This is a genomic window from Flexivirga sp. B27 (genome assembly GCF_052905685.1).
The window spans coordinates 1-55,873 of record NZ_JBPYUM010000001.1 but is presented as its reverse complement, the minus strand read 5'-3'; the positions used below and the strand labels follow the sequence as shown (position 1 = coordinate 55,873).

60 protein-coding genes and 1 riboswitch (1 of these 61 cut by a window edge) are annotated in these 55,873 nt (G+C 68.6%); of the genes, 9 read left to right on the top strand and 51 right to left on the bottom strand.

Translation table 11 applies throughout. The features are described from left to right. From trpA to hisI, 7 genes are all read right to left on the bottom strand, one after another. Positions 1–592 carry the 5' portion of a tryptophan synthase subunit alpha gene (gene trpA, locus ACSZL9_RS00300; protein ID WP_446663461.1) on the bottom strand. It extends 221 nt beyond the left edge of the window, so 592 of the gene's 813 nt are visible here — the first part of the coding sequence; its start codon is at positions 590–592; its stop codon lies off the left edge, out of view. Then, complete coding sequence (gene trpB, locus ACSZL9_RS00295; RefSeq protein WP_446663460.1) at positions 589–1,818, bottom strand: tryptophan synthase subunit beta; 1,230 nt, start codon at positions 1,816–1,818, stop codon at positions 589–591. The genes trpA and trpB overlap by 4 nt, the downstream gene beginning before the upstream one ends. Beyond that, positions 1,815–2,603 carry an indole-3-glycerol phosphate synthase TrpC gene (gene trpC, locus ACSZL9_RS00290; protein ID WP_446663459.1) on the bottom strand — a complete coding sequence of 263 codons (789 nt, stop codon included), beginning with the start codon at positions 2,601–2,603 and terminating at the stop codon, positions 1,815–1,817. Before trpC ends, trpB begins: the two co-directional genes overlap by 4 nt. Continuing rightward, positions 2,604–2,870, bottom strand: coding sequence for an HGxxPAAW family protein (locus ACSZL9_RS00285; protein ID WP_446663458.1), 267 nt, complete (start codon positions 2,868–2,870; stop codon positions 2,604–2,606). It lies immediately after the preceding gene. 98 nt (positions 2,871–2,968) lie between these two features. After that, positions 2,969–3,565, bottom strand: a complete 597-nt coding sequence (locus ACSZL9_RS00280) for a Trp biosynthesis-associated membrane protein (RefSeq protein WP_446663457.1) — start codon at positions 3,563–3,565, stop codon at positions 2,969–2,971. Then, a complete protein-coding gene (locus tag ACSZL9_RS00275) occupies positions 3,562–5,109 on the bottom strand; it encodes an anthranilate synthase component I (RefSeq protein ID WP_446663456.1) in 1,548 nt (515 codons plus the stop codon). Before ACSZL9_RS00275 ends, ACSZL9_RS00280 begins: the two co-directional genes overlap by 4 nt. After that, complete coding sequence (gene hisI / locus ACSZL9_RS00270; protein WP_446663455.1) at positions 5,106–5,468, bottom strand: phosphoribosyl-AMP cyclohydrolase; 363 nt, start codon at positions 5,466–5,468, stop codon at positions 5,106–5,108. The genes ACSZL9_RS00275 and hisI overlap by 4 nt, the downstream gene beginning before the upstream one ends. Before the next feature lie 176 nt (positions 5,469–5,644). Between hisI and ACSZL9_RS00265 the strand changes: the two genes are divergently transcribed. After that, positions 5,645–6,289, top strand: a complete 645-nt coding sequence (locus tag ACSZL9_RS00265) for a TIGR03085 family metal-binding protein (RefSeq protein WP_446663454.1) — start codon at positions 5,645–5,647, stop codon at positions 6,287–6,289. Positions 6,290–6,402: 113 nt separating this feature from the next. Here ACSZL9_RS00265 and ACSZL9_RS00260 read toward each other — a convergent pair whose 3' ends face one another. Together ACSZL9_RS00260 and hisF are read right to left on the bottom strand one after the other, a co-directional pair. Then, complete coding sequence (locus tag ACSZL9_RS00260; RefSeq protein WP_446663453.1) at positions 6,403–6,867, bottom strand: GNAT family N-acetyltransferase; 465 nt, start codon at positions 6,865–6,867, stop codon at positions 6,403–6,405. A gap of 90 nt (positions 6,868–6,957) precedes the next feature. Beyond that, entirely contained in the window at positions 6,958–7,713 is a 756-nt protein-coding gene (hisF, locus tag ACSZL9_RS00255) for an imidazole glycerol phosphate synthase subunit HisF (protein ID WP_446663452.1), read from the bottom strand. Positions 7,714–7,981: 268 nt separating this feature from the next. Here hisF and ectA point away from each other — a divergent pair, with 268 nt between their 5' ends. From ectA to ACSZL9_RS00230, 5 genes are all read left to right on the top strand, one after another. After that, entirely contained in the window at positions 7,982–8,548 is a 567-nt protein-coding gene (gene ectA / locus ACSZL9_RS00250) for a diaminobutyrate acetyltransferase (protein WP_446663451.1), read from the top strand. Between the two features lie 99 nt (positions 8,549–8,647). Beyond that, on the top strand, positions 8,648–9,910 hold the full coding sequence (gene ectB / locus ACSZL9_RS00245; RefSeq protein ID WP_446663450.1) for a diaminobutyrate--2-oxoglutarate transaminase: 1,263 nt from the start codon (positions 8,648–8,650) through the stop codon (positions 9,908–9,910). A 55-nt stretch (positions 9,911–9,965) separates the two neighbouring features. Beyond that, positions 9,966–10,358 carry an ectoine synthase gene (locus tag ACSZL9_RS00240; protein WP_446663449.1) on the top strand — a complete coding sequence of 131 codons (393 nt, stop codon included), beginning with the start codon at positions 9,966–9,968 and terminating at the stop codon, positions 10,356–10,358. Between the two features lie 71 nt (positions 10,359–10,429). Beyond that, complete coding sequence (thpD, locus tag ACSZL9_RS00235; protein ID WP_446663448.1) at positions 10,430–11,320, top strand: ectoine hydroxylase; 891 nt, start codon at positions 10,430–10,432, stop codon at positions 11,318–11,320. 129 nt (positions 11,321–11,449) lie between these two features. Then, positions 11,450–11,995, top strand: a complete 546-nt coding sequence (locus ACSZL9_RS00230; protein ID WP_446663447.1) for a hypothetical protein — start codon at positions 11,450–11,452, stop codon at positions 11,993–11,995. A 3-nt stretch (positions 11,996–11,998) separates the two neighbouring features. On the opposite strand, the gene ACSZL9_RS00225 is transcribed toward ACSZL9_RS00230, so the two are convergent. From ACSZL9_RS00225 to mihF, 19 genes are all read right to left on the bottom strand, one after another. After that, positions 11,999–12,460 (bottom strand): PH domain-containing protein, encoded by a 462-nt coding sequence (locus tag ACSZL9_RS00225; protein ID WP_446663446.1) that lies wholly within the window; start codon positions 12,458–12,460, stop codon positions 11,999–12,001. Then, the gene (gene hisG, locus ACSZL9_RS00220) at positions 12,457–13,320 is read right to left on the bottom strand and encodes an ATP phosphoribosyltransferase (RefSeq protein WP_446663445.1); all 864 of its coding nucleotides are present in this window, start codon (positions 13,318–13,320) and stop codon (positions 12,457–12,459) included. The genes ACSZL9_RS00225 and hisG overlap by 4 nt, the downstream gene beginning before the upstream one ends. Then, on the bottom strand, positions 13,307–13,570 hold the full coding sequence (locus ACSZL9_RS00215) for a phosphoribosyl-ATP diphosphatase (protein WP_446663444.1): 264 nt from the start codon (positions 13,568–13,570) through the stop codon (positions 13,307–13,309). Before ACSZL9_RS00215 ends, hisG begins: the two co-directional genes overlap by 14 nt. 235 nt (positions 13,571–13,805) lie before the next feature. Further along, positions 13,806–14,270 (bottom strand): 6,7-dimethyl-8-ribityllumazine synthase, encoded by a 465-nt coding sequence (gene ribH / locus ACSZL9_RS00210; RefSeq protein WP_446663443.1) that lies wholly within the window; start codon positions 14,268–14,270, stop codon positions 13,806–13,808. Further along, a complete protein-coding gene (ribA, locus tag ACSZL9_RS00205; RefSeq protein ID WP_446663442.1) occupies positions 14,267–15,514 on the bottom strand; it encodes a GTP cyclohydrolase II in 1,248 nt (415 codons plus the stop codon). The genes ribH and ribA overlap by 4 nt, the downstream gene beginning before the upstream one ends. Continuing rightward, positions 15,511–16,215: a nicotinamide mononucleotide transporter family protein gene (locus tag ACSZL9_RS00200; protein WP_446663441.1), complete on the bottom strand. Its 705-nt coding sequence runs from the start codon at positions 16,213–16,215 to the stop codon at positions 15,511–15,513. Before ACSZL9_RS00200 ends, ribA begins: the two co-directional genes overlap by 4 nt. Then, complete coding sequence (locus ACSZL9_RS00195; protein ID WP_446663440.1) at positions 16,212–16,811, bottom strand: riboflavin synthase; 600 nt, start codon at positions 16,809–16,811, stop codon at positions 16,212–16,214. Before ACSZL9_RS00195 ends, ACSZL9_RS00200 begins: the two co-directional genes overlap by 4 nt. 1 nt (position 16,812) lies before the next feature. Beyond that, positions 16,813–17,832, bottom strand: coding sequence for a bifunctional diaminohydroxyphosphoribosylaminopyrimidine deaminase/5-amino-6-(5-phosphoribosylamino)uracil reductase RibD (gene ribD, locus ACSZL9_RS00190; protein WP_446663439.1), 1,020 nt, complete (start codon positions 17,830–17,832; stop codon positions 16,813–16,815). 117 nt (positions 17,833–17,949) lie between these two features. After that, a riboswitch (FMN riboswitch) is annotated at positions 17,950–18,078 on the bottom strand. A gap of 101 nt (positions 18,079–18,179) precedes the next feature. After that, positions 18,180–18,842, bottom strand: coding sequence for a ribulose-phosphate 3-epimerase (gene rpe, locus ACSZL9_RS00185; RefSeq protein WP_446663438.1), 663 nt, complete (start codon positions 18,840–18,842; stop codon positions 18,180–18,182). A gap of 43 nt (positions 18,843–18,885) precedes the next feature. Continuing rightward, positions 18,886–20,445 (bottom strand): RsmB/NOP family class I SAM-dependent RNA methyltransferase, encoded by a 1,560-nt coding sequence (locus tag ACSZL9_RS00180; RefSeq protein ID WP_446663437.1) that lies wholly within the window; start codon positions 20,443–20,445, stop codon positions 18,886–18,888. Then, entirely contained in the window at positions 20,442–21,371 is a 930-nt protein-coding gene (gene fmt / locus ACSZL9_RS00175; RefSeq protein ID WP_446663436.1) for a methionyl-tRNA formyltransferase, read from the bottom strand. Before fmt ends, ACSZL9_RS00180 begins: the two co-directional genes overlap by 4 nt. Position 21,372: 1 nt before the next feature. Further along, complete coding sequence (gene def, locus ACSZL9_RS00170; protein WP_446663435.1) at positions 21,373–21,918, bottom strand: peptide deformylase; 546 nt, start codon at positions 21,916–21,918, stop codon at positions 21,373–21,375. 4 nt (positions 21,919–21,922) lie between these two features. After that, positions 21,923–22,633: an HAD family hydrolase gene (locus ACSZL9_RS00165; protein WP_446663434.1), complete on the bottom strand. Its 711-nt coding sequence runs from the start codon at positions 22,631–22,633 to the stop codon at positions 21,923–21,925. A gap of 95 nt (positions 22,634–22,728) precedes the next feature. Beyond that, positions 22,729–24,873, bottom strand: coding sequence for a primosomal protein N' (locus ACSZL9_RS00160; protein WP_446663433.1), 2,145 nt, complete (start codon positions 24,871–24,873; stop codon positions 22,729–22,731). A 253-nt stretch (positions 24,874–25,126) separates the two neighbouring features. After that, positions 25,127–26,341 (bottom strand): methionine adenosyltransferase, encoded by a 1,215-nt coding sequence (metK, locus tag ACSZL9_RS00155; protein WP_446663432.1) that lies wholly within the window; start codon positions 26,339–26,341, stop codon positions 25,127–25,129. Positions 26,342–26,406: 65 nt separating this feature from the next. Then, positions 26,407–27,627: a bifunctional phosphopantothenoylcysteine decarboxylase/phosphopantothenate--cysteine ligase CoaBC gene (coaBC, locus tag ACSZL9_RS00150; protein WP_446663431.1), complete on the bottom strand. Its 1,221-nt coding sequence runs from the start codon at positions 27,625–27,627 to the stop codon at positions 26,407–26,409. An 11-nt stretch (positions 27,628–27,638) separates the two neighbouring features. Then, a complete protein-coding gene (gene rpoZ / locus ACSZL9_RS00145; protein WP_446663430.1) occupies positions 27,639–27,902 on the bottom strand; it encodes a DNA-directed RNA polymerase subunit omega in 264 nt (87 codons plus the stop codon). A gap of 61 nt (positions 27,903–27,963) precedes the next feature. Further along, positions 27,964–28,566 (bottom strand): guanylate kinase, encoded by a 603-nt coding sequence (gmk, locus tag ACSZL9_RS00140; protein WP_446663429.1) that lies wholly within the window; start codon positions 28,564–28,566, stop codon positions 27,964–27,966. Further along, a complete protein-coding gene (mihF, locus tag ACSZL9_RS00135; protein ID WP_446663428.1) occupies positions 28,563–28,889 on the bottom strand; it encodes an integration host factor, actinobacterial type in 327 nt (108 codons plus the stop codon). The genes gmk and mihF overlap by 4 nt, the downstream gene beginning before the upstream one ends. A 143-nt stretch (positions 28,890–29,032) precedes the next feature. Between mihF and ACSZL9_RS00130 the strand changes: the two genes are divergently transcribed. Together ACSZL9_RS00130 and ACSZL9_RS00125 are read left to right on the top strand one after the other, a co-directional pair. After that, complete coding sequence (locus ACSZL9_RS00130; RefSeq protein WP_446663427.1) at positions 29,033–29,290, top strand: hypothetical protein; 258 nt, start codon at positions 29,033–29,035, stop codon at positions 29,288–29,290. A gap of 4 nt (positions 29,291–29,294) precedes the next feature. Beyond that, positions 29,295–29,984 (top strand): DNA alkylation repair protein, encoded by a 690-nt coding sequence (locus ACSZL9_RS00125; protein ID WP_446663426.1) that lies wholly within the window; start codon positions 29,295–29,297, stop codon positions 29,982–29,984. A 15-nt stretch (positions 29,985–29,999) separates the two neighbouring features. Here ACSZL9_RS00125 and ACSZL9_RS00120 read toward each other — a convergent pair whose 3' ends face one another. From ACSZL9_RS00120 to ACSZL9_RS00070, 11 genes are all read right to left on the bottom strand, one after another. Further along, complete coding sequence (locus ACSZL9_RS00120) at positions 30,000–30,854, bottom strand: universal stress protein (RefSeq protein ID WP_446663425.1); 855 nt, start codon at positions 30,852–30,854, stop codon at positions 30,000–30,002. Between the two features lie 108 nt (positions 30,855–30,962). Further along, the gene (pyrF, locus tag ACSZL9_RS00115) at positions 30,963–31,859 is read right to left on the bottom strand and encodes an orotidine-5'-phosphate decarboxylase (RefSeq protein WP_446663424.1); all 897 of its coding nucleotides are present in this window, start codon (positions 31,857–31,859) and stop codon (positions 30,963–30,965) included. Positions 31,860–31,864: 5 nt separating this feature from the next. Then, the gene (carB, locus tag ACSZL9_RS00110; protein WP_446663423.1) at positions 31,865–35,170 is read right to left on the bottom strand and encodes a carbamoyl-phosphate synthase large subunit; all 3,306 of its coding nucleotides are present in this window, start codon (positions 35,168–35,170) and stop codon (positions 31,865–31,867) included. Next, positions 35,170–36,345 (bottom strand): glutamine-hydrolyzing carbamoyl-phosphate synthase small subunit, encoded by a 1,176-nt coding sequence (carA, locus tag ACSZL9_RS00105; protein WP_446663422.1) that lies wholly within the window; start codon positions 36,343–36,345, stop codon positions 35,170–35,172. Before carA ends, carB begins: the two co-directional genes overlap by 1 nt. Then, positions 36,342–37,631: a dihydroorotase gene (locus ACSZL9_RS00100; RefSeq protein WP_446663421.1), complete on the bottom strand. Its 1,290-nt coding sequence runs from the start codon at positions 37,629–37,631 to the stop codon at positions 36,342–36,344. The genes carA and ACSZL9_RS00100 overlap by 4 nt, the downstream gene beginning before the upstream one ends. Further along, complete coding sequence (locus ACSZL9_RS00095) at positions 37,628–38,551, bottom strand: aspartate carbamoyltransferase catalytic subunit (RefSeq protein ID WP_446663420.1); 924 nt, start codon at positions 38,549–38,551, stop codon at positions 37,628–37,630. The genes ACSZL9_RS00100 and ACSZL9_RS00095 overlap by 4 nt, the downstream gene beginning before the upstream one ends. Continuing rightward, complete coding sequence (gene pyrR / locus ACSZL9_RS00090) at positions 38,548–39,135, bottom strand: bifunctional pyr operon transcriptional regulator/uracil phosphoribosyltransferase PyrR (RefSeq protein WP_446663419.1); 588 nt, start codon at positions 39,133–39,135, stop codon at positions 38,548–38,550. The genes ACSZL9_RS00095 and pyrR overlap by 4 nt, the downstream gene beginning before the upstream one ends. Before the next feature lie 241 nt (positions 39,136–39,376). Next, the gene (locus ACSZL9_RS00085; RefSeq protein ID WP_446663418.1) at positions 39,377–40,249 is read right to left on the bottom strand and encodes a DUF1624 domain-containing protein; all 873 of its coding nucleotides are present in this window, start codon (positions 40,247–40,249) and stop codon (positions 39,377–39,379) included. 36 nt (positions 40,250–40,285) lie between these two features. Continuing rightward, positions 40,286–40,732, bottom strand: coding sequence for a transcription antitermination factor NusB (gene nusB, locus ACSZL9_RS00080; protein WP_446663417.1), 447 nt, complete (start codon positions 40,730–40,732; stop codon positions 40,286–40,288). Between the two features lie 2 nt (positions 40,733–40,734). Beyond that, the gene (efp, locus tag ACSZL9_RS00075) at positions 40,735–41,295 is read right to left on the bottom strand and encodes an elongation factor P (protein ID WP_446663416.1); all 561 of its coding nucleotides are present in this window, start codon (positions 41,293–41,295) and stop codon (positions 40,735–40,737) included. Positions 41,296–41,459: 164 nt separating this feature from the next. Next, entirely contained in the window at positions 41,460–41,972 is a 513-nt protein-coding gene (locus ACSZL9_RS00070; protein WP_446665086.1) for an O-acetyl-ADP-ribose deacetylase, read from the bottom strand. A 100-nt stretch (positions 41,973–42,072) separates the two neighbouring features. On the opposite strand from ACSZL9_RS00070, the gene ACSZL9_RS00065 reads away from it, so the two are divergent. Beyond that, positions 42,073–43,128 carry an acyltransferase family protein gene (locus tag ACSZL9_RS00065; protein ID WP_446663415.1) on the top strand — a complete coding sequence of 352 codons (1,056 nt, stop codon included), beginning with the start codon at positions 42,073–42,075 and terminating at the stop codon, positions 43,126–43,128. A gap of 9 nt (positions 43,129–43,137) precedes the next feature. Here the strand turns inward: ACSZL9_RS00065 and aroB are convergent, their stop codons facing one another. From aroB to ACSZL9_RS00005, 12 genes are all read right to left on the bottom strand, one after another. Then, complete coding sequence (aroB, locus tag ACSZL9_RS00060) at positions 43,138–44,223, bottom strand: 3-dehydroquinate synthase (protein WP_446663414.1); 1,086 nt, start codon at positions 44,221–44,223, stop codon at positions 43,138–43,140. Continuing rightward, a complete protein-coding gene (locus ACSZL9_RS00055) occupies positions 44,220–44,738 on the bottom strand; it encodes a shikimate kinase (RefSeq protein ID WP_446663413.1) in 519 nt (172 codons plus the stop codon). Before ACSZL9_RS00055 ends, aroB begins: the two co-directional genes overlap by 4 nt. Beyond that, the gene (gene aroC, locus ACSZL9_RS00050) at positions 44,735–45,949 is read right to left on the bottom strand and encodes a chorismate synthase (RefSeq protein WP_446663412.1); all 1,215 of its coding nucleotides are present in this window, start codon (positions 45,947–45,949) and stop codon (positions 44,735–44,737) included. Before aroC ends, ACSZL9_RS00055 begins: the two co-directional genes overlap by 4 nt. Before the next feature lie 112 nt (positions 45,950–46,061). Further along, positions 46,062–46,955, bottom strand: a complete 894-nt coding sequence (locus ACSZL9_RS00045; protein WP_446663411.1) for a shikimate dehydrogenase — start codon at positions 46,953–46,955, stop codon at positions 46,062–46,064. Beyond that, positions 46,925–48,139, bottom strand: coding sequence for an endolytic transglycosylase MltG (gene mltG, locus ACSZL9_RS00040; RefSeq protein ID WP_446663410.1), 1,215 nt, complete (start codon positions 48,137–48,139; stop codon positions 46,925–46,927). Before mltG ends, ACSZL9_RS00045 begins: the two co-directional genes overlap by 31 nt. 230 nt (positions 48,140–48,369) lie before the next feature. Further along, positions 48,370–48,870, bottom strand: a complete 501-nt coding sequence (gene ruvX, locus ACSZL9_RS00035; protein ID WP_446663409.1) for a Holliday junction resolvase RuvX — start codon at positions 48,868–48,870, stop codon at positions 48,370–48,372. Between the two features lie 19 nt (positions 48,871–48,889). Beyond that, complete coding sequence (gene alaS, locus ACSZL9_RS00030; protein ID WP_446663408.1) at positions 48,890–51,607, bottom strand: alanine--tRNA ligase; 2,718 nt, start codon at positions 51,605–51,607, stop codon at positions 48,890–48,892. 156 nt (positions 51,608–51,763) lie between these two features. Continuing rightward, the gene (locus ACSZL9_RS00025; protein ID WP_446663407.1) at positions 51,764–51,976 is read right to left on the bottom strand and encodes a hypothetical protein; all 213 of its coding nucleotides are present in this window, start codon (positions 51,974–51,976) and stop codon (positions 51,764–51,766) included. Then, positions 51,973–52,368, bottom strand: a complete 396-nt coding sequence (locus ACSZL9_RS00020) for a DUF948 domain-containing protein (protein WP_446663406.1) — start codon at positions 52,366–52,368, stop codon at positions 51,973–51,975. Before ACSZL9_RS00020 ends, ACSZL9_RS00025 begins: the two co-directional genes overlap by 4 nt. A gap of 128 nt (positions 52,369–52,496) precedes the next feature. Continuing rightward, a complete protein-coding gene (locus ACSZL9_RS00015; protein ID WP_446663405.1) occupies positions 52,497–53,645 on the bottom strand; it encodes an ABC transporter ATP-binding protein in 1,149 nt (382 codons plus the stop codon). Positions 53,646–53,648: 3 nt separating this feature from the next. Further along, positions 53,649–54,743, bottom strand: coding sequence for an ABC transporter ATP-binding protein (locus tag ACSZL9_RS00010; RefSeq protein WP_446663404.1), 1,095 nt, complete (start codon positions 54,741–54,743; stop codon positions 53,649–53,651). Then, positions 54,740–55,738 carry an ABC transporter permease gene (locus ACSZL9_RS00005; protein ID WP_446663403.1) on the bottom strand — a complete coding sequence of 333 codons (999 nt, stop codon included), beginning with the start codon at positions 55,736–55,738 and terminating at the stop codon, positions 54,740–54,742. The genes ACSZL9_RS00010 and ACSZL9_RS00005 overlap by 4 nt, the downstream gene beginning before the upstream one ends. Positions 55,739–55,873: the final 135 nt, after the last annotated feature.

The window sequence follows — 55,873 nt, the reverse complement described above, 5'->3', positions numbered from 1 at the left end:
CCGCTGCACTGCCGACCGAGGACCGGGCACCGGTGACGCCCATCAGCGACGCCGCGTAGACGAAGCCACGGCTTGCTGCTGTCGTGGACACCAGCCGCTCAGGTGTCGAGCTGGGTGCCACCAGGAAGACGCGGTCGAGTGCGTGACGTTCGCTGGCCTCGATCCAGTCGGCCGCCTCGTCCGGCACGAGGTCGGGCGTGATCAGCCCGGAGCCGCCGGCCGAGGCCAGGTCACGGGCGAAAGTGTCCACGCCGTAACGCAATACGGGGTTCCAGTAGGTCATCACTTCGCACGCGGCGCCCGCCTCGACGACGGCCTCAGCCGCGCGGAAGACGTCGCGCACATGCACGCCGGCGGCAAGTGCCCCGGTCGCGGCGGTCTGGATGACGGGCCCGTCCATCAGCGGGTCGGTGTAGGGCAGCCCGATCTCCACGATGTCGATCCCGGCCCGGACCATGGTGACCATGGCCTCGATCGAGGTGTCGACGTCCGGGTAACCGACCGGCAGGTAGCCAATGAGCGCCGCACGCCCCTCGGCCTTGGTCCCCGCGAGCACTGCGGAGACACCGCTGGAGTGCTGTGTGGTCGTCATACGTCGGTGTCCTTCTGATCGTCGTTCTGATCGAGCAGGCCGAACCACTGCGCCGCGGTGTGCACGTCCTTGTCACCGCGCCCGGACAGATTGACCAGCAGCAGCGCCTCCGGACCCAACTCGCAGCCGAGCTTCATCGCGCCGGCGAGCGCGTGCGCACTCTCGATGGCCGGCAGGATGCCTTCGGACCGGGAGAGCGCTTGGAAAGCCTCCATGGCCTCGGTGTCGGTGACCGGTCGGTATTCGGCACGACCGATGTCGCGCAGGTAGGAGTGCTCCGGGCCGACGCTGGGATAGTCCAATCCCGCTGACACCGAATGGGATTCGATGGTCTGGCCTTCTTCGTCCTGCAGCACGTAGGTGTAGGCGCCGTGCAGCACACCCGGGCTGGCCTGTCCGCTGAAGCGGGAGGCGTGCCGGCCGGAGTCGGGTCCGTCTCCGCCGCCCTCGAGACCGATCAGCCGGACGTCTGCGTCGTCGATGAAGCGGTGGAAGATGCCCATCGCGTTGGACCCGCCGCCGACACAGGCGAGCACCGCGTCGGGCAGTCGGCCGTAGGTGTCGAGCATCTGAGCGCGCGCCTCGACACCGATCACGCGGTGGAAGTCACGGACCATCTCCGGGAACGGGTACGGGCCGGTCACGGTGCCCAGCACATAGTGGGTGTGCGCCACGTTGGCGACCCAATCGCGGAACGCCTCGTTGACGGCGTCCTTCAGGGTGCGCGAGCCGTGGTCGACCGGGACGACCTCGGCGCCGAGCAACTGCATGCGGGCGACGTTGAGCGCTTGGCGCTCGGTGTCGACGCGGCCCATGTAGACGGTGCAGTCCAGCCCCATCAGCGCAGCCGCGGTCGCGGTCGCGACACCGTGCTGTCCGGCGCCGGTCTCGGCGATGACGCGGGTCTTGCCCATCCGCTTGGTCAGCAGCGCCTGGCCGAGCACGTTGTTGATCTTGTGCGACCCGGTGTGGTTGAGGTCCTCGCGCTTGAGCACCACGCGCGCTCCCCCGCAGTGCTCGTCGCCGAAGCGGCGCACCGGGGTGATGATGCTGGGCCGTCCGGTGTAGCTGCGCTGCAGCTCGGCGAGCTCGCCGACGAACGACGGGTCGGCCATCGCCTTGCCGCGGCACTCGTCGAGCTCTTCGAGTGCGGCGACGAGCGCCTCGGGGACGTATCGCCCGCCGTAGTCACCGAAGCGGCCGAGTCGGGTGGTGGTGTCGGTCATCGGGTGATCCCCCTCATCGTGCGGACCGCGGCCTGCGGGTCGCCGCCGGTGACCAGTGCCTCGCCGACCAGCACCGCATCGGCGCCGGCCGCGACATAGTCGGCGACGTCCTGCGGGCCGCGGATGCCGGACTCGGCCACCCGCACTCGGTCGGCCGGCACGCGTGGCGCGAGCCGTGCGAAGACGTCACGGTCGACGTTGAGTGTCTTGAGGTTGCGGGCGTTGACACCGATCAGCTGGGCGTCGGTCGCGAGCGCCCGGTCGATCTCGGCCTCGTCGTGGGTCTCGACCAGCGCGGTCATGCCGAGGTCGGTGGCGTGCTGGAAGAGGTCGCGCAGCTGGGCGTCGTCGAGTGCCGCGACGATCAGCAGGATGATGTCCGCGCCGTGTGCGCGCGCCTCGTCGATCTGATAGCCGTCGACCATGAAGTCCTTGCGCAGCAACGGGATCCGCACCTTTGCGCGGACTGCGTCGAGGTCGTCCAGCGAGCCGCCGAAGCGGCGCGGCTCGGTCAGCACCGAGATCGCGGTCGCGTCACCCTGCTCGTATGCCGCGGCGAGCTCGGCCGGGTCCGGGATGGTCGCCAGGTCGCCCTTGCTCGGGCTGCGGCGCTTGACCTCGGAGATGACCTTGACCGGCCCGTCGGCGCGGAAGGCCGCGAGTGCATCCAGGGCCGGCGCAGTCTCCTGCGCCTGCCGGGCGATCTGTGCTGCGCTGATGTGGCGACGCCGATCCTCGAGGTCCTCGCGAACCCCGAGGATGATGTCGTCGAGGACCGTCGCCACCTAGGACGCCTGCTGTGCGTCGAGGCGGGCCTGCTCCTCGGGGGTGAGCGGCGGAGCGTGCAGCTTGTGGTGGTTGCCGAAGCCCATCTTGCCCAGGATCTTGCCGACCAGGACGGCGACGACCGCGATGGCGCCACCGATGTAGTAGAGGGGGTGCAGGCCCCACGCCACACCGATCGCCACGCAGATCGCGGCGACGAGCAGCATGGCTACGGTGGTCCAAGCCGCGACGCTGTGCCCGTGGTCCTCGAGGTGTTCTTCGGCCATCAGCCGCCGCTCCTTAGATGTGTCCTTGATCGAGAGTTAGCGAATCCGCCTGCAGGACAAGATATGTCCGCTCGCAGGCGCGACGTCGTGCTGTCCCGTCAATCGGTCCGGTGTCGTTCCTCGATTGTGTCAGACCCGTCCGGACGGTCCGTCGGGTCCTCGCCGTCGGTCAGCATGTCCCAATCCGAACGCGCGGTGACCTTGGGGCCGGTGGGGGCGTCATACCGACTGGACAGGCCGCTCCAGCGGCGGGCACCGAGGATCGCCAGGACCCCGGTGAGCATCAGCAGAACCGCTCCGAGCAACGCCACCCACGGCCAGATCGTCAGGTCGGCCGACACCTTGCGGTCGCCGGTGTGCCCGGTCATCGTGGTGGCGACGTCGGCGAGGGTCGTGACCGGGTCACGCACCACGACGATCACCGCGACGGCGGCGACCACACCCGCCACGAGTGTGATGACGGCGGCGATCCAACGCGGCACCCGGCCGGTCGTCAGCGTCGCGAGCACCGCTGCAGCACCGACGAGCGCCGCGGCCAGCAGTGCCGGTGCGGCCGTGCCGCCGGATGCGTCGGTCTGCGCACCCCGCAGGACGGCATCGGTGACCGTGCCACTGACCCAGGTGCGGGTGTTTGCCGCAACCATCAGGATCACCGCGATCGCGCCGACGATGATCACGCTGCGCTTGCTGGTCATCCGATGGCTCGCATCCCGCAAGCGACCTCGACCGCGCGTAGCGCGGCGGCGGCCTTGGTGCGTGTCTCCTGGTATTCGGACTCCGGCACCGAGTCGGCGACGATGCCGGCACCCGCCTGCACGTAGGCGACGTTGTCATGCAGCACCGCGGTGCGTATGGCGATCGCCATGTCCAGGTCACCGGCGAAGTCGAAGTAGCCGACGACCCCGCCATACACTCCGCGACGGATGCCTTCGAGCCGCTCGATGATCTGCATGGCTCGCGGTTTCGGGGCACCGCTGAGCGTGCCTGCGGGGAAGGTCGCCACCAGCGCGTCGTAGGCGGACCGGCCGTCGCTCAGCTCACCGACGACGGTCGACTCCAGGTGCATGATGTGGCTGTATCGCCGGATCTGCATGAACTCGACCGTGTCGACCGTCCCGGCATCACAGACCTTCTGCAGGTCGTTGCGCGACAGGTCCACGAGCATCAGGTGCTCCGCCCGCTCCTTGGGGTCGGCGAGGAGCTCGTCGGCGAGTGCTTCGTCCTGCTCGGGGTCCTTGCCGCGCGGCCGTGACCCAGCGATCGGACGGGTGATGATCTGCTCCCCCGTGACCTTCACCAGCGCCTCCGGGCTCGAGCCGACGACGTCGTATGTCGAACCGTCAGGGTGCGGCAGGCGCAGCAGATACATGTAGGGGCTGGGGTTGCCCACCCGCAGCGCGCGGTAGACGTCGAGCGCGTCGGCGGCACACGGCACCGAAAACCGTTGGGACACAACGATTTGGAAGGCTTCGCCGGACTTGATGTCTTCCTTCGCCAGCTCGACCATGTCGTGATATTGCTCGCGGGTGTGCGTGCTGGCGGGCTCCAGTTGCACCGGCTCGGGCACCGAGACCGTGCTCGGTGCGTCCACCGCCAGCGCTTCCTGCATGGCGTCCAACCGGTCGATCGCATCGGACCATGCCTGCTCGGCACGTTCGTCGGTGTTGTCGTGGTTGATGGCGTTGGCGATCAGCAGCACGCTGCCGTCGGAGTGGTCCAGCACCGCCAGGTCCGTGGCGAGCACCATGCCGATCTCCGGAGTGTGCAGCTGGTCCTGGGCGGAGTCGGGCAGTCGCTCCCAGTGCCGGACGGCGTCATACGTGACGGCACCGACCAGCCCGCCGGTGAGCGGCGGGAGCCCCGGGATGGGTGGTGTCGCGAGGATCTCCAACGTGTCGCGCAGGACGTCGGTCGGGGTGCCGTCGGTCGGGACGCCCACCGGCGGGGTGCCGAGCCAGAGTGCGTGCCCGTCCTGCTCGGTCAGCGTGGCTCGGCTGTCGGCGCCGACGATCGAGTAGCGCGACCACACGCCGCCGTGCTCGGCGGACTCCAGTAGGAAGGTGCCCGGCCGGTCGTCTGCGAGTTTGCGGTAGATGCCCAGCGGTGTCTCGCCGTCGGCGAGCAGTCGCCGCACAACAGGTATGACGCGCCGACCGTCGCCGGCCAGCTCCAGGAACTGCGGCAGGCTCGGCCAGGTGATGCCCCAGTCCAACTCGGCGTGCGGACCCTCGGCGGTCATGCGGTCACCGCGCCGAGGTCGGTGAAGAAGCAGGTGCGTGCACCGGTGTGACACGCGGCGCCGACCTGGTCGACCCGCACCAGGAGAGCGTCGCCGTCGCAGTCGAGCGCGACCGACTTCACGTGCTGAACGTGCCCGGACGTGTCGCCCTTGCGCCAGTATTCGCCGCGGCTGCGCGACCAGAAGGTCACCCGCCCGGAGGTCAGGGTGCGATGCAGCGCTTCGTCGTCCATCCAGCCGACCATCAGCACTTCGCCGGTGTCGTGCTGCTGGATGACGGCAGCCACCAGGCCGGCCGGGTCGTGCTTGAGCCGGGCGGCGATGTCAGGGTCGAGAGCGGAAGAACTCACGGGGGCCATTCTGCCCGCACCCGGTTCGGGATCCTCAAGGTGGCCGAGTAGCTCGCGAGGCACGGGCAAGCACACCCAAGGTGGCCGAGTAGCTCGTGAGGAACGAGCGAGCGTATCGAGGCCCCGCCTGCAGCCCACGGCGACCGTGTGACGTGCATCGCACCGCCGTGCGTCATGCTTGACGTATGCCGAAATTCGCCCAGGCCGAGCGCGCCGCGTTGTGCGACACATTCGTCGATGTCGGACCCGATGCCCCCACCCTCTGCGGAGACTGGACCACCCGCGACCTCGCGGCACACCTGGTGGTGCGGGAGGGTCGGCCGGATGCCGCGGCGGGCATGTTCGTGCCGCTGCTGGCACGCCGACTGGAGACCGTGCAGCGCAAGATCGCCGACTCACCCTGGGACCAACTCGTCGACAAGGTGCGCTCGGGACCACCCAGGCTCGGCCCGTTCGGCGTGCCGGGTGTCGACGAGAAGGCGAACCTGTCGGAGTTCTTCATTCACCACGAGGACGTGCTGCGCGCCGGTGAGCACTCCGACGCCCGGCGCGAGTTGCCGGACGACGAGCAGACCGCACTCTGGAAGATCCTGCCGCGGATCGGCCGGATGACGATGCGCAACGTGCGCACCGGTGTGGTCGCCGACTGCCCCGGCTACGGCCGACGCAGCCTGCGCAGCCCCAAGGACGATCACGGCAGCGTCGTGCTCACCGGCTCACCCGGCGAGGTGCTGCTCTACGTGTTTGGACGTGCAGCGGTCACCGACGTGCAACTGGACGGCTCGGACGCCGACATCGAGGCGTTCCGCGCGACGACGCTGGGATTCTGACGAGGTGGCCGAGGAGCCTGTGAGGCACGAGCAGGCGTCTCGAGGTCTCGAAGTCTCGAGCGTTGGCGGATCAATGACCAGCAGCAGGTGCGCCCGAGCGCACGTCCTGCCGGTCATCGACCTCCCGAGCCCGGTGACACTTCGCGTGTCATCACCAGCTCCCAGCGGTCGTCACGTCCCGGCTGCCGCTCGCCGGTGAGCCGGAAACCGTTGCGCTGATAGGCCCGTATGCCGCGCGGGTTGTCCTCCATCACCAGCAGCGTGACCCGTGCGGCGCCGTGCCGACCCGCCTCCTGCAGGCACGCATCGAGCAGTACATCGACGACGCCGGTCCCGCGTGCGGCCGGATGCAGCCACATACCCATCACGCACCAGCCGACCTCGAATTCATATGCTCCGGCGATGCCGACATCGGTGCCGTTCCGGACGGCCAGGAAGGTCGCCGGGCGGTCAGCCCGTTGTCGCCATTCGGCTGGTCCGAAGGCCACCTCCCGCTCGTATGTCGAACCGAACATTTCCGGGGAGTCCTGCAACGCTGCGAGGCGCACCGCCCGATACCGCTCCCAGATCTCCGGCACGACACGCTCGACCTCGCAGGCACCTGGGGATCTCGATACGTCTCCTCCGCTGTGCTCCCCCGACACTCGATCACCTTCGGCCACGTCTGCTCATCGCACCTCGTGGCCGGCGTCGCGCAGGGCAGTCTTGACCTCGCCGATGGTCAGCTCGCCGAAGTGGAAGACCGACGCCGCGAGCACCGCGTCCGCACCTGCCTCGACGGCGTGCACGAAGTGCTGTGCGTGCCCGGCTCCGCCGCTGGCGATGATCGGCACGTCCACCTCGGCGCGCACCGCACGGATCAGCTCGAGGTCGAATCCGTCCTTGGTGCCGTCGGCGTCCATCGAGTTGAGCAGGATCTCGCCGACGCCGAGTTCGGCTGCGCGAGAGCACCATTCGAGCGCGTCGAAGTCAGTGGACTTCTTGCCACCGTGGGTGGTGACCTCGAAGTGACCGCGTTGTGAACGACGCACGTCTGCCGACAGCACCAGCACCTGCGAGCCGAATCGCTCGGCGATCTCCGCAATGACTTCGGGCCGGGCGATGGCGCCGGTGTTGATGCCCACCTTGTCGGCGCCGGCACGCAGCAACCGGTCGACGTCCTCGACCGTGCGCACGCCGCCACCCACGGTGAGCGGGATGAACACCTGCTCCGCTGTCCGGCCGACGACGTCGTATGTCGTCTCCCGGCCACTCGAGCTGGCGGTGACGTCCAGGAAGGTCAGTTCGTCGGCGCCCTGTCCGTCATACCGCTCGGCGAGTTCGACCGGGTCGCCCGCATCGCGTAGGTTCTCGAAATTGACGCCTTTGACCACCCGCCCGGCATCAACATCCAGGCAGGGAATGACACGCACGGCAACCGTCATGGCAGCCAAGGTTAACGGTCCGCGCCGCCCACGACGGGGGTGGCCGGGGCGAGAGTGTGGACCCCCGAGCGCCAGATCGAAAATACCCAGCGATGGATCATCTCGAATATTGAGACGGACTTTGGAGGGGTCGTTCGCGCCCTCCGAGAAAACGATCTATCCACGGCAGGTCGCGGAAATAGCGCTCCCGCAACGTGATTCGTTTCGGCCGCCATCTGCCGATCTCAGGTTGACTTTGCTCCGCCAGAGCCTAACGTCGAGTCCAGTCATGCCGATACAAACTGAAGTACCGACCAGACCACTGCCCACCACGACGCACGCTGCACGCTCCTCCCGAGCGTCCGATGCACGATCGAGCGACCAACATTCGTTGGTCATCCGCAAGCCACGCCCGTCCGAGGGTGCGGAGATGTGGACCGTCGCTCGCGACGGCGGCGAGCTCGACCTGAACTCGTCATACGCATATCTGATGATGGCTCGAGATTTCGCCGACACCTGCCGAGTTGCGGTGTGCGACAACGAAATCGTCGGTTATGTGCTCGGTTACACTCCGCCGGAGCGACCCAGCAACCTGTTCGTGTGGCAGGTCGCCGTGCGCGATGACCAGCGGGGCCGCGGAGTCGCCGCGTTGATGCTGGACCATCTCGTCACCACCGGCGAGCTCGACGCGCTCGAAGCCACTGTCGAGGAGACCAACGCCGCGTCTCGCGCACTCTTCGCAAGCATCGCCCGCAAGCACCAGGCCGAGTTGACCTGGTCCGAGGGCATCCCGGAAGCGCACTTCCCCGACGGTCACGCCGGAGAGCCTCAGTTGCGCATTGAACCTCTGCGCTGAGCGCGACCGCGCACAGCCCCCCCGCCGCGACGACCACTCGCGACGACCGTGCCGGGTCATCCCCTGTGCACGTTGCCGATTCGACCTAAGGACAGCCTCATGACCGTGACAGCCGACATGACCACTCTTGAGTCCGGCGTCCGGAGCTATTCCCGGACGTGGCCCACCACGTTCCAGCGTGCGAAGGGCAGTTTCGTCTACACCCCGGAGGGCGAGCCCTACCTCGACTTCTTCACCGGTGCGGGCGTCATGAGCTACGGCCACAACAACCCGGTGCTCAAGGAAGCCCTGATCAAGTACCTCACCGAGGACAACATCGTTCACTCGCTGGACATGTTGACCACAGCCCGCGAGGACTTCCTGACGACCTTCACCGAGCAGATCCTGCGCCCGCGCGGCCTGGACCACACCGTGATGTTCCCCGGGCCCGGCGGGGCCAACGCCGTCGAGGCGGCACTGAAGCTGGCTCGCAAGATCACCGGTCGCGAGTCGATCGTCAACTTCACCAACGCTTTCCACGGTATGACGCTCGGCGCTCTCGCCGTCACCGGCAACTCGCTGAAGCGCGGCGGCGCCGGCATACCGCTCGTGCACGCAACGCCGATGCCCTACGACGACTACTTCGACGGCGACGTCCCGGACTTCGTCTACTTCGAGCGGATGCTGTCCGACAGCGGCTCGGGCCTGAACAAGCCCGCCGCCGTGATCGTCGAGACCGTGCAGGGTGAGGGTGGCGTCAACGCCGCTCGCCTGGAGTGGCTGCGTGAGCTGTCCGAGGTCTGCCAGAAGCACGAGATCCTGCTCATCGTCGACGACATCCAGGTCGGCTGCGGCCGCACCGGCGGGTTCTTCAGCTTCGAGGAAGCCGGCATCGTGCCGGACATCATCTGCCTGTCGAAGGCCATCAGCGGCTACGGCCTCCCGCTGGCGCTGACCCTGCTGCGTCCCGAGCTGGACGTGTGGGAGCCGGGCGAGCACAACGGCACCTTCCGCGGCTTCGCGCCGGCCTTCGTCACCGCTGCCGAGACGATCCGCACCTACTGGTCGGACAAGGAGCTCGAGGAGTCCACGATCACCAAGGGCGCCTTCGTCGAGGCCACGCTCAACAGCATCGTGGCCAAGCGCCCCGAGGGTGAGTTGACCGCCAAGGGTCGCGGCCTGATCCGTGGCCTGGAGTTCGCCGACCCGGAGAAGGCCGCCGAGACCTGCCGCAACGCATTCGAGGCGGGGCTGCTGGTCGAGACTTCCGGCCCGCGCGACGAGGTCATCAAGCTCCTGCCGCCGCTGACGATCAGCGAGGACGAGCTGGCAGACGGCCTGGCCAAGCTGCGCACCGCGGCGACCGACGCCCTGGGCGACTGACCCGACCCGGCGTCCACCCGCGTCCACACATACTTCGAAAGGAACCCACCGAACAATGCTCGTACGATCCCTGGACGACGTCACCGACACCGATGACGACATCAAGACCGACAACTGGCGCAGCAAGCGAATCGTGTTGGCACGTGAGGGCGTTGGCTTCTCCGTGCACGAGACGACGCTGTATGCCGGGACCGTGAACGACTTCTGGTACGCCAACCACATCGAGGCCGTCTTCATCGTCGAGGGCGAAGGCGAGATCGTCGACAAGGCGACCGGTGAGCGTCACGAGTTGCGTCCGGGCTCCCTCTACTTGCTCAACGACCACGACAAGCACCAGGTGCTGCCGCGGACCGAGATGCGCACCGTGTGCGTGTTCAACCCGCCGGTGACGGGCCGAGAGGTTCACGACGAGAACGGCGTGTACCCGCTGGTCCTCGAAGACGCCTGACCACAAGCCCCCGACACCCCTGCGCACCTGTGCGCAGGGGTGTCGATCGTTTCCGATCGAGAGGAGAAGGTATGACGACCACGACGTCCACGGATCTCTATCCGACACGACAGAACACGGTGACGCCGATCCCCCGCGAGCATCCGACGGTCTGGGGCACCGCTGCTGATGGGCCGTTCGACGAGGCCGCGCTCGACGAGCACGAGCGCCACGGGTTCACGATCCTGCGGGACTTCATCACCGACGCCGAGGTGGACTCCTACACCGCCGAGCTCAATCGGCTCGCGGCGGACCCCACGCTGCAGGACGACGAGCGTGTCATCACCGAGAAAGCGTCCGGTGAGCTGCGGTCGGTCTTCCAGGTCGAGCGGCTCAGTGAGCAGATCGACGCACTGACCCGTGACCCACGCCTGTTGGACCGTGCGCGACAGTTGCTCGGGTCCGATGTCTACCTGCATCAGACCCGCATCAACTACATGCCTGGTTTCAAGGGCACCGGATTCTATTGGCATTCGGACTTCGAGACCTGGCACGCCGAGGACGGCCTGCCCGCGCCGCGAGCAGTCAGCTGCTCGATCGCGCTGACTGCGAACTACCCGTTCAACGGTGGGCTGATGGTGATGCCGGGATCACATCAGACCTTCGTGCCGGGGATCGGTGAGACGCCGGAGAACAACCACGCGTCGTCGCTGAAGGAGCAGACGGTCGGTGTGCCTAGCGAGGAGTCCATCGCGCATCTGGCCCACCGCTGCGGCGTGGATCAGTTCACCGGACCGGCCGGTTCGGCGCTGTGGTTCGACGCGAACATCATGCACGCGTCGGCCAACAACATCACCCCTTATCCGCGCTCGAACATCTTCCTGGTGTTCAACAGCGTGGAGAACGCACCCGAGGCGCCCTACGCTGCCTCTGCTCCGCGACCGGAGCACATCGCCGGTCGGGACTTCACACCGCTCCGCTGACCCGGGTCCTCTCCTGCAGGCCGGTGGAGCACCACGGCGGTCGTGTCGCCTCTTCGGCGACGCGGCCGCCGTTCCTTTGCCCGACCCCAATTGCCGGCCCTAACGTCCGACCACGGTTACGTTGCTGCTGTGCCTGATCCGTCCTCCCACACCGTGCACCCGATCGTCACCGCCGCACGGGCCGTCGCACGTGCGCCGGTCGTCATCGCGATCGACGGGCGCAGTGGATCCGGCAAGACGACCCTCGCTGCACAGTTGCTTCAGGTGCTGCCGGACTCTGTCGTCATACATCTGGACGACATCTATCCGGGGTGGGACGGGCTGGCGACCACTCCCCCGCTCGTCGCGGAGCTGCTGCGACAACTGCGTGCCGGAGAGCCGGCGTCATACCGCCGGTTCGATTGGGCGAGAGGCGAATTCGGCGACGTGGTGCAGGTTCCTCGCGCGCACTACGTGATCGTCGAGGGCGCCGGAAGCAGTGTCGGGATCGCCCGGCCGTATGCCGACGTCCGGGTCTGGCTCGAAGCCGGCGCCGCCGAGCGGAAGCGTCGTGCGCTGGACCGTGACGGCGCGACCTACGCACCGCACTGGCAGCGCTGGGCCGACCAGGAGGACGCCGTCTTCGCCGCCGATCGCACCCCGCAGCACGCGCACCTGGTGTTGCGGACCGACTGACGGTCAGTCGTTGCGGGGGCGCCGGTTGTTCGCCTCGACCAGCGCCGCCAGGCGCTGCGCCTCGGCAGTGGCGAAATCACCGTCGGACCGCTGCACCGCCATCACGGCGAGCGTCTCGGTGTCATCCAACTCGAGCACCAGCCACGGAGCGCCACCGCCGAACTGCACGTTGACGATCTGCGCCCACGCGACGTCACGGGAGACAATGAGGTTCTGGACGTGCAGGCCCTCGGCCGTGGGCTTGGCCTTCACCAGCGCATACCGCAGCACGAATCCTGCGATCGCCAGCCCGAAGACGAACATCGCCAACGAGTCCGCCGGGCTCCATCCGGTGACGCCACCGCGCGGGATCGTGACGGCACTGATCGCGAAGACGACCACAATCGCCACTGCCGTGCCGATGCTGACGAACCGTGACCGCCGCGGGCGGAACGTCGAGTAGGCGCCCTCCGCTTGCGAACTCATAGGCGGCAGGCTGCGATCTCGGTGACCAGGATCGCCCGGGCGCCCAGGTCGTAGAGCGAGTCCATGACGGCGTTGGTGGCCGTGCGCGGCACCATCGATCGCACAGCGACATACCCCTCGCGATGCAGCGGCGACACCGTCGGTGACTCCAGCCCGGGCGTCAGGGCGCAGGCCTGCTCCACCAACTCGACCCGGATGTCGTAGTCCATCATCACGTAGCGGTTGGCGGTGAGCACACCCTGCAGGCGGCGCAACAGCACCTCGGTCGCGTGTTTGGTGGTGGTGCGGTTCTCCGGCCGGATCAGCACCGCCTCGCTCTGCAGGATGGGGTCACCGAAGACCTCCAGCCCGGCGTTGCGCAGCGTCGTGCCGGTCTCGACGACATCGGCGATGACGTCTGCGACCCCGAGTGTCACGGCGGTCTCGACCGCGCCGTCCAGCAGCACGACGGACGCGTCGACGCCGTGGTCGGCGAGGTTCTTGCGCACCAGACCGGCAAAGCTCGTGGCGACCCGCTTGCCCTCCAGGTCGGCGACCGAGGACACCTGCCCGGCTCGCGCTGCGTAACGGAAGGTCGACGCTCCGAAACCGAGCTGCATGACCTCGGTCGCGGGAGCTTCGGAGTCCAGCAGCAGGTCACGGCCGGTGATGCCGACGTCGAGGTGACCGCGGCCGACATACACGGCGATGTCCCGCGGGCGCAGGTAGAACAGCTCGATCTGCTGCTCCGGGTCGACGACGACGAGTTCCTTGGACTCCCGGCGCACGCGGTAGCCGGCCTCGCGCATCAGCTGCGCGCTCTGTTCCGCCAGCGCGCCCTTGTTGGGCATGGCGATCCGCAGTGTCTCAGAGGTGGGCATAGACGTCCTCCAGTGAAATGTCCGAAGCGATCATCATCACCTGCAGGTGATAGAGCAGCTGGCTGATCTCCTCAGCGGTGCGCTGCTGGCCCTCGTGCTCGGCAGCCATCCAGACCTCGGCGGCCTCCTCGACGATCTTCTTGCCGATGAAATGCACTCCGGCATCGAGCTCGCGAACGGTGCCGGAATCGGCCGGCCGGTCCTGGGCTTTGGCAGTCAGCTCAGCATGCAGCTGCTCGAACGTCTTCACACCGGCCAAGGCTAATTGGCCCCCGCGAGGTATGCCGCACCCGGCCACACTCTGGGCGCCACCACCCACCCCCAGCCCCTCATCGGCCAGTGACGGCTTCCTCGCCGAGAGACGGCGTCATATCACCGTCACTCGGCAAACGAGCCGTCACTCGGCACGCACGCTCAGTCCCCAGCGTCCGACGTATGACGCCGCAATCGACGGCGGGCCGGTGTCTCGTGAGCGGCCAGCCTGCTCACAGCGACGCCAGGGTCACCGCCGTCGCAACTGCTGCGGTCGAGGCTTCGAACCCCTTGTCCTCGCTGGAACCCTCCAGCCCGGCACGGTCCAACGCCTGCTGGTCGTCGTCACACGTCAGCACGCCGAACCCGACCGGCGTGCCGGTGCGCACGGAGACGTCGGTCAGTCCGTGCGTCGCGGCAGTGCACACATAGTCGAAATGCGGTGTGCCACCACGGATCACGACGCCGAGGGCGACCAGCGCGTCATACGACGGGGCGAGGCGGGCGCACGCGACGGACAGCTCGAACGTGCCCGGCACGCGGACCTCGGTGACCTCCGAAACGCCACACGCCGCAAGCCCGCGCCGAGCCCCGTCGAGCAGACCGTCCATCACCTGCGTGTGCCACGAAGCCGCCACGATCGCGACCCGCAGCCCGCTGCCATCCGCGACCGTCTCGGGTGCTCCGTGTCCGCTCATGCGATTTCTCCGATCTGGTGGCCCATCCGGTCACGCTTGGTGTCCAGGTAGCGGCTGTTGTTCACCGTGCGGCCGGTCACGAGCGGCACGCGCTCGACGCCCAGTCCCAAAGCGGTCAATTGCTTCTCCTTCTCCGGGTTGTTCGTCAGCAGGCGCAGCCGGTCGATGTCCAGCTCGCGCAATATCGATGCAGCAGCGCCGAATTCGCGGTCGTCGATCGGCAGCCCGAGCGCGGTCTGTGCGTCGACGGTGTCCAAGCCCTCGTCCTGCAGCGCGTAGGCACGCAGCTTGTCGAGCAGCCCCACTCCCCTGCCTTCGTGCCCGCGCAAGTAGATGACCACGCCGCCCTCGGCGGCAACGCGACGCATCGCCTCTTCCAGCTGCGGACCGCAGTCGCACCGTGTCGATCCGAACGCGTCGCCGGTCAGGCACTCGGAATGCACTCGCACCAGCGGGGATTCGGCGGGTATGCCGCGCGGCGACACCAGCGCGACGTGCTCGGCACCGGTCACCAGGTCGGCATACCCGACCACACCGAAGGTGCCTTCTCGCGTCGGGAGCCGGGTCTGCGCCCGACGATCCACGCGGTCGTGCACGCTGCGCCACGCAGCGAGGTCCTCGATCGTGATGACGACCAGGCCCTCCTGTGCGGCGAGCTCCAGCGCGTCCGGCAGACGCATCATCGACCCGTCGTCGTGCACGAGCTCGACGATGACCCCGACGGGCGCGCACCCGGCGAGCCGGGCGAGATCGACCGCAGCCTCGGTGTGCCCCGCGCGCTCCAGCACACCGTGCGGGCGCGCACGCAACGGGAAGATGTGACCCGGCCGGGTGAACCGTGCGGCGGTCGCTGCCGGGTCGCCCAGGCGCGCCAGCGTGGTCGCACGTTCGGCAGCGCTGATGCCGGTCGCGAGGCCGGTCGCGTCGACGGACACGGTGTATGCCGTGCCCTTGGGGTCCTCGTTGTCGCGGACCATCGGCGGCAGCGCCAAGCGGTCCGCGGTCGCATCGGGCATCGGTGCACAGATCACCCCGGAACCGTGCCGCACCGCCCAGCCGATCCACCGCTGGTCGGCATGCTCGGCCGCCATGATCAGGTCGACCTCGTTCTCGCGGTCGGCGTCGTCGGCGACGAGCACCGGCCTGCCAGCTGCGATTTCGGCCAGAGCCGCCTCCACAGTGGCGATCTCGCCGGCTGTCGTTGCTCGTTCTTCGGCTCGGTCCGCAGCTCGGAAATCGCTCATGACGTCACCAACTCCTCTCGGTGTTCCGCACCCGGTGCGGACCTACGGCTGACCCGCAGCCAGACGATGAAGCCCCAGATGACGAATGCCGCGTAGATCGCGTAGAGCACCGCCGACGGGTAGTAGTGGAAATACAACAACTCGGGGACGCCGACCAGGTCGACCGCGATCCAGGCCAGCCAGAATTCGTTCCAACCCCGTGCCATCGCGTATGTCGCCACGATCGAGCCGACGAAGATCCACGCGTCGGCCCAGAAATACCAGCTCGGCGGGGTCCAGCCGACGCCGATGATCCGGGTGATCCATTGGACGAATATGACTGCGACAACCCAGAATCCGCCCACTGCCAGCCGCTGCTTGGCACTCGCCCAGTGCGGCTGCACCGCGGGGGCGTCGGCACGGCGGCCGGCCTTGTTGCTGCGCCATACCCACCAGCCGTAGATCGACGTGATGATGAAGAACACCTGCCGGCCGGCCTGGCCGAACATCACCTGTCCCCCGTGTGCCGTGAAGCCCAGCGCGAAGAAGACGGTGAAGAGCAATGCGTTGCCGATGATGCCGATCGGCCACGCCCACACCTTGCGGCGCATCCCGCCGATCGCGGACGCAAGTCCGAAGAGATTGCCGATGATCTCGCGCCAGGTGATGCCGTGACCGCCGATGGTGATCGACGCGTCATACAGCCGCTCGAAGAAGTTCATGCGGTCGCCCGCAGTCCGACCATGCGCTCGACATACTTGGCCAGCACGTCCACCTCGACGTTGACGCGGTCCCCGACGGCGCGCTCACCGAGCGTGGTCAGGGACAGAGTGGTCGGGATGAGGCACACCGAGAACTCCCGATCCGTCACGGACGCAACGGTCAGGGAGACTCCGTCGAGTGCGACCGAGCCCTTCTCTGCGACATAGACGGCCAGCGCCGTCGGCAGCGAGAACGCCACCTCGGTCCAGTGCTCGTGCTCGGTATGCCGCAACACCTCCACCACGCCGTCCACGTGCCCCTGGACGATGTGACCGTCCAGTCGTCCGTCGGCACGGACCGCGCGCTCCAGGTTGACGGGGCTGCCCGGTTGCAGGTCACCGAGGCTGCTCCGGTCGAGTGACTCGGCCATCACGTCGACCGTGAAGCCGGTGGGTGAGTGCTCGACCACGGTGAGACAGACGCCGTTGACCGCGATCGACGCACCGTGCTGCGCATCGGTGACAACGTCGGTCGCGTTGATAGACAGGCGGGCCGAGTCTCCTTGGCGGACAAGCTCTTTCACTTGCCCGCGTTCCTCGATGATGCCGGTGAACACGTCACTTCCTTCGATAGGTGAGGCGGATGTCGTCGCCGAACCGCGACACGTCGTGCAGCTTCCAACGGGTGGCGTCGGTCAGGGTCTCGACGCCGAGTAGGCCGACCGCCGAGCGGCCGCCTCCGAGCATGAGAGGCGCGACATACGCGACGACCTCGTCGACGAGGCCGGCAGCCGCGAACGCCGCGCCGAGCGTCGGGCCGCCCTCCAGCAGCGCCGTGCGAATGCCGCGCTGGTGCAGCTCCTTCAGCGCAACCGCGGGGTCATGGGTGCGGACCTGGACGGTCTCGGCCGAGTCGTCGAACACTCGGGCAGTCGGCGGCAACTCCCGCTCGCCGACGACGACACGCAGCGGTTGCCGCCCGGTGGCCGCGCCTTGCGCATCCCGCGCGGTGAGCTGCGGGTCGTCGACGAGCGCGGTCCCGGTGCCGACGACGATCGCGCCGACGCGACGACGCAGCTCGTGCACGTCAGCCCGGGAGTCGGAGTTGCTGATCCACTGGCTGGTGCCGTCGGCTGCCGCGGAACGTCCGTCCAGGGTGGTCGCGAATTTCCAGGTGACCCAAGGGCGTTCGTGCGTGACGCCGAACGTCCACAGCTCGTTGATCGCCGCCGCCTCGTCGGCGAGGACACCGTCATACACCTCGATGTCGCGGGAGCGCAGCACGTCGCCGCCACCTCGGGCGACCGGGTTGGGGTCGGCCTGGGCGAAGACGACGCGACTGACGCCGGCGGTGGTCAGGGCGTCGACGCACGGTCCGGTGCGTCCGGTGTGGGAGCAGGGCTCGAGAGTGACGTATGCCGTTGCGCCCCGGGCGTTTTCGCCGGCGTCGGCCAGCGCCATGACCTCGGCGTGTGGTGTGCCGGAGCCGGCGTGCCAACCGCGTCCGACGATCGCCCCGTCGCGGACAAGCACACAGCCGACTCGTGGGTTGGGGTCGACGGCAGGTCCGCGGCGCGCAAGGTCCAGGGCAGCGCGCATCGGCTGCTCAAAAGCTGCGGTGTCCTGTCGGGCGCCCATCGCTCGTTGTTCCTTCCCGGTCCGGTCCTACCGGCTCCGGGGATGACGAGCGGTCGCGCGGATCGCTCGTCGAACGAGCGGATTGCGTCTCCGCAGAGATGCGCCGACGACGCATCTCTCGTGCTGCCTCCCATCCGGACTTTAACCGTCGGTCCTGGAGTTCCACCAGGTCAACCGATCGTCATGGACGACCGGGTCGCGGACTATCACCGCCGGCTCGGAATTTCACCGACCCCGGAGCACGTTCGCTAACGAGTATGGCACAGGCGTCAACTCGCCCCGCCACCGACGGCGCGCACATCCGGCGACCGTTGCCGGTTATGCGCACACCCGCGCCGCTCCGTCGGTCAGGCGTGCCCCGCGCAGGCGGTCGCCAGGTCACGCAACTGGTCGATCGAGGCGGCGGCATTGTCCGCGCCATACACCGCGGAGCCGGCGACGAAGACGTCCGCGCCCGCCTCGGCACATTGCTCGATCGTCGACGCCGACACTCCCCCGTCGACCTCGATGCGGATCTGGCCACCGCGGCGGTTGATCGCCTCGCGGACCTCGCGCACCTTCGGCATCTGGTCGGCCATGAAGCTCTGCCCGCCGAAGCCGGGCTCGACGGTCATCACCAGCACCATGTCGACGACATCGAGCAGTTCCTCGTATGGCGCGAACGCGGTGCCGGGCTTCAGCGCCATACAGGCCTTCGAGCCTGCGGCGTGCAGGTCCTTGACCAGCTTCCGCGGATCCGCGGTGGCCTCGATGTGGAAGGTCACGCTCTCCGCGCCGGCCTCGGCGTATGCCGGTGCCCAGCGGTCGGGGTCGTCGATCATCAGGTGGCAGTCCAGCGGGATCGGCGACACCCGCTGCAGCGCCTCGACGACCGGCAGGCCGAGCGTCAGGTTCGGCACGAAGTGGTAGTCCATGACGTCGACGTGTGCCCAGTCGGCGCCCGCGATGCGGTGCAGGTCCCGCTCGAGATTGGCGAAGTCGGCCGACAGGATGCTGGGTGCGATCAGCACTGGTCCTCCAAGGTGGCTTGCGGACGAATCAGGTTGGGAGAGATCAGTTTTCGGATGCCTGGGTCTTGCGCAGCAGAGCGAAGAACATCGCGTCCGTGCCGTGCACGTGCGGCCACAACTGCACGGTGGGCCCGTCGCCGAGGTCGCTGACCTGCTCACCGGCCGCGTCGCGGAAGAGCGGTCGCGCGTCCTCGAGCACCACGTCGGAGCGACTGTCCGTGACCGACTGGACGACCGCAGTGGTCTCCGCGATATGCGGGCTGCAGGTGACGTAGGCGACGACGCCCCCGACGGCCGTCGCGTCGAGCGCCGAACGCAGCAGGTCCTCCTGTATGGCGGTCAGGTCGCTCACGTCACCGGGGTTGCGCCGCCAGCGAGCTTCGGGCCGACGCCGCAGCGCGCCCAGCCCGGTGCAGGGCGCATCGACGAGAACCCGTGTGTAGGTGTCCGGCTCCTCGGCGCCGAGCTCGCGCCCGTCGCCCGTGCCGATCATGACCTCGATGCCGGTGTCCAAGGCTGCGCGCAGGGTGCGGCGGACCAACTCGGTGCGGTGTTCACTGACCTCGTTGACGAAGAGTGTGGTGTCGGGTTGCTCCGCCGAAAGCGCAGCAAGCAGAGCGGCTTTCCCGCCCGGACCGGCACACAGGTCGAGCCAGTCCTGCGGCCCCTCGGTCGCGGTCGGCGCGGCAGCGAGAGCCAGCGCGACCAGCTGCGACCCCTCGTCCTGCACCGCTGCACGAGTGTCCCGCACTGCTGCGATGTCGGCCGGGTCTCCGCTGGGCAGCACCGCGCCGACGGGCGACAGCTTCGACGCCTCCGCACCGGCGTCCACCAGCTCCTGCACGGTGGCGAGCCCGGGACGCGCGACCAGCGACACCGCCGGTGCCGCATTGTCGGCTTCCAGCAGCGAGAGCAGCGCGGCGTCCGTCTCCTCGTCGGAGACGCCGTCGGCTCGCAACGCACCGCGCAGTGCCCGCACGATCCAGGCCGGGTGGGAGTGCTCCACGGAGAGCGCCTCGTCACGTGATCGGCCGGCCGTCACCTCGCGCACCCACTCCTCCCGGGTGCGCTCGGTGACCCGGCGCAACACCGCGTTGACGAAGCCCGAGGCGCCAGTGCCATTGACCTCGCGGGCGAGCGCGACGGTCTCGGAGGCAGCGGCGTGCGGTGGCACCCGCATGTTCAGGATCTGGTGCACGCCGACCCGGAGCGTGTCCAGCACCGGCGGGTCGATCTGGGTCGCCGGTCGCGCTGCGGCGAACTCGATGATCGCGTCGTAGAGACCGCGCATGCGGATGGCGCCATACGTCAGCTCAGTGGCGAAGGCTGCGTCACGTCCGTGCAGACCTGCTGCCCGCAGTGCGCGCGGCAGCTCGAGGTTGGCGTAGGCACCGTCGGCGACAGCGCGGCTGACTTCCCACGCCACCTTGCGTGCCGGGTCTCCACCGCGACGGCGGTCCGCCGGGCGGGTGGCGGTGCGGTTCTTGCCACCGGCGCGACGGGACTCGGGCCGTTGGCGACCACGGTCGTCGCGGTAGCCACCCTGGCCGCCGCTGCGACGATCGCGGTCCGGGCGATCCCGGCGGTCTCGGTCAGCGCTCATCCCAGGACCTCTCCTTCTGCGACGCGCACGCCGCGTGCCCAGTCTGCCGCCGCCATGGACTTCTTGCCATGCGGCTGCACGGTGTCCAGCCGCACCGGTGTGGTCGAGGAACCGACATACACCGCACGCTTGGTGGCCAGCAGCTCACCCGCCCCCAGCTGTATGTCGCCAGGCACGTCGTGACCCAGGCGATCCACCTTGAGTCGCGTGTCGCGGAACGTGGTCCACGCTCCTGGCGCCGGCGCACACGCACGCACCCGGCGGTCAATGGCGAATGCCGGCTCCTGCCAACGGATTTCGGCGTCCGCGACCGAGATCTTCGGAGCCATCGACACGCCTTCGGCGGGTTGCGGCACCGGCTGGATCGAGCCGTCGGCGAGTCCGTCGAGGGCTGCGACGAGCAGTCCTGCGCCGGCGTCGGCCAGCCGCCCGAGCAAGTCACCGCTGGTGTCGGTCGGCCGGATCGTCTCGGTCATCGTGCCGAGGACCGGACCGGTGTCCATGCCCTCCTCGAGCAGGAACGCCGTGGCGCCGGTGACCTCGTCACCGTGCAGGATCGCGTGCTGCACCGGAGCGGCTCCGCGCCAGGCCGGCAACAGCGAGAAGTGCAGGTTGACCCAGCCGTGTGTCGGCACGTCGAGCACCGGGCGCGGCACCAGGGAGCCGTAGGCCACGACGGGGCACACGTCCGGCTGCAGCGCGGCAAGCTCTTCGGCGAAACCGGGGTCCTTGGCCGATCGTGGCTTGAGCACCGGCACCCCCAGCTCCTCACCGAGGAGACCGACCGGTGACGGCCGCAGGGTGCGGCCGCGGCCGGCGCGAGCGTCCGGCCGGGTGACGACTCCGACAATCTCGTGGGACGAGTCGGCGATCGCGCGCAGGCTGGGCAACGCGACCTCCGGTGTGCCGGCGAATACGACGCGCATCTCAGACTCCCTGCATCGGGTTGGCGTGCGGGCTGTCCCGGATGATCGGCCCGGGGAGCCCGGCCCATTCGGCGGCACGGATCTCCTTCAGTGCGAGCTTGCGCTGCTCCTTGTCGAGCCGGTCGATGAACAGGATGCCGTCCAGGTGGTCGGTCTCGTGCTGGATGCACCGGGCCAGCAGGTGGCTGCCCTGCAGCTCGACCGGCTCGCCGTACATGTCGAACCCGCGGGCGACGACGGACAACGATCGCGGGGTTGCCCAGGAGATGTCCGGGATCGACAGGCAGCCCTCGTCGTCGACCTCGATCTCGGCGGACAGGTCGAGGTCCGGATTGACCAGGTGCCCGAGCTGCCCGTCCACGTAATAGGTGAAAACCCTTAACCCGACGCCCAATTGGGGCGCTGCCAGCCCGGCTCCGGGTGCGTTCATCATGGTGTCGGTCAGGTCCTGGACGAGGGTTCGCAGCTCCTTGTCGAAGGTCGTGACCGGTGCGGCCGGCGTGCGCAGCACCGGGTCGCCATACAACCGGATGGGGGTGATCGACATGGTGCTACGCCTCGACCGGCAGCCCGCGCACCAGCAGGTCGGCGCGCAACTCCTCGGGTGAGGTGAACTCGATCGCGTCCATACCGGCGATCGTCGCGGCCTGGACGTTGGCGAGCTTGTCGTCGATGAAGACGCAGTCGTCGAGGCTGCCCAGGTGACGCACGCGGTCGGCCAGCTCCTCGAAGATCTCCGGATCGGGCTTGGCGACGCCCTCCTCCCCGGAGACGATGATGTCCTCGAAGAGGTCCAGGAAGTCGAACTTGTCGAGTGCTGCCGGGAACGTCTCGGCCGACCAGTTGGTCAGTGCGATCAGTGGGGTCTCCGCGGCGTGCAACTGCTTGAGTATGGCGACCGTGCCGTCTATCGAACCCTGCAACGACTCGGCGAAATGCTCGCGATAGGAGCGGATCTCGTCGGCGAACTGCGGGTGCGACGTCATCGCCGCCTGCTCGGCATCGGCGAAGGTGCGCCCAGCGTCCTGAGCGTGGTTCCAGGCGCCGAAGTCGAACTCGGCCAGGAAGGCGCGAGCGCGCTCCTCCCCCACGCCTGCGGCGATCGCGGGCAGCGGGTCCCAGTTGATCAGCACATTGCCGAGGTCGAAGACGACGGCGTCCACCGGCGAGGGGTTGAGATCGGGGTCGAGACCGGTGTCGGTGGCCGGTCCGGTCGTCGGCTCAGTGATCGGCTCAGTGATCGTGGTCTGCTGCTGGCTCACCACGCAGACCCTATCGGCGCCGACGGATGGCCCGGTCCGCAGGGTGCGCGGCACGGCAGGCTCGCGAGTCGGACCTAGGACGGCAGGGACAGAGCTCAGAGCATGGCCCCGCTGGGCTCCACGTGCACGGTGACCGAGCCGGGCAACTTCCGGGCGCTGCGGACCGCTCTGGCCGCAGCGACGGCACGTGCGGCTGCCGGGCCGTGCGAGCGATCAGTGCGCAGCAGCAGGCCCACGTTGTCGTCGCCGCCGGGTCCCGGCATCGGGCCGATGCGCTCCAGCGGCACCGCGTCGTCCAAGGCCTGCCGGACGGCAGTGGCGAAACCGTCGAGATCGCTCGCCGCACCGTGCAACAACGCCATCCACGACGCGGGCGGCAGGGCCAGCTCGCGGCGCGCGGCCAACTCGCGTTCGGCGAAAGTGCCGGGCGCCCAGCGGGCCAGCGCCTCCACCGGTGGCAGGGTCACCCCGGTGCTGATGCCGCAAACGACCACGGTGCCCCCGCCGGACGCAGGCCGGGTCAGCGCAGCAGCCGCGACCCATCGCCGAAGCGCCTCCTCCCCGGCGTCCAGCGCGGACCGATCGAGCAGGGCCCATCCATCGAGCAGAAGTGTTGCGGCATAACCGGATTCGGCCACCGGCTCCGCTCCCGGTGTCGCAATCACCAGCCGAGCTTCAGGTCCGACGCTGCTGACGACCTCTCCCGCACCGGACCGGGTGACCGGTGCACCGGGGAACGCCCGGCCGAGCTCCTCTGCGGTGCGACGCGCTCCGACGACGGCCGCGTGCAGTCGGGTGCCGTAGCACTCCGGGCACCGCCAGGGCCGGGCGACGCGGCCGCACCAGCGGCATACGGCCGGCGAATCCGGCGCGGTCAGCGCGAGTGGGCCATGGCATTCCGCACAGCGAGCGACCTCACGGCATTGCCCGCAGCGCAGCGTGGGCAGGTAACCGCGACGCGGCACCTGCACGAGCACCGGACCGCCCTTGAGGGCGGCGTGTGCGGTGGACCAGGCGACCGGCGGCAGATGAGCGTGTGCCGCTGCTCCGGCCCGCTCGACCTCACGCTCGTCGCCGGCGACGACAACACGGGGCACCGACCCCGGCGCGGTGCGGGTGTCGACTGCGCGGACCGCGCCGTCCTCCAGCCAACGCTGCACCGCCACGGACCGCACGAAACCGCCGAGCAACAGCGCCGCTCGCTCGCGGATCGCTCTGAGCCGCAACACTTCTCGCGTCTGCGGGTATGGCGAGCGCGGCTCCGCCAACAGGTCATCCCCGTCATCCCAGCAGGCGAGTAGACCAAGGTTCTGCACCGGCGCCCACGCTGCGGCCCGGGTCCCGATGACGCATCGGACGTGACCACGCAGCACCTTCAGCCAGGCGGTGTAACGCGCCTGCGGGCCCTGCTCGGCGGTCAGCCGCACGTGCTGCCCTTCACCCAGCTCGTCGGTCAGCGCCGCATCGAGCCGGTCGAGGTCTCGATGGTCCGGCACCACCAGTAATGCGCCGCGACCGCCGTGCAGCGTCGCGCGGGCCGCCTGCGCGAGCGCCGTCGGCCAGTCCTGGGCCGGGTCGACCGTCGGCGCGGCCAGCCAGCTCGCCGCAGGGTCGTCTCCGTGGGCGAGTCGGTGCAACAGCGCGGCTCCTGCGGGGTAGCGCTGCCATGCCGTCGCGTCACCGAGCGTTGGCGCGTCGAGATCGGGCGCCTGCTTGGCGTCGAGCGCCTTCTCGGCGGCGGCGTGACGAGGCGGGATCGCCAGGCGGAGCACGTCCGCGAGCGGACCCGCGTAGTGGTCGGCAACAGCCCGGCACGCGTCGAGCACGGGTGGGGTCAGCACCGGCTCGGGGCTGACGACCCGACGCAACGGGCTCAGCTTGCCGGTGTGCTCTGCCTGCTCGGCGCGCTCGACCACGAATCCGGAGACGTCCTTGCCCGCGAACCGTGCCTTGATGCGGACACCCGGCTGCGCGTCGGCCGCCAGCTTCTCCGGGACGGAGTATTCGAAGGGGCGGTCCAGGTGCGCCAGGCCGACGTCGAGGACGACGCGCGCAACCGGCAGCTCGACATTCGACGGCTCCGGCTCGGCTCGGACCCGCTCGTCCCGGACCTTCGGCGCCGCCGCGTGCAGCAGATGCAACTGCTCCGGCGTCGCCGGGCGCGGGCGCTCGTCGGTGGAGTCCGCGGCATCGCCGGACGCGCCACTCGAGGTGGCGCTGGGCTCGCCGGACGACTGCATGCCCTTGTTTATACGCGATCACTCGGACAGCGCAGCGCCCCTGCCCCGGCACAGCTGCTCCTGTCCGTCCCCACCCACCGACCGTCGGCACTTCGGCGCGCCGCACCTGGAAACGCAGGGGCGACAGCGCACGACAACGCACCCACACGACAAGCCGACCCGCGCACAGAGGACGACCAACACACCGACGCCGGCCACGAACGAATTCGTGACCGGCGTCGGTGTGTGCTGCGAGGAGTCGCAGCGATAAGACTCAGATCGCGCGCTGCAAGGCCTCGACCTTGTCGGTGCGCTCCCAGGTGAACGGGTTGTCGACACCGGCGGCCGTGGTCCGACCGAAGTGCCCGTATGCCGCCGTCGGCTTGTAGATCGGCCGCAGCAGATCCAGCTCCTCCACGATCGCGCGCGGGCGCAGGTCGAAGACGGCGTTGATGGCGTTCTGGATCTTCTCCAGCGGGTGCTTCTCGGTGCCGAAGGTCTCGACATACAGACCGACGGGCTGCGCCTTGCCGATCGCGTAGGCGACCTGCACCTCGCAGCGCTCGGCCAGCCCGGCCGCCACGACGTTCTTGGCGACCCAGCGCATGGCGTATGCCGCCGAACGGTCGACCTTCGACGGGTCCTTGCCGGAGAAGGCGCCGCCGCCGTGGCGAGCCATGCCGCCGTAGGTGTCGACGATGATCTTGCGACCCGTCAGGCCGGCGTCGCCCATGGGACCGCCGATGACGAACTTGCCGGTCGGGTTGATCAGCTTGCGGTAGGACGAGGTGTCCAGGGTGTTGCCGGTGGCGGCCAGCTCCTGCAGCACCGGCTGGATGACCAGCGTGTCGATGTCCGGCTCGAGCATGCCGTCCAGCGAGATGTTCTCGGCGTGCTGGGTGGACAGGACCACGGTGTCGAGTCGGACGGCCTGCTCGCCGTCGTACTCGATGGTGACCTGGGTCTTGCCGTCCGGGCGCAGGTAGGCGAGTTCACCGCTCTTGCGCACGGCGGTCAGCCGCTCGGACAGCCGGTGAGCCAGGAAGATCGGCAGCGGCATCAGCTCGGCGGTGTCGGAGCACGCGTAGCCGAACATCAGGCCCTGGTCGCCGGCGCCCTGGCTGTCCTTGGCGTCGGTGCCGCCCTCGGCACGGTGCTCGTGCGCGGTGTCGACGCCCTGCGCGATGTCCTGCGACTGCTCACCGATGGAGATGGACACGCCGCACGACGTGCCGTCGAATCCCTTGAGCGACGAGTCGTATCCGATGTCCCGGATGGTGTCGCGCACCAGCTTCGCGATCGGCACGTAGCTGTCGGTTGTCACCTCGCCGGCGACGTGCACCAGTCCGGTGGTCACCATCGTCTCGACGGCGACACGTGACTTCGGGTCGTCGGCGAGCATGGCGTCCAGGATCGAGTCACTGATCTGGTCGCAGATCTTGTCAGGGTGTCCCTCGGTGACGGATTCCGAGGTGAAGAGTCGGGCCACAGGTTGCTCCTTCGATGTGCAGCGGCTGCTGGCTGGCCCGTCCGATCGGTCGGGCCACCCGGAGTCTAAACGGTGGGCAGGTGTTTCTGGACGACATCCCACACAGCGTTCGCCAGCACGACCTTGTCGGCCTGCTGAACCTCGGTCTCCTGCCCGTCACGGGTCAGGATGTGTATGGCGGCGTCGTCCTGGCCGAACGTCACGCCCGGTCCCACCTCGTTGACGACCTGTATGTCGCTGCCCTTGCGCGCAAACTTGGCTCGCGCGTGCTCCATGACCGACCCGTCGGCGTCGCCGGTCTCGGCGGCGAAGCTGACGATGAGCGGCCGCACGGCGGCTCCCCGGTCGGCGACCAAACCCTTGACGATGTCGGGATTTTCGACCAGATGCAGCGTCAGGTCGTCGCCGCCGGCGGTCTTCTTGATCTTGTGGTCGGTGTAGGCGGCCGAGCGATAGTCGGCCGGTGCTGCGGCCATCACGACCGCGTCGGCATCGGCGGCGGCGCGCGTCACGGCCTCCTGCAGCTCCAGGGTGGTCTCGACCGATATGACGTCGACACCCGCGGGCGCCGTCAGCGCCGCGTTGGCGCTGACCAGAGTCACTCGCGCGCCGCGCTCGGCGGCGACGGCTGCGAGCGCGTAGCCCTGCTTGCCGCTGGATCGGTTGCCGAGGAAGCGCACCGGGTCGATCGGCTCACGGGTGCCGCCGGCGGACACGACCACGTGCCGGCCGGCGAGTGGGCCAGTGCCCTCCGGCTTGCTCTCCTGCACCAACCCCAAGGCGTAGGAAGCGATCTCGTCCGGCTCGCGCAACCGCCCCGGTCCGGTGTCGACTCCGGTGAGCCGTCCCGAGTCGGGGTCCATGACGTGCACGCCGCGCTCACGCAGGGTCGCGACATTGGCGACGGTGGCCGGGTGCTGCCACATCTCAGTGTGCATCGCCGGGGCGAAGACGATCGGGCACCGTGCGGTCAGCAGGGTGTTGGTGAGCAGATCGTCGGCCAGCCCGTGGGCTGCTTTCGCCAGCAGGTCGGTGGTCGCCGGTGCGACCACCACGAGGTCGGCTTCCTTGCCGATCCGCACATGCGGGACGTCCTCGACCCGGGTCCACACGTCATCGGCGACCGGCTTGCCGGACAGGGCGGCCCACGTCGGGGCACCGACGAACCGCAGCGCGGCAGCCGTCGGGATGACGGTCACGTCGTGGCCGGACTCGGTGAACCGGCGCAGCAGCAGGCATGCCTTGTAAGCGGCGATGCCTCCGCTCACGCCGAGAACGATGCGCATGAAGTGTGGCTCTAAGCTTCGACCTTTTCGATGGACAGCAGGCCCTCGTTGATCTCGCGCAGCGACACCGACAGCGGCTTGTCGTTGACCTGGCTGTCGACGAGCGGCCCGACATACTCCAGCAGGCCCTCGGACAGCTGCGAGTAGTAGGCGTTGATCTGCCGCGCACGCTTGGCCGAGTAGATGACCAGGGCGTACTTGGAGTCCGAGACCTGCAGGAGGTCGTCGATCGGCGGGTTGGTGATGCCCTCGGGGGCAGCCTTGGTGCCAGACACGAAGAAAATCTCGTTTCTACTTGGGTATCTCGTTGGGGTTCTGTGGGTCAGCGCACGCGCATCACGAGGTGGCGCAGATGTGCTGCTGCATCAAGTGTACGAGTTCTTCGGCTGCACGCCGAACGTCGTCGTTGACGATGGTGGTGTCGAACTCCTCCTGCGCGGCGAGTTCCCGTCGCGCAGTGGCCAACCGGACCTCCCGCTCGGCCTCGCTCTCGGTGCCGCGCCCGACCAGCCGGCGGACGAGTTCGTCCCAGCTCGGCGGCGCCAGGAAGACGAAGTAGGCCTCGGGCATCTGCTCGCGGACCTGACGTGCTCCTTGCAGGTCGATCTCCAGCAGCGGCAGCTTGCCCTCGCGTGCGGCCTCGGCGACCGGGCCACGCGGCGTGCCGTAGCTGGAACGGCCGTGCACGACCGCGTGCTCGAGGAACTCACCGTCGGCGACCATCTGGTCGAAGCGTTCCTGGCTGATGAAGTGGTAGTGCTTGCCGTCGATCTCACCGGGTCGCGCGGCGCGCGTGGTCGCGGACACCGACAGCCAGACCTCCGGATAGTGCTCCCGGATGTATGCCGACACGGTGCCCTTGCCCACCGCGGTCGGCCCGGCGAGCACGACGAGCGGCGCGCAGTCCTTCGAGCGCCTACCAGCGGAGTCGGACGTCACGAGTCCCCCGCCTGCTCGAAATGCTCCAACAGTCGCTGCACCTGATTGGCTCCCAGGCCGCGGACCCGGCGCGTCTCGGCGATGCCGATGTCCGCCATGGTCTGCCGGGCACGGACGCGACCGACGCCGGGCAACGACTCCAGCAGGGCGGACACCTTCATCTTGCCGATGACCTCGTTGTCCTTGCCTGCCTCGATCACCTCACGCAGTGAGCCCTGCGCGTACTTCAGCCGGTTCTTCACCTCAGCGCGTTCTCGTCGCGCTGCCGCCGCCTTGGCGAGTGCCTCAGCGCGCTGCTCCGGCGTCAGTTGCGGTAGGGCCACGTGTCATTCTCCTGGCGTGTCTCAGTTGTGAACAACTCTGTGCGAGTGCGGATCACCCTGATCCCCCGCACCCAGCGAACCTAGCGACTCAGCGCGCGGTTCGGCAACGAGGGGTCGGCCGGCGACCGGAATAGGCTGCGTGGATGAGCACCGAGACGATCGACACGCGTCCTTCCGCAAGGCTCAAGCAGAAGTGGGATGACCTGACACCGACCCAGCGCAAGCTGCTCGTCGTCGGCGCAACCATCGATGCGGCCGCCAGGTCCGCGGCGCTCGTCGATCTGTCACGGCGGCCGGCACACGAGGTTCGCGGCCCGAAGTGGTTGTGGGCGGCAGCCCTGCCGGTGGTCAACTCCGTCGGCATACTTCCTGCGGTCTACTTCGTCGCCGGTCGCCGCTGAGGCGATGACTCGGACACCGTCGTCGCTGGTCGCACGCATCCGCTCCGATCTGGCACGCGAGGGCGACCCGGACCGCGCGCCCGGGATGCAGGCATACATGAAGTCGGCGTTGCCCTTCTTCGGAGTGAGGGTGCCGCAGGTTCGCAGCATCACCCGAGCCGCCGCCCGGGCAGAGCCTGCTCTCGAGCTCGACGCGCTGGCAGCTGCGGCTCGGGAACTCTTCGACAACGCGACCCACCGTGAGGAGCGGTATGCCGCCCTTGCGCTGCTCGCGCTGCCGATCGCACGCGGGGAGCTGCACCTGATTCCGACACACGAGCACTTCGCTACTGCAGGCGCATGGTGGGACATCGTCGACGAGACCGCACACCGCATCGCTGACCTGCACGACGCACATCCAGGTGAGACGGCACGGGTCGTCCGTGCGTGGAGCGCTCACGACGACATGTGGCTTCGGCGGCTGGCCATCATCAGCCAGCTGGGCCGCAAGGATCGCGTCGACGCAGTGCTGTTGACCGAGGTCGTCGAGGCCAACATGCCGGATCGCGAGTTCTTCATCCGCAAGGCGATCGGGTGGGCGCTGCGCGACTACGCACGCGTGCAGCCCGGCTGGGTGAGTGACTTCGTGGCGGCGCACGAGCACCAACTCAGCGGCCTGTCACGCCGCGAGGCACTCAAACACCTCGCGAGCTAGGGCAGCGCCGTCCGGTCAGCGGACCACGGCGACCGGGCACGGCGCGGTCGTCACCAGATGACGACTGACCGAACCCAGCAACAGGGTCCGGAATCCCCCACGGCCGCGGGTGCCGACCACGAGGAGTCCGGCACCCTCAGCAACACGGGCGATCTCGACCGCCGCCTGTCCACGCACAACCTGAGTGGTCACGGTCAGGTCCGGGTATTCGCCCAGCACCTTCGTGCGGGCCGCGTCGACATCGTCCTGCACTGCTGCCGCGATCTCCTCGATCGCACCGACCTGGCCGGCGAGGCCGTATGTCGAAAGGGGGTCGTCCCAGGCGCCGACGATGTGCAGGGCCGCACCGGTGGTGCGTGCCGCGTCGGTCGCGAATGCGACCGCGCGCTGCGCCTGCTCGGACCCGTCATACGCGACGACCACACGGGACCCGTCGCCCGCCGGCTCGCTGCCGGCGGACTCACCGCGGACGATGACCGCGGGGCACTCCGCGTGTGCGGCGACCGCGTAACCGACCGAGCCCAGCATGGTCTCGACGATCTGGTGATGCCCGCGGTTGCCGACCACGACCAGGCTCGCCTCGGCGGACTGCTCGATCAGCGCGTTGGCCGGGTTGGTTGCGACCCCAACGGTCTCCACGGCAGTGGCACCTTCTTGCGCGGCCAGCTTCGCGCCTTCGGCCGCGACTGCTTCCGCCTCCCGGGCGAATTCCTGCACCTGGCTGGCGGGCAGGAACTCACTGCCGTAGATCACCGGCATCGGCACTGCGGACAGCACCCGCAACGGCTGTTGTCGCTGCGCTGCTGCTCGGGCCGCCCAACGGACAGCCGCGGTTGATTGCTCGGAACCGTCATACCCGACAAGGATCATCAGAACCACTCCTCCTGCGTGCGGTCCGACGGCGCCTCGGTGGCCTGCCGGCCGCTACGTCAACATTCTACTACCTTTGGTAGTAGAAGCGAATGCCGCTGAAGTGACTCAGTCCTCGGGCATCGGGCGCAGCCCGGCGGCCTCCTCCTGCACGCTGCGCAGCGCATCCCGCAGCGCGGACACGTCGGGTCCAGCGGCCAGGATCGCGCGGGAGGTCGCCGGCAGCACGAGCGACGACGCTGCACCGAAGCCATGGCCGATGTCCCCGATCGTCGCGCCCTGTGCACCCACTCCGGGCGCCAGCAGCGGTGCCCTGGACTGCGCAAGTCGTTCCCCGAGCCCGAGATCCGCGACGTCCTTGCCCACGGTCGCTCCGACAACCATGCCGACATCGCCATAGGTCCCCGCGCACGCCAGGGCGTTCGCCTCGGAGACCTCGTCGATGATCGTGCCGCTGACCGTCTCCTGCTCGTAGACCGCGTGCTGCACCGGACCCGCCTCGGGATTGGACGTCATCGCCAGCACGAACACGCCACGACCGGTCCGCTTGGCAAGGTCGAAAGCCGGTGCCAGCGAACCGAATCCGAGGAACGGACTGACGGTGATGGCGTCCGCGCGCAGTGGCGAGTCGTCCGCGAGGTAGGCCTGCGCGTATGCCGCCATCGTCGAGCCGATGTCACCCCGCTTGACGTCCAACAGACTGAGCGTGCCCATCTCGCGCAAGCCGGTGAGGACGTCCTCGAGCATCTCGACACCACAAGCGCCGAAGCGCTCGAAGAACGCACTCTGCGGCTTCACCAGCGCGGCCTGACCACCGAACGCCTCCACGGCGATCTCGGCGAACTGGCGCAGTCCCTGCACCGTGTCGGGCAGGCCCCACGCGTCCAACAGGGACGCGTGGGGGTCGATGCCGACGCACACCGGGCCGAACCGGTCAACGGCCTCACCGAGGCGAATACCGAAGGGTTCCAGGCCTGCCCGCTCGTCGTCCTTCTCGATCCCCATCGCGCTCAGCTCCGCCCGAAGAGGTTGAGATCGCGCGCGTGATCCTGCAGCGGCTTGACCCGGAAGGGTCCGGCCAGCTGCGCCTCGATGCCCTGGACCGCGGCAGCGAGTTGCTGCACCGTCGTGATGATCGGCCGGTCCATGCTCGTGGTCGCGGCACGGATGGCGTAGCCGTCCTCGCGGGCGCCCTGTCCGGACGGGGTGTTGACCACCATCGCGACGTCGCCCTGCTCGATCCGGTCCACGATGGTCAGCTCGCCCTGCGGGCCGATGCCTTCGCTGTGCTTGCGCACGACCTCGGCCTCGATGTCGTTGCGCCGCAAGACATCTGCGGTGCCGGCAGTCGCCAGGATGTGGAAGCCCAGGTCGGCCAGTCGCTTCACCGGGAAGATCATCGCGCGCTTGTCACGGTTGGCCACCGAGACGAAGACCGAACCCTCCCGTGGCAATCCGGTGACCGAGCTCAACTGGCTCTTGGCGAAGGCCGCACCGAAGTTGTCGTCGAAGCCCATCACCTCACCGGTGGACCGCATCTCAGGCCCCAGCAGGCTGTCGACGACCGCGCCCTCGTGGGTGCGGAAGCGCTTGAACGGCAGCACCGCCTCCTTGACCGCGATCGCCGAGTCCGCCGGCAGCATGCCGCCGTCGCCGGTCGCCGGCAGCAACCCGCTGTCCCGCAACTCCTGGATGGACTCGCCGAGCATGACCCGCGCCGCGGCCTTCGCCAGCGGGACCCCCGTGGACTTCGCGACAAACGGAACCGTCCGGCTCGCACGGGGATTGGCCTCCAACACATAGAGCGTGTCCTGTGCCAGCGCGAACTGCACGTTGATCAACCCGCGCACTCCGACGCCCTCCGCCAGAGCGCGGGTCGAGGTGCGCACCCGCTCGATCTCCTCGGCGCCCAGCGTGACCGGCGGCAGCGTGCACGCCGAGTCGCCGGAGTGGATCCCGGCCTCCTCGATGTGCTCCATGATGCCGCCGAGATACATGTCCACACCGTCGAAGAGCGCATCGACGTCGATCTCGATCGCGTCGTCCAGGAACCGGTCGACCAGCACCGGGTGTTCGCTGGACGCCTCAGTCGCACGCGTGACGTAGTCGGTAAGCGTCACGTCGTCATACACGATCTCCATGCCCCGACCACCGAGGACGTATGACGGCCGCACCAGCACCGGGTAGCCGATCTCCCGCGCAACGGCGAGAGCCTCGTCGACGCTGTATGCCGTGCCGTGCTTCGGCGACGGCAGGTCCGCCTCGGTGAGGACACGTCCGAACGCTCCGCGGTCCTCGGCGAGGTCGATGGCCTCCGGCGTCGTGCCGACGATCGGCACACCCGCGTCCTTCAACGCCTGCGCCAGGCCCAGCGGCGTCTGGCCACCGAGCTGCACGATCACACCCGCCACGGGCCCGGCCTGCTGCTCGGCGTAGAAGACCTCGAGGACGTCCTCCAGCGTCAGCGGCTCGAAGTAGAGGCGGCTGGAGGTGTCGTAGTCGGTCGACACCGTCTCGGGGTTGCAGTTGACCATGATCGTGTCGAAACCCTTGTCTTGCAAGGCGAATGACGCGTGCACACACGAGTAGTCGAACTCGACGCCCTGCCCGATCCGGTTGGGGCCTGAGCCGAGGATGAGCACCGCCGGACGCTCGCGCGGCAGGAGCTCGGACTCCTGGTCGTAACTGGAGTAGTAGTAGGGCGTCTGGGCGGCGAACTCGGCCGCGCAGGTGTCGACCGTCTTGTAGACCGGGCGGACACCGAGTGCGTAGCGCAGGCCTCGCACGACGGCCTCGGGCATCCGGGCCAGCTGCGCGATCTGCGCGTCGGAGAAGCCGTGCCGCTTGGCCAGCCGCAGCAACTCCGGCGTCAGCTGCTCCGCGTCGGCGATGATCTCCGCCATCCGGTTGATCAGCTGGATCTGGTCGAGGAACCAGGGGTCGATCTTGGTGCCGTCGAAGACCTCTTCCACGGTCAGCCCGGCACGAAGAGCCTGCTGCACCAACACGATTCGGCCGTCGGTCGGTGTGGCTGCCTGCTCCAGCAACGCCTGGCCCATCTCACGACTCGGGGCGTTGTCCGGATCCCAGTGGAACGCCGCGCCCTTACGCTCCAGCGAGCGCAGCGCCTTCTGCAGCGCCTCGGTGAAGTTGCGGCCGATCGCCATCGCCTCACCGACCGACTTCATCGTGGTGGTGAGTGTCGGGTCGGCGGCCGGGAACTTCTCGAAGGCGAAGCGCGGCACCTTGACCACGACGTAGTCGAGCGTGGGCTCGAAGCTCGCCGGGGTCTCCCGCGTGATGTCGTTGGGCACCTCGTCGAGGGTGTAACCGATCGCCATCTTCGCGGCGATCTTCGCGATCGGGAATCCCGTTGCCTTGGAAGCCAATGCCGACGAACGCGACACTCGCGGGTTCATCTCGATGACGATCATCCGGCCGGTCTCGGGGTCGATCGCGAACTGGATGTTGCAGCCACCGGTCTCGACGCCCACCTCCCGGATGACGGCGATGCCGACGTCGCGCATCTTCTGGTATTCGCGGTCGGTGAGGGTCAGTGCCGGGGCCACCGTGATCGAGTCCCCTGTGTGCACACCTACCGGGTCGACGTTCTCGATGGAGCACACGACCACAACGTTGTCGGCGTGGTCGCGCATGATCTCCAGCTCGTACTCCTTCCAGCCGAGGATCGACTCCTCCAGGAGCACCTCGGTGGTCGGGCTGGCGTGCAGGCCGGCGCCGGCGATGCGTCGCAGGTCTGCTTCGTCATACGCGAAACCGGAGCCGAGGCCGCCCATCGTGAACGACGGGCGGACCACCATCGGGTAGCCGAGCTTCGCTGCGGCTGCGATGCATTCGTCCATCGTGTGGCAGATGATCGAGTCGGCCGACTCGGCACCACAGCGCTCGACGACGCCCTTGAACCGCTCGCGGTCCTCACCCAGCTGGATGGCCTCGACGCTCGCACCGATCAGCGGGCAGTTGTACTTGTCCAGCACACCGGCCTCGTGCAGCGCGATCGCGGTGTTCAGCGCCGTCTGGCCGCCCAGGGTCGCCAGCACCGCGTCCGGGCGCTCCTTGGCGATGACCGACTCCACGACGTCCGGAGTGATCGGCTCGACGTAGGTCGCATCGGCGAACTCCGGGTCGGTCATGATCGTCGCCGGGTTGGAGTTGACCAGAACGACCCGCAGGCCCTCCTCGCGCAGCACGCGGCACGCCTGGGTGCCGGAGTAGTCGAACTCGCATGCCTGGCCGATGACGATCGGGCCTGACCCGATGACCAGCACGCTCTTGATGTCATCCCGCTTCGGCATCAGTTGTTCTCCTTGGTCTTGCTGGTGGAGTGCTTCGCGAGCAGCTCCACGAATCTGTCGAAGAGGTATGCCGCGTCATGTGGCCCGGCCGCCGCCTCCGGGTGGTACTGCACCGAAAAGGCAGGAATATCAAGGCATTCCAGCCCCTCGACCACGTTGTCGTTGAGGCCGATGTGCGACACGCGCACCCGGCCGAACTGCTCCCCCGCGGGAGCCTGCACAGGCTCGCCGTCCCGCGGTGCGTCGACCGCGAAGCCGTGGTTGTGCGCCGTCACCTCGACCTTGCCGGTGGTGCGATCGAGCACCGGCTGGTTGATGCCACGGTGGCCGTACTTCAGCTTGTAGGTGCCGAACCCGAGTGCCCGACCCAGCAGCTGGTTGCCGAAGCAGATCCCGAAGAAGGGAACTCCCGACTCCAGCACCTGGCGCAGCACCTCCACCTGGGGGGCTGTCGAGGGGTCACCGGGACCGTTGGAGAAGAAGACCCCGTCCGGGTTCACCTGCTGGATCTGGTCGAAGGTGCAGTCCGCCGGCAGCACATGGACATCGATGCCGCGCTCGGCGAGCCGGCGCGGTGTCATCCCCTTGATGCCGAGGTCCACCGCCGCCACGGTGAAGCGCCGATCGCCCTGTGCCGGCACGACATACGTCTCCTTCGTGCTGACCTCGGACGCGAGCTCGGAGCCGGCCATCTGCGGCTGCTCCCGCACCCGCTGCGCCAGCGTCTCGGCCGACTCGTCGGTGTGCGAGAAGATGCCCACCCGCATCGCGCCGGACTCACGCAGGTGCCGGGTCAGCGCACGGGTGTCGACGTCGCAGATGCCCACGATCTCTTGCTCGACGAGCTCGTCCTCGAGCGTGCGCTGGGATCGCCAGTTCGACGGGCGGAGTGCGGGATCGCGCACGACATACCCGCTCACCCAGATGCGTCCGGACTCCGCGTCCTCGTCGTTGACGCCGGTGTTGCCGATGTGCGGCGCGGTCATCACGACGACCTGCCGGTGGTAGCTCGGGTCCGTCAGGGTCTCCTGGTATCCGGTCATCCCGGTGGAGAAGACCGCCTCGCCATACGTCTCACCGATGGCGCCGTAGGCCAGTCCCGTGAAGGCGGTGCCGTCCTCGAGGACCAGCGTCGCGCGGCCACGTCCGGTCAGTGGATCGGTGTGGGTCGTCATGCTGAAACCTCCTGATTGAGCAGGGTGGGCCGGCCACGCAGCAGCGTGGACTGCACCCGACCGGTGAGCTGCATCTGATGCCACGGGTTGTTGCGCGACAGGGAGTGCGAGTCGGCGCGGTCGACCTCGACAGTGGCGGTCGGGTCGATCAGTGTGATGTTGGCCGGCTCCCCTGCGGCCAGCGGGCGACCGTGCCCGCCCAGTCCGGCGATGCGCGCCGGCGCGGTCGACATGGTCTCGGCGACCTGTGCCCAGGTCATCAGGCCGGGCTGCACCATGACGGTGTTGACGACCTGCAGCGCCTGCTCCAGGCCAAGCATGCCGAACGCCGCCTCGGCGAACGCGTGCTCCTTGTCGTGCCGTGCGTGCGGTGCATGGTCGGTGGCGACCGCGTCGATCGTGCCGTCCGCCAATGCTTTTCGCAGCTCGGCGATGTCTTCCTCGGGACGCAGCGGCGGGTTGACCTTGTAGGTCGGGTCGTAGTCGGTCAGCCGGGTCGTGTCGAGCATCAGGTGATGCGGCGTCACTTCGGCGGTCACTGCGATGCCCTGGGACTTGGCCCACCGGATCACCTCGACCGACCCCGCCGTCGACACGTGCGCAATGTGCACGCGTGAGCCGGTGTGTCGAGCGAGCATCACGTCGCGGGCGACGATGACTTCTTCGGCGACGCCCGGCCAGCCCGGCAATCCGAGCCGCCCGGACAGTTCACCTTCGTGGCAGCAGGCGGCGCCGTCCGCCAGGCGCGGCTCCTGCGCGTGCTGGGAGACGACCCCGCCGAATGTCTTGACGTATTCGAGCGCTCGTCGCATCAGCCGTGCATCGTGCACGCACTTGCCGTCGTCGGAGAAGACCCGCACGTTGGCGCGGCTTCGAGCCATCAGGCCGAGCTCGGCAAGCTCTTCTCCCGCAAGGCTTTTCGACACGGCACCAACCGGCTGCACGTCAACCAGCCCGCAGGCCGTGCCGAGGTCGAGCACCCGCTCGGCCGCTTCGGCGGTGTCGGTCACCGGGTTGGTGTTGGCCATGGCGAGCACCGCCGTGAAGCCACCCGCTGCAGCAGCGGCCGACCCGGTGCGGATCGTCTCGGCGTCCTCCCGGCCCGGCTCACGCAGGTGCGTGTGCAGGTCGACCAGCCCGGGCAGCGCGACGAGCCCGTCGGCGTCGATGACCGTCGCGCCCTCGGCGGTCGGGCTGCCGACCTCGGCGATCAGACCGTCCTGGATCAGCAGATCCTTCCGCCCTGTGCCGAGCAGGTCGGCACCCTTGATCAGATAGTTCGTCATGCCTCGCCTCCGAGCAGGTGGTAGAGCACACTCATCCGGACGGCCACACCTGCGGAGACCTGGTCGAGGACGAGGGAGCGAGCTTCGTCCGCGGCATCCGCGGTGATCTCCAGGCCGCGGTTCATCGGGCCCGGGTGACAGATCACCGCGTGCTCCGGCAACGCGCGAAGCCGGTCACGGGTCAGCCCGTAGCCGACCGTGTATTCACGCGGTGTGGGGAAGAAGCCGCCCGTCATACGCTCCTTCTGGACGCGCAGCATCATCGCCGCATCCAGTTTCGGGAGCACTTCGTCGAAGTCGTAGCTGTAGGAAAAGCCTTCAACCGCAGACCAATCCGCGATTCCGCTGGGCATCAGCGTCGGCGGCGCCACGAGAGTGACCTCGGCGCCGAGGGTGCGCAACAGGAGCAGGTTGCTGCGCACGACCCGCGAGTGGGTGAGGTCCCCGACAATGCCGACGTGCTTTCCCGCGAGGTCACCCAGGCGGGCCTGCATGGTGTAGGCGTCCAGCAGTGCCTGGGTCGGGTGCTCGTGGGTGCCGTCACCGGCGTTGACCACGATCGCGTCGACCCAGTCGGTCACCTGCTGCGGCGCCCCGCTCGCGTGGTGGCGTATGACGAGGGCGTCGACGCCCATGGCCGCCACCGTCATCACGGTGTCCCGCAGCGACTCGCCCTTGCTCACCGAGGATCCCTTGGCCGAGACGTTGATGACGTCGGCCGAGAGCCATTTGCCGGCAATCTCGAATGACGACCGGGTGCGGGTGGAGTCCTCGAAGAAGAGATTGACCACCGTGCGGCCGCGCAACACCGGCAGCTTCTTGACCTCACGCCGCTGCACGTCGTGCATCTGGGCGGCGGTGTCCATGATCTGCAGTGCGTCGTCCCGGCTCAGGTCGGCCGCCGACAACAGGTGCTTCATGCCGTCCCCTCCGCTGCTGAAATGCGGACTTCCTCGACACCGTCCGGGTCCTCGAGCCGGACACTGACCCGCTCGGACCGCGCCGTCGGGAGGTTCTTGCCCACGTGGTCGGCGCGGATGGGCAACTCGCGGTGGCCGCGGTCGACCAGCACGGCCAGGCGCACCGCTTGCGGCCGCCCGAGGTCGCCGAGGGCGTCCAGCGCGGCTCGCACCGTGCGACCGGAGTAGAGGACGTCGTCGACGAGCACGACGGTCCTACCGTCGACCCCGCCCTCCGGGATCGTGGTGGCGCCGACCGCCCGGGTCGGCTGGCTGCGCAGGTCGTCGCGGTACATCGTGGTGTCGAGCGTGCCCACCGGCACGTCGGCACCCTCGATCTCGCGCAGCAACGTCACGATGCGTCGGGCGAGCGTCTCCCCGCGGGTCGGAATGCCGAGGACCACCAGGTCCCCCACACCCTTGTTGTGCTCGACGATCTCGTGCGCAATGCGCCGGAGAGCACGGGAGATGTCGGAAGAAGTGAGAACGATGCGGCCGGGCGGGTCACCCGCGGGCCTGGGCACAGCAGAGTCAGGACGCTCCATGCGTCGGGACCTCCTTCGCCGCCTCACAGGACGGAATCGTTAAAGGATGTCGAACGCGGCAAGAGTACCGCTGACGCCGATGTGGCCCGCGCCACGTCCACCCACTGATTCGCCGACAGGCCCCCCGATCACCGACAGGCCCGCCGATTCCGGGCGAAATCGGCCCAAATCGCCGGGCCTCTCGAGCAACCGGGGGCCTCTCGGCGAAGTGGGTGGGCGGGCGAAGTCGCAGGGTCGTGGGTCAGCTGATCAGCCAGAGCGCGCCATACAGCACGGGCTGGTGGAGCACATAGATCGAGAGCGTATGCCGCCCGAGCACGCCCACCCACTGCAGTGGCCCCGGTGCGGGCCGCCACGCACGCACTCTCGCGACTGTCGCGACTTCCTCGCTCGAGACAGCCGATTCCGACGACACACTCGCGACTGTCGCGACTTCCTCGCCCGGGACGGTCGCCGCACCGGCCAGGTCCAGCACCCACCGCATCAGGCCGACACCTACGAAGGTCACCGCGACCCACGGCAGCACAGGCTGCCAGTCCAAGGACGGCCGGGTGCCTTCGGCAAGGCCGGTCCAGGACACCCACGGCGACCGGCCCGGCAGGTGCACGACCAGCGGGAGCACGACGGCGACCGCGGCGAGCAGCCATGGCACGACCCGTGGTGCGCGCACTGTCGGCAATGCGAGCAGCGACACCACCGCGATGGCCTGCAGGATCCCGAAGGTGACCAGTTGGTCCGGCTCGAAGATCGCACTGAATCCGGTGATCACCAGCCCGAGCGCAATCAGCTGGATCTCCCTGCGCCAGAACGATTTCCAGCGGATCCCCCGCCGATGCGCCAGCACCAGCGAGACTCCGACGAGGAAGAGGAACGAGCTCGCGATGGTGTGCGCGATGATCTTGCCGGACTCGTGCGCGCTGATCCGCCAGGAGATGAACCCCAGGTCCCCGAGGTCCCAGACGAGGTGGAACAACACCACCGCGATGATCGCGAGACCTCGCAGCAGATCGACGACCGCCCACCGCGGGGTGCGTGGTGGACGGCCGGGAGAAGCCGCATGTCCGTCAGCCGCAGGCGAATCGGTCGCCGTCGGCGATGAAGCGGGTTTCGTCATACGCACTAGGACCCACCGAAGCCTCGAACGGCTCCGTCAGACGAGGGACTGCTTGACCGCGGCGATCTTCGCCAGCAGTCCGTTGACGAACTTCGGCGAGCTGTCGGTCGACAACTCTTGTGCCAGCTTGACGGCTTCGGAGATCACTACGGGAGCGTCGACACCCTCGGCCCACACCAGCTCCCACGTGGCCGCGCGCAGCAACGACCGGTCGACCGCGGGCATCCGCTCGGGCGGCCAGTCACTGGAGCTGTAGGTCTGCAGCGCATCGTTGATCGCGGCCCAGTGGTCGACCACGCCGCGCACGATCTGCACGGTGTAGTCCGGCAGCGGAGTCTGCGTGGTGGGCACGTCGACCCGCTGGTCGACCAGCTCTCGAGCGTTGACCCCGCGCTGCTCGGCCTCGAAGAGCAGGTCGAGCGCCTTCTTGCGCGCCTTGCTGCGCGAGCCCCGGCGGGCGGAGGTGTCGGGCGTCTGCGGCATTGTCAGCTGACGCGGCCCAGGTAGGAGCCGTCACGGGTGTCGACCTTGACCTTGGTGCCCTGCTCCAGGAAGAGCGGCACCTGGATCTCGGCGCCGGTCTCCAGCGTCGCCGGCTTGGTGCCACCCGACGAGCGGTCGCCCTGCAGGCCCGGCTCGGTGTGGGTGATCTCGAGCACCACCGAGGCGGGGAGCTCGACATACAGCGCGGTGCCGTCGTGCTGGGCGACGATGGCTTCCTGGTTCTCCAGCAGGTAGTCGGCCGCCTTGCCCACGGTGTCAGCGGCGATCGGCAGCTGGTCGTAGGTCTTGGTGTCCATGAAGATGTAGTCGGTGCCGTCGTTGTAGAGGTACTGCATGTCCGACCGGTCGACGTTGGCGGTCTCCACCTTGACGCCCGCGTTGAAGGTCTTGTCGACGGTCTTGCCGGACAGGACGTTCTTCAGCTTGGTGCGCACGAACGCCGGGCCCTTGCCGGGCTTGACGTGCTGGAACTCGACCACTGACCACAGCTGGTTGTCGATCTTGAGGACCAAGCCGTTCTTCAGGTCGTTGGTGGATGCCACGTTTCGCTCTTCTCTTTCGGTTTCGACGGACGTTCGACGGATGCTGTCGGCCCCCGAGGACGTATGCCGGGCTGTCGCTGCGCGAACCCCTCCATCAGGGCGCGAGGCAGCCGCACAAAGCAGCGGGAGGGCAGCAGTCTAACGGTTTCGCGCGGTATGCCGCGTCACGCGTCCGCCAACGCAGCCTCGAACGCCGCGAGCGCGTCAGCCGAGAACAACGCGAAGGTGACCTCACGCACCGCGCAGTCCGTGCCCCGGACCGTGTGCACCGCGATCCGCGCGGCATCCTGCATCGGCCAGCCATAGATGCCTGCGGACACCGCTGGGAACGCGACAGACTCGGCGCCCAGCTCGTCGGCGACCCGCAGCGACTCGCGATAGCAGCCGGCCAACAGCGCCGACCGGTCCTCGGTCCTGCTGTGCACCGGCCCGACCGCGTGGATCACCCAGCGCGCCGGGAGGTTCCCCGCGGTCGTTGCCACCGCCTGCCCGGTGGGCAGCCCGTCCGGGAACCGCGTCTCCCGCAGCTCGCGACACTCCCGCAGGATGTCCGGACCGCCGGCGCGGTGGATCGCGCCGTCGACTCCCCCGCCGCCCATGAGTGACGAATTCGCAGCGTTGACAACCGCATCCACCTTCAGCGTGGTGATGTCGGCCTGCTGGGTGAAGATCCGCATCTGCAGCACGCTACGCCGATCGAGCCGTCGTATGACGCCCTGACGGGCGGCCAGTGCGCCATACTCGCTGCCCGTGAGCCCTGTCAGCCCTGTGACCCCCGTGAGCACCGGTCACGCGCCGCGGGCCCGGGACCTCGGCCTGGACGCCGCACGCGGCCTGGCGATCGTCGCGATGGTCATCGCCCACTCCCACCCGTGGTTCGTCGCACCGGCCCCGTTGAACCGCCTGATCGGCGAAATCAACGACCTGGCGTCACCACTCTTCGGACTCGTGATGGGTGTGTCGGCTGGCCTGGTCGCCCGCGGTGTCATCGAACGTCAGCGGGAACGTCGGCAGGAGAAGTGGCCGACGATCGCCCACTTCGCGGTGCGCGCGGTGCTGTTGGTCGTGATCGGCGAGCTGCTGCTGAAGTTCGACGTCTGGATCGCGTTGGTGTTGCAGCCACTCGGGCTCACTGCTCTCGTCGGCGCGTTCCTGATGTTCCTCCGGCCACGGCACCTGGCCCTGCTCGCCGTCGTGACCTGGGTCGCCCAGCTCGCCAACACGCTGCCCGGCACCGACCCCGACACCGCGGACTGGCACGAACCACTGCACTGGCTGCGCTTCTACGTGCTCAGTGACTCGCATTACCGGCTGACCGGCCTGCTCCCGCTCTTCCTGCTCGGAGTGTTCATCGGCCGCGTGGGGCACACCCGTGCGCGCACCTTGCAGCTCACGTTCGTCATCGGGGTGTCGGGTGCCATCGGCTGGCTGGCCGGCAAGGCGCTGCACCTGTCCGCCGAACCCGGCCGCTGGATCGACAACACTCACGACCTGGCTCTGTGCACCATCGCCTTCGCGGTCGTGTGTGTCGCCGCCGGCGCACGGGCACCGCTCGGCACCGCTGCACGGGCGGTGTTGCGCCCCATCGCCGTGATCGGGACGGTCGCGCTGTCGGCATACGCCCTGCAGTTCCCGCTGCTGCGGATCCTGGTGCACCACGCACCCGCTTGGCTTCCATTCGGCTGGCGTCCTGCGGTCGTGTTCATCGTGCTGTGCCTGGTGCTGAGTTGGGCGTGGGCGCGGCTGGTCGGTCAGGGGCCGCTGGAGTGGCTGCTCGCACAGCTCAGCGGCAAGCGGCTGCTGGCACGGCGTCGGCAGCTCGCGACGCGCTGAGCGTCGTGCTCAGGCCCGCACGGCGTCGAACGCGTCCCGCAACATCGCCTCGTCGGGACCGCTGAGCCGGGTCGGCGCACCGAGACCGGTCAGCGCAACGAAGCGCAGCGTCGAGCCGCGGGTCTTCTTGTCCCGGCCCATTGCCGCACGCAACGCCGACCACCGCTCGCCCGCGTCGCCGTCAACGGGGTATGCCGTCGGCAATCCCAGCGACTGCAACGCCTTTCGGTGCTGGTCGACCAGGCCCTCGCCGATCAGGCCCGCGCGGCGCGACAGCTCCGCGACATAGACCATGCCGACCGCCACGGCGTCGCCGTGCCGCCAGCTGAAGCCGGACACCTGCTCGATCGCATGCGCGAAGGTGTGCCCGTAGTTGAGGATCTCCCGCAGTCCGGCTTCCTTCAGGTCCGCGGCGACCACCTCCGCCTTGACCTGCACGGCGCGCGCGATCAGCTCCGGCAACACCGCGCCCGAAACGTCAGTGGCTGCAACGGGATCCGCGGCCAGCTCCAGGATCCGGGTGTCCGAGATGAAACCGCACTTCACCACCTCGGCCAGCCCTGCCGCCAGGTCCGCCTGCGGCAGCGTGCGCAGCAGGTCCAGGTCGCAGACCACGGCAGCCGGCGGGTGGAAGGACCCGACGAGGTTCTTGCCCTCGGGGATGTTGATGCCGGTCTTGCCGCCGACCGCGGCGTCCACCATGCCCAGCACTGTCGAGGGCACCTGCACCACCGCGACGCCACGCAACCAGGTCGCCGCGACGAATCCGCCGAGGTCGGTGGTCGCACCGCCACCCACTGCGATGACGGCGTCGGTGCGGGTGAAGCCAGCGTCGGCGAGCACCGACCACAACCGGACTGCCACGTCCGCGGTCTTGGCGGCCTCGGCATCCGGGAGCAGCTCGACGACAGCCTGTAGCCCGGAGTCCGCCGCAGCGGAGGCGATCCGTCGGGCGGTGTCGGCCATGACCGGCGCATGCACGATCAGCACGCGTTGCGCGCCGTCCGGCACCTGCGCGACGACCTGGTCGAGCACGCCGTTGCCGATGATCACGTCGTAGTCGTCGCCGACTCGGATCACGGTGGTGTCACTCATGATTCGCGAACCCTCGAGGTCACTTCGCCGGCAACGTCGTCGGCGGTGCGGCCGTCGGTCTCGACCACCCAGGTCGCCAGCCGCTCGTAGGTCGGGCGACGCTCCCCCATCATCCGGGTCCATGCCGCCCTGGGGTTGACCGCGAGCAGTGGCCGTGCGGCGGAGAAACCGACCCGACCGGCGGCGTCGGCGATCGTGACGCTGAGGAACGCCACAGGAAGTCCCTCGAGCAACTTCGCGGTCGCAGGCGTCATCGGAGCACCACCGCCGACTGCGACGACGCCGCCACCGGCGGCGGCGCGTCGCACTGCGTCGGCCTCGAGTTCGCGGAACCGCGGCTCACCCTGCTCGACGAAGATGTCCGAGATCGACATACCCTGCTCGGCCTCGACCAGTTCGTCGGTGTCGACGAAGTCCAGCCCGAGCTGCTCGGCGACCAATCGGCCGACGGTCGTCTTGCCGGCGCCGGGCGGGCCGATCAGCACCACTGCCGGCGTGCGCTGCTCGTCACTCATCGCTGAAGCTCCGGGATCGCCGCGAGGTATGCCGCGTGGTTCCGCGCGACCTCGGGCACACTGTCGCCGCCGAACTTCTCCAGCGCCTCCTTGGCCAGCACCAGCGCGACCATCGCCTCCGCGACGACGCCGGCGGCCGGCACCGCGCACACGTCCGAGCGCTGGTGTATGGCGGTCGCGTCCTCACCGGTCGCGACATCGACCGTCCGCAACGCGCGTGGCACCGTCGAGATCGGCTTCATGGCCGCGCGCACCCGCAGCACCTCCCCGGTCGACATACCGCCCTCGGTGCCGCCGGCACGATTGGTCTCGCGGCGGATCCGACCGTCCTCGCGGACGATCTCGTCGTGCGCGACCGACCCGCGGCGGGCAGCCGTGCGGAAGCCGTCACCGACCTCGACACCCTTGATCGCCTGGATGCCCATCAGTGCACCGGCCAACTGGGCGTCCAGCCGCCGGTCGCCGTGCACGTGCGAGCCGAGGCCGGGCGGCACGCCATACGCAAGGACCTCGACGACCCCGCCGAGCGTGTCACCGTCCTTCTTCGCCGCGTCGACAGCCGCCACCATCCGCCCGGACGCATCCGCGTCGAGCGAGCGCACCGGGTCGGCGTCCAGTGCCGCGACGTCGTCCGGACCGGGCAGTGGAGCGTCGTCGGCGACCTCCTCGCCGCCGATGGCGACTGTGTGCGACACCAGCCGGATGCCGAGCGCCTGCTCCAGGAAGGCCGCTGCCACCCGGCCGAGCGCGACGCGTGCGGCGGTCTCGCGGGCGGACGCCCGCTCCAGCACCGGCCGCGCCTCGTCGAAGCCGTACTTCTGCATCCCGACCAGGTCGGCGTGCCCGGGCCGCGGGCGGGTCAGCGGACGGTTGCGGGCCAGCTCGCCGGACGCTCCGACGTCGGACGAAGCGGCCAGGTCGGACGGGTCGACCGGCTCGGGACTCATCACCGCCTGCCACTTGGGCCACTCGGTGTTGCCGATGGTGATCGCGACGGGTGAGCCGAGCGTGCTGCCGTGCCGGACTCCCCCGGTGAACGACACCTGGTCCTGCTCGAACTTCATCCGGGCGCCGCGACCGTAGCCGAGCCGGCGTCGGGCGAGTGCATCGGCCAGGTCCTGCGCACTGACGGTGACCCCGGCGGGCAGACCGTCGATCACCGCGGTGAGTTCCGGGCCGTGGGATTCACCTGCAGTCAGCCAACGAAGCATGCCGCCGATCTTTTCATGGCGCCCCGGGCGCCCGTATGCCGCCGCCGTATGCCGGGACGCGCGACCGATCCGCGAGAGTCGCGACTTGTTCGCCGAACCTGCCCGCCGAGAGCTACTCGCCGAAACCGCTGGCCGCCCGACCGGCACGCTGCATGACATCCAACGGCGCGGGGCGACCGGTCATCAGCTCGAACTGCGCAGCCCCCTGGTGGATCAGCATCTCGATCCCCGGCACGATGCGAGCGCCGTATGCCGCAGCCGTGCTCGCGAGTTCGGTCGGCCAGTCGGCATAGACGACGTCGAGCAGGACCTTCCCGGTCGCGGCCGCATCGGCCGCGACGCCCAGCTGCGCCATGGTGTCGGCCAGCGAGTCCGCGGCACCGGCCGGAGTCGTGCTGACCACCAGCGGCGCCTCCAGGACCGCGGCGGCGCCCTCGGTCTCGTTCTCTGCCTGGCTGAGGACCACCACCCGGAAGCCGTGGTCGTGTGCCTGCGCGAGCGTGGAGGCGCGCACCTGCTTGCGTACGACGAAGACGACCTCGGGGATCTGCAGGTCGGCCAGCGCGGCCAGCGCTGAGCGTGCCGTGGCTCCGGACCCGACGAGCACCGCCCGCGGGACCGCGCGCTCCCCGACCCCGGCGTTCCGCAGCGCCTCACGGATGCCGAGGACGTCGGTGTTCTCCCCGTGCCAGCCGTTGCCGTCCCGGATGAGCGTGTTGACCGCCCCGGTCCGGCGGGCGACGTCGCTGGAGGAGTCGGCGATCAGCAGCGCCTCCTCCTTCAGCGGCATCGTCAGCGACAGGCCGCGCCAGGTCGGGCCCATCCCGTCGATCAGCTCACGCAACGACGCCGCGTCGCACTCGCGCAGGTCGTAGGACCAGTCCGACATACCCATTGCCTCGTATGCCGCCCGGTGCAGCACCGGGGACAGCGAGTGGGCGATCGGCTTGCCGAGGACCGCAGCGCGGTGCCGGGTCAGCACTTGCCCGAGTGCTGCTTGCACCACGAGTGGAATGCCTTCTCGTTCTTCTGCTGCTCCTCGTAGGTGTCCGCGAACAGCGTCTTGCCGGTCTGCGGATCGACGGTCACGAAGTAGAGCCACTTGCCGTCCGCCGGGTGCAGCGCCGACTTGATCGCCGCCAGTCCCGGACTGTTGATCGGCGTCGGCGGCATCCCGGTGTTGAGGTAGGAGTTGTAGGGACCTTCCTTGTTGCGCTGCTTGTCGGTCGTGGTGATGGTCCCGCGCTGCTTCTCGGCGTAATGGATCGTGGAGTCCAGTTGCAGCGGCATACCCTGCTCGACGCGGTTCTCGATCACCCGGGAGACCTTCGGTCCATCAGAGGTCAGCCGGGACTCGGCCTCCACCAGCGACGCCCGCACCATCACGTCGTGCAGCTTGTTCTCCGGGATGTGCAACGGCTCGACCTTCTTGCGCCATTCGGAAACCATCTTGGTCAGCTGCTGCTGCGCCGTGGAGTCCTTACCGAAGTTGTATGTCGACGGGAAGAGGTAACCCTCCAGGTGACCCTTGGCGGCTGCGGGCAGCCCGACCGAGGCGGCGGTGACCTTCTGGTAGTCCGCCAGCGGCACCCCGGTCCGCTTCGACAGCAGCTTGAAGACCTCCTGCGCCCAGAGACCCTCAGGGATCGTGATGCCGTTGCTCTTGAAGCTCTTGGGGTCGAGCATCATCGCCAGCGCGGCCTGCGCGCTCATCTTCTTGTGCAGGGTGTAGCTGCCCGGCTGGATCGAGCCGAAGTCGCGGCTGGCGCCCGCAGCCTGCACGAAGGCACCTGTCGACTTCACCACGCCCGCCTTCAGCAGCGCCTGGGCGATGGCGGCGCCGGAGTCGCCCTCCTTGACCACGATGGTGACCGAGCCGCTGCCCTTGCCCTTGTAGTCGGGGTCGGTCTGCTTCATGCCGGGCAGGCTGACCCGCCCGACCTTGCTGGCCGCATAACCGGCACCGGCCAGCGCGACCACCATGAGCACCACCAGCAGCAGGCACGAGCGGCCGGCCCGGCGACGCCGATGGCGCTGCAACTCCTCGTAGGAAACGCGCTGACCGTCGATCTGGTCGTCCTCCACGGGCGTCCAGTCGTGGAAACCGGTCCACTCACCGTCATCCGATGCCGGCTCTCGCCCGACGGAGGCGGCGACGAACTCGGTGGTCTCGTCCTGTGAGGAGTCCACCGGCGGTGTGCGGCGGGCGGCCGGTCGGGACGCGGCGGGGCGAGCCGATCCTCTCGATCTGGTCGGTCCTGCCGATCTGTCGCTCGTGCTCTTCCGGCGGGATTCCGGTGCGGCACCCCTCGGCGTATCCGAGGCGGCGCCGGCAGCTGCGGCACGTCGGGCACGTTCCCGGGCTTCCCGGCGAGTGCGTGGAGCCGCCTCGCTCGAAGAGTGCCTGTCTGAGGGAGTGCTCACGGTCGCCTTTCGCTGTCTGTCCGGGAGTGACGTGGCTTGCGCCCACCGACAAGTTCCCCGGCAGGCTGGCCCGAAACTCGCTCCGCGTCAAGCGCGGCTTGCAGGATCAGCACAGCTGCTTGTTGATCGACCACTTCTCGTCGCTGTCGCTCATGCAACCCGCTGGCGCGCATCGCCCGGTGTGCGTCCACGGTCGTCATACGCTCGTCGATCAGCCGGACCGGCAACCGGGGTGCCCGACGACGCAGCGCCTTGGCCCACCCGCGCGCGGCCTCGGCGGCCGCCCGCTCGGTGCCGTCCAGCGACAGCGGCAACCCCACCACCACCTCGATGGCGGAGCGTTCGGCGGCCAGGTCGGCCAGTTGCTGTATGTCGGACTCGTCCCCGGCCCGCCGCAAGGTGTCCAGCGGCGTCGCGACGGCGCCACCGGGATCGCACACGGCGACGCCGACGCGGACACTGCCCACGTCGACGCCGATCCGGATGCCCTGTCTCATCGCAGCCTCGCCGAGCGACTCACTGCACCCCGGCGAGCGTGTGCAGCTGGCTCTCGACCGCTTCCAGCGCGGCGCCCACCGCGGAGGAGTCGGTGCCGCCGCCCTGGGCGATGTCCGGCTTGCCGCCGCCACCGCCGCCGAGCACGCCGGCAGCGGTCCGCACCAGGTCGCCGGCCTTGATGCCGCGGTCCCGGGCACGGGCGTTGGTCGCAACGACCACCAGCGGCCGGCCCTTCGCCGAGCCGGTCACGGCGACGACGGCCGGAGCCTGGTCGCCGAGCCGGTCACGCAGCCCGGTCGCCAGCGAGCGCACGTCGTCCGCGCTCAGCTCGCCGCCGTCATGGGTGAGCACGCGCACTCCCCCGATGTCGTTCGCACCGGCGACCAGATCACCGGCCTGCGCCTGCAGTTGCTGCTGGCGCAGTGTCGCGATCTCGCGCTCCGCGGTCTTGACCCGGGTCAGCAGCTCCTCGACCCGCTCGCGCAACTCGCCGGGCTGTGCCTTCACCAGGCGGCCGAGCTCGGCGACGATCGCGCGCTCCTTGGCCAGGTAGCGCAACGCGTCCATGCCGACGAACGCCTCGACCCGGCGGACGCCGGAGCCGACCGACGACTCACCGGTCAGGGTGAGCGCGCCGACCTGCGAGGAGTGCGCGACGTGGGTGCCACCACACAGCTCGCGCGACCAGGGGCCACCGATCTCGATGACGCGGACCTGCTCGTCATACGTCTCGCCGAAGAGGGCCAGCGCGCCCCACTCGCGTGCCTGGGGCAGCGTCATGTACTGCGAGGAGACCGGCAGGTCCTGCCGCACCGCCAGGTTGGCGACCTCCTCGATCTCCGAACGGGTTTCGGCCGACAGCGCGCTGTTCCAGGCGAAGTCGAGCCGCAGGTAGCCGGGCTTGTTGTAGGAGCCGCTCTGCAGCGCCGACGGGCCGAGCACCTGGCGCAGCGCCGCGTGCACGACGTGCGTGCCGGAGTGCGCCTGACAGGCCGAGATGCGCCAGTCGGGGTCGACCTGGGCCTCGACCTCCTCGCCGACCTTGACCTCGCCGGACGCCACCTCGACGGTGTGCACGACCAGGCCCTTGACCGGGCGCTGGACGTCGAGCACCCGCAGCTGTCCGCTCGGTGTGGTGATGATGCCCTCGTCGGCGATCTGACCACCGGACTCGGCATAGAACGTCGTCCGGTCGAGCACGACCTGGCCGGTCGCGCCCTGCTCGAGTCCGTCGACCCGCTGCCCGTCGGACACCAGACCCACGACCTTGCCTTCGGTCGAAAGCGCTTGGTAGGCCTGCCAGTCGGTCGCCCCGAGCTCGCGCAGCTCCTTCCAGATCTCGGTGTGCGCGTGGCCGCTCTTCTTGGCCTTCGCGTCCGCCTTCGCGCGTTCGCGCTGCTCGGTCATCAACCGGTTGAAGCCGTCACGGTCGACCTCGACGCCCTGCTCGGCAGCCATCTCCAGCGTCAGGTCGATCGGGAAACCGTAGGTGTCGTGCAACGCGAAAGCCTCGGAGCCGCGCAGCGTCGGCGCGCTGTTGCCGCCGAGCGCCGCGGACGACTGCTTGGCCTTGGTCACCGCGGTGTCCAGGATCGTGGTGCCCTGGTCGAGCGTGCGCCGGAAGGCGTCCTCCTCGCCGTACGCGATCTGGCTGATCCGGCCGAAGTCGGTCGCCAGCTCGGGGTATGACGCCTTCATCCGCTCCAGGCTGACCGGCAGCAACTGCGGCAGGACCTTGTCGCGGTAGCCCAGCAACCGCATGGCACGCACAGCCCGCCGCAGCATCCGACGCAGCACGTAGCCGCGGCCCTCGTTGCCCGGGGTCACTCCGTCGCCGATGAGCATCAGCGACGAACGCACGTGGTCGGCGACCACGCGCAGGTGCACGTCGTCGGGGTGGCTGGAAGTCACTGAGTGCCCCGAGTGCGCGCCGTAGACCTTGCCGGTCATGTCCGCCGCCTTGGCCAGCACCGGGTAGACCTCGTCGATCTCGTAGATGTTGTCCTTGCCCTGCAGCAGCGTCGCCATGCGCTCCAGGCCCATGCCGGTGTCGATGTTGCGCTTGGGCAGTGGACCGGAGACGTCGAAGTCGGGCTTGCTGCGGACGGCGGATAGCTCCTCGGACATGAAGACCAGATTCCAGAACTCCATGAAACGGTCCTCGTCGACCGCCGGTCCACCGTCGGCGCCATACTCCGGACCACGGTCGTAGAACAGCTCCGAGCAGGGTCCGCCCGGCCCGGGCACACCCATGTGCCAGTAGTTGTCGTTGGCATCCCGCCGGGTGATGCGCTCGATCGGTATGCCGATCTGCTCGTGCCAGATCGCGAACGCCTCGTCGTCGTCGGTGTAGACCGTCGGCCAGATGCGCTCGGGGTCCAGACCGTAGCCGCCGTCGTCGACCGACGCCGAGATCAGTCCCCAGGCCAGCCGGATGGCGCCTTCCTTGAAGTAGTCGCCGAAGCTGAAGTTGCCGTTCATCTGGAAGAACGTCACGTGTCGAGAGGTCTTGCCGACCTCCTCGATGTCGCCGGTGCGCACGCACTTCTGCACACTCGTGGCACGCGGCCACGGCGGCGTCTGCTGGCCCAGCATGTAGGGCTTCATCGGCACCATGCCGGCGTTGACGAAAAGCAGGTTCGGGTCGTCGTAGATCAGGGGCGCGGAAGGCACAACGGTGTGCTTGTTCCGCTCGAAATAGTCCAGCCAACGTCGGCGGATCTCAGCGGTTTCCATCATCAATTCCTTTACGTCTCGACACGCTGGCCGAGTAAGCAACTCAAGCTAGCCAGCTCAAGCTGGTCGAGTAGGGCGAGCCGCTAGGCGAGCCCGTATCGAGACCACATGTCAGCGTGTGTCTGTCTGTGCAGCAAGCAGGTCGGAAGCGGGGCCTCAATGGCCCTCGATAGCTCGCGCCTCGTCGACCTTCTCGCCGGGCAGCGTCAGGTGGGTGTCCATGGCGAGCACCTCGCGCAGTTGCGCCTCGCGCTCGCCCATGCCGTTTCGGACTTCGTCGCGGAAACCGGCCACCTGCTCACGGGTGCTCGGCCGGCTCGCGATGACGGCGCCGATCGCAATCGCTCCGATCGGGATCAGCCACTTCATGACCGCCCACCGACCTTCTGTGCCGGATCGACCGGCTTGAGCCGGCGTCCCTCGACCGCGGAGCGCACGCCGTAGGAGAACGCTGCGATCTTGATGAGCGGCCGCCCGACCGTCGCGGTCGCCACCGAGGTCAGCGCGCTGACGTTCGTGGTCATCGTCGCGACATTGGATGAGATGGTGTCCAGCCGGGACAGCTGCTGGCCGGTCGCGGCCACGGTGTCGGTGACCTCGCGGAGTAGCGGCACGGTCTCGTCGGTGATCTCGCGCACTCCCGCCCGCGTCTCGTCGAGCACCTTGCCGGCCTTGCCGACCACGGCGCCCATGCGCAGCACGAACAGGACGAACGCCAATGCGGCGATCATCCCGGCAATGTCTCCGAGCGAAACGCTCATGTCCGATCTCGTTCCATAATCGCGGCCAGCCTACCGAAGGCATGCACCCGACGTCGCACGAGATCGGGCCCGCGCAGTTGACTGCACGGGCCCGATCTCGTTCTGACGTATGACGCGCACCGCGCGACTCAGGAAGCGTCCGCCTCGGCCGTGAGGTCGGACTTCACCTCCGGGAAGTGGCACGCGATCGTGTGCGCCGGCTTGGTGTCACTCGGCTCCAGCAGCGGCTCCTCGGCGGCGCAGATCTCCTGCGCCTTCCAGCAGCGGGTGCGGAAGCGGCAGCCGCTCGGCGGGTCGATCGGGCTCGGCACGTCGCCGATCAGCCGGATCCGCTCGTTCGGCACAGCGCCACGCACGACGTTGAGGTCCGGAGCGGCCGACAGCAGCGCCTGGGTGTAGGGGTGCTGCGGCTTCTCGTAGATGTCCTCCCGGTCGCCGAGTTCGACGACCTTGCCGAGGTACATCACCGCGACGCGGTCACAGAAGTGTCGGACGATGCCGAGGTCGTGGGCGATGAAGACGAAGGCGATGCCCAGGTCGCGGCGCAGCTGGCTCATGAGGTTCATGACCTGCGCCTGGATCGACACGTCCAGCGCCGACACCGGTTCGTCGGCCACGACGACCTTCGGCTCCACCGACAACGCCCGCGCGATGCCGATGCGCTGGCGCTGACCGCCGGAGAATTCGTTCGGGTAGCGGTTGACGTGCTCCGGGTTCAGGCCGACCAGCTCCAGCAGCTCCTGGACGCGCGACTTGATCTTGTTCTTGGGCACCAGTCCGTGGATCTCCAGCGGGGCACCGATGATCTTCATCACGGTGAAGCGCGGGTTCAGGGAACCGTAGGGGTCCTGGAAGATCATCTGGATGTCGCGGCGCATCGGGCGAAGGTCCTTCTCCTTCAGCTGCGCGATCTCCTTGCCCTGGAACTCGATCGAGCCGCCGGTGGGCTCGAGCAAGCGGGTCACCAACCGTCCGGTGGTGGTCTTGCCACAGCCCGACTCGCCCACCAGGCCGAGGGTCTCGCCCTTGGCCAGGTCGAAGCTCACTCCGTCGACCGCACGGGTCTGCAGCGTCTTCGGGAAGAGCCCGGAGTATTCCTTCACCGGGAAGTGCTTGACGAGGTCCTTGACCGTCAGCAGGACCTCGCGGTCACGCTTCGACTCGTGGACGACGGGACTCGCCGTGGTCTCAGTGTCGTTGCTGGTGTCGTGGTCGGCGGACTTGGTGATGTCGACGGAGGCGGCTTCGCCGGCCTCGTCGGTGGTGTTGTCAGTCATCGATCACTCCAAGTTCGGGGCGACTTCTTCGGCGAAGATCGCAGCAGGGTCGGCCAGATGGCAACGGCTGAGTCGGCCCGGCTCACCCGGCACTTCGGTGAACTCCGGCATCTCGGTCGCGCACCGATTGTCCGGCACGCGATCGGTGAAGCCGCACCGAGGGGCGAAGGAGCACCCGTCCGGCAGATGCAGCAGGCTCGGCGGGTTGCCCGGGATCGGCTTCAGGTCGGAGCCGACATCCGCGCTCAGCGACGGCACCGAGCTCAACAGACCCCAGGTGTAGGGCATCCGCGGATTGGCCAGTACCTCCTGTGCCGTCCCGTGCTCGACACTGCGGCCGGCATACATCACCAGCACGTGGTCCGCGACCTCGGCGACGACCGCGAGGTCGTGGGTGATCATGATGATCGCCGAGCCGAACTCCCGCTGCAGGTCGTTCATCAGGTCCAGGATCTGCGCCTGCACCGTGACGTCCAGTGCGGTCGTGGGCTCGTCGGCGATCAGCAGCTTCGGGTCGTTGACCAACCCGAGCGCGATCATCGCGCGCTGGCGCATACCGCCGGAGAACTCGAAGGGGTACTGCTTGGCGCGGCGGTCCGGGTTGGGCACGCCGACCCGGTCGAGCATCTCCACTGCACGCTTCGCGGCGACCGACTTGGACACCTTGTGGTGCGCCAGGTAGGCCTCCATGATCTGCGCGCCGACCTTCTTGAAGGGATGCAGCGACGACTGCGGGTCCTGGAAGATCATCGCGACGGTCTCGCTGCGCAGCTTGCGGAACTCCGACTGCGAGGCACCGATGAGCTCCTGCCCATCGAGCTTGATCGAGCCACCGATGCGGCTGCGCTTGGGGTCGTGCAACCCCATCACGGCCATCGACGACACGCTCTTGCCCGAGCCGGACTCCCCCACGATGGCCAGCGTCTGGCCGGCCTTCACCTCGTAGGAGACGCCGTTGACCGCGCTGATCAGGCCTTCCTCGGTCGGGAACTGCACCTTGAGGTCCTCGACGGTGAGGACGACGGGAGCGTTGGGGTCCAGGGGTGGACGGCGATGAGTGCCCGGATCGCCCGCCGGTGGTGTTGTGGTCTGGGTCATGTCAGCTTCACTGTCGGGTCGACGGCAACGTAGAGCAGATCGACGATGAGGTTTCCGAGCACGATGAACGTCGCACCCACCAGGACGGTGCCGGCGATGACCGGCAGGTCGTTGGTGCTGATCGCGTCCAGGCCGAGACGACCGATACCGCGCACGTTGAAGACCTGCTCGGTGAAGATCGATCCGGACAATTGCAGTGCGACCTCGACGCCGATCAGCGTCAGGTATGGCGCGATCGTCGCGCGCAGCGCGTGTCGCCAGACGACGCGCCGCTCGGAGATGCCCTTCGATCGTGCAGTCCGCACGAAGTCACTGGACAGGGTGTTGATCATGAAGGCCCGCACGAAACGCACGTAGGCCATCGACGCGAACAGGCCGAAGATGATCCAGATCGAGATGAACCCCTTGAACCACGCGCCCGGGTCGTCGGTCAGCGGCGTGTAGCCGGTGGCCGGCAGGATCTTCCAGGTGAAGATCAGGTAGAGGTTCAGCAGCAGCGCCACCGCGTAGTAGGGAGTGGCGCTGATCAACTGTGAGGCGCCGACCAGGAATCGGTCGAGGGGTGAGCCACGGTTGCGTCCACACACCACACCGAGCAGCAGCCCGAGCGGGATGTAGATCAACATCCCGCCAAAGACGATGGCGAAGGTCACTGGCATGACCTGCTTGACCTGGTCGGTCACGGACTGGCTCTGCACATAGGACCAGCCGAGGCAGGGAGCGTCACAGTGTCCGGTGACCTGTCCGTCGTTGGTGATGTCGCGCCCGGCGACCAGACCCTTGACGTAGGTCCCGAACTGCGAGACGACCGGCTTGTCCAGGCCGAGTGCATGGTTGATGTCGTGCACCTTCTGGTTGGTGCACTTCGTGCCGCAGATCTGGTATGCGACGCCGTCCTTGGCGGGTCCGGTGAAGAACAGGCCGAAGGTCAGCACGATTGTCGCGAACAGCACCGAGATTGCGAGAAGCAATCGTCGGGCGATGTAGACGATCACGTGGTGGCTCCTAGAAAGATGGTGACCCGCCGGTGACCGGCGCGCCGGAGATGGTGCTCAGCGCGCCGGTCACCGGTGGATGTGAGGTCGAGCCTCAGCTCACTGCTTGACCCAGAGCTGGGACAGGGTCGGCAT

Bases quoted from the DNA above. Each gene is read 5' to 3' on its own strand.
- ACSZL9_RS00100 (WP_446663421.1), bottom strand. From the start codon at position 37,631: ATGACGAACTATCTGATCAAGGGTGCCGACCTGCTCGGCACAGGGCGG.
- ACSZL9_RS00120 (WP_446663425.1), bottom strand. From the start codon at position 30,854: ATGATCCTTGTCGGGTATGACGGTTCCGAGCAATCAACCGCGGCTGTC.
- ACSZL9_RS00180 (WP_446663437.1), bottom strand. From the start codon at position 20,445: ATGAGCGCTGACCGAGACCGCCGGGATCGCCCGGACCGCGATCGTCGC.
- ribH (WP_446663443.1), bottom strand. From the start codon at position 14,270: ATGAGCGGACACGGAGCACCCGAGACGGTCGCGGATGGCAGCGGGCTG.
- ribA (WP_446663442.1), bottom strand. From the start codon at position 15,514: ATGAGCGATTTCCGAGCTGCGGACCGAGCCGAAGAACGAGCAACGACA.
- ACSZL9_RS00010 (WP_446663404.1), bottom strand. From the start codon at position 54,743: ATGACCCAGACCACAACACCACCGGCGGGCGATCCGGGCACTCATCGC.
- ACSZL9_RS00025 (WP_446663407.1), bottom strand. From the start codon at position 51,976: ATGAAGTGGCTGATCCCGATCGGAGCGATTGCGATCGGCGCCGTCATC.
- ACSZL9_RS00125 (WP_446663426.1), top strand. From the start codon at position 29,295: ATGACTCGGACACCGTCGTCGCTGGTCGCACGCATCCGCTCCGATCTG.
- ACSZL9_RS00200 (WP_446663441.1), bottom strand. From the start codon at position 16,215: ATGAACTTCTTCGAGCGGCTGTATGACGCGTCGATCACCATCGGCGGT.
- ACSZL9_RS00225 (WP_446663446.1), bottom strand. From the start codon at position 12,460: ATGAGTTCGCAAGCGGAGGGCGCCTACTCGACGTTCCGCCCGCGGCGG.
- ACSZL9_RS00280 (WP_446663457.1), bottom strand. From the start codon at position 3,565: ATGACCAGCAAGCGCAGCGTGATCATCGTCGGCGCGATCGCGGTGATC.
- ACSZL9_RS00070 (WP_446665086.1), bottom strand. From the start codon at position 41,972: ATGCGGATCTTCACCCAGCAGGCCGACATCACCACGCTGAAGGTGGAT.
- ruvX (WP_446663409.1), bottom strand. From the start codon at position 48,870: ATGAGACAGGGCATCCGGATCGGCGTCGACGTGGGCAGTGTCCGCGTC.
- def (WP_446663435.1), bottom strand. From the start codon at position 21,918: ATGTCGATCACCCCCATCCGGTTGTATGGCGACCCGGTGCTGCGCACG.
- ACSZL9_RS00015 (WP_446663405.1), bottom strand. From the start codon at position 53,645: ATGACTGACAACACCACCGACGAGGCCGGCGAAGCCGCCTCCGTCGAC.
- ACSZL9_RS00020 (WP_446663406.1), bottom strand. From the start codon at position 52,368: ATGAGCGTTTCGCTCGGAGACATTGCCGGGATGATCGCCGCATTGGCG.
- trpB (WP_446663460.1), bottom strand. From the start codon at position 1,818: ATGACCGACACCACCACCCGACTCGGCCGCTTCGGTGACTACGGCGGG.
- carA (WP_446663422.1), bottom strand. From the start codon at position 36,345: ATGACGACCCACACCGATCCACTGACCGGACGTGGCCGCGCGACGCTG.
- pyrR (WP_446663419.1), bottom strand. From the start codon at position 39,135: ATGGAGCGTCCTGACTCTGCTGTGCCCAGGCCCGCGGGTGACCCGCCC.
- ACSZL9_RS00160 (WP_446663433.1), bottom strand. From the start codon at position 24,873: ATGCAGTCGTCCGGCGAGCCCAGCGCCACCTCGAGTGGCGCGTCCGGC.
- pyrF (WP_446663424.1), bottom strand. From the start codon at position 31,859: ATGGGGATCGAGAAGGACGACGAGCGGGCAGGCCTGGAACCCTTCGGT.
- aroC (WP_446663412.1), bottom strand. From the start codon at position 45,949: ATGCTTCGTTGGCTGACTGCAGGTGAATCCCACGGCCCGGAACTCACC.
- ACSZL9_RS00285 (WP_446663458.1), bottom strand. From the start codon at position 2,870: ATGGCCGAAGAACACCTCGAGGACCACGGGCACAGCGTCGCGGCTTGG.
- aroB (WP_446663414.1), bottom strand. From the start codon at position 44,223: ATGAGTGACACCACCGTGATCCGAGTCGGCGACGACTACGACGTGATC.
- ACSZL9_RS00095 (WP_446663420.1), bottom strand. From the start codon at position 38,551: ATGAAGCACCTGTTGTCGGCGGCCGACCTGAGCCGGGACGACGCACTG.
- nusB (WP_446663417.1), bottom strand. From the start codon at position 40,732: ATGCCGCAGACGCCCGACACCTCCGCCCGCCGGGGCTCGCGCAGCAAG.
- hisI (WP_446663455.1), bottom strand. From the start codon at position 5,468: ATGGCCCCCGTGAGTTCTTCCGCTCTCGACCCTGACATCGCCGCCCGG.
- ectB (WP_446663450.1), top strand. From the start codon at position 8,648: ATGACCGTGACAGCCGACATGACCACTCTTGAGTCCGGCGTCCGGAGC.
- ACSZL9_RS00055 (WP_446663413.1), bottom strand. From the start codon at position 44,738: ATGAGTGACGAGCAGCGCACGCCGGCAGTGGTGCTGATCGGCCCGCCC.
- ectA (WP_446663451.1), top strand. From the start codon at position 7,982: ATGCCGATACAAACTGAAGTACCGACCAGACCACTGCCCACCACGACG.
- ACSZL9_RS00130 (WP_446663427.1), top strand. From the start codon at position 29,033: ATGAGCACCGAGACGATCGACACGCGTCCTTCCGCAAGGCTCAAGCAG.
- alaS (WP_446663408.1), bottom strand. From the start codon at position 51,607: ATGGAAACCGCTGAGATCCGCCGACGTTGGCTGGACTATTTCGAGCGG.
- carB (WP_446663423.1), bottom strand. From the start codon at position 35,170: ATGCCGAAGCGGGATGACATCAAGAGCGTGCTGGTCATCGGGTCAGGC.
- ribD (WP_446663439.1), bottom strand. From the start codon at position 17,832: ATGGGCGCCCGACAGGACACCGCAGCTTTTGAGCAGCCGATGCGCGCT.
- thpD (WP_446663448.1), top strand. From the start codon at position 10,430: ATGACGACCACGACGTCCACGGATCTCTATCCGACACGACAGAACACG.
- ACSZL9_RS00265 (WP_446663454.1), top strand. From the start codon at position 5,645: ATGCCGAAATTCGCCCAGGCCGAGCGCGCCGCGTTGTGCGACACATTC.
- ACSZL9_RS00240 (WP_446663449.1), top strand. From the start codon at position 9,966: ATGCTCGTACGATCCCTGGACGACGTCACCGACACCGATGACGACATC.
- hisG (WP_446663445.1), bottom strand. From the start codon at position 13,320: ATGCCCACCTCTGAGACACTGCGGATCGCCATGCCCAACAAGGGCGCG.
- fmt (WP_446663436.1), bottom strand. From the start codon at position 21,371: ATGCGCGTCGTATTCGCCGGCACACCGGAGGTCGCGTTGCCCAGCCTG.
- hisF (WP_446663452.1), bottom strand. From the start codon at position 7,713: ATGACGGTTGCCGTGCGTGTCATTCCCTGCCTGGATGTTGATGCCGGG.
- ACSZL9_RS00085 (WP_446663418.1), bottom strand. From the start codon at position 40,249: ATGACGAAACCCGCTTCATCGCCGACGGCGACCGATTCGCCTGCGGCT.
- ACSZL9_RS00275 (WP_446663456.1), bottom strand. From the start codon at position 5,109: ATGACCGCCGAGGGTCCGCACGCCGAGTTGGACTGGGGCATCACCTGG.
- coaBC (WP_446663431.1), bottom strand. From the start codon at position 27,627: ATGCGCATCGTTCTCGGCGTGAGCGGAGGCATCGCCGCTTACAAGGCA.